The following is a 49,006-nucleotide window of genomic DNA, read 5'->3' on the forward strand; positions in this document are numbered from 1 at the left end:
GCTCAGTCCGGTCGCCTGGTCCATCCGGTCGACCATGCGGATGCGGCGCCGCAGACGGTGCCCGTTGGCGCGCCCCTCAGCCTCGGCCTGCAGCAGCACCAGGTCGGCGCCGCCACCGGGCAGGGTGCGCTCCAGGCAGGCGGCCAGCACGTCGCGCGGCCGCACCGCGGCGCCGCCCGCCGTGACGGTCTCCGAGGAGGTCAGTCCCAGGTCCATCAGCAGCTTGATCCGGTCGCGATGGCCGGGATAGCGGATGGTCTTGTAGTCGATGTCGCGCACCTTGCCGGCCAGGGTCACGGGCAGGGTCGAGACGCCGCCCGAGGTCTGGAAGGCCTCCAACTCGCCGAAGCCGGGAAACGCCAGCGCCTCCAGCTCGGACAGGCCGGGCACGACCCGGCGCGCGCCGTCGCGCACGACCACGCAGTCCTCGATGTACTCGTTGATCAGCCCCTGCACCGCGAAGACGATGGCGTAGTCCAGCGGCGGCTGCGGCGCCGCGGGCAGGCCGCCCACGCGCAGGCGCACGCTCTCGCAGGTCTCGAAGCCCGTCGCCAGGTGATAGCCGAGGATCCCGGCCAGGCCCGGCGCCAGGCCGCAGTCGGGGATCACCGTCACGCCGGCCGCCCGGGCCGCCTCGTCATGGGCGAACTGCTCGGCCACGACGTCGTTGTTGCCGCCCAGGTCCAGGAAGTGGGCGCCGTGGGCGACGGCCAGGCGGGTCAGCCCCGCGTTGAACCAGTAGTTGACGGCGCTGACGCAGACGTCCGCCCCGTCCAGCAGGGGCGCGAGCAGCCCGGCGTCGGTGACGTCGCCGCTGGTGGTCGCGACGCGCGGGTCGTCCAGCCAGGCGGCGAGGGCCTCGACGGCGGCCGCGTCCCGGTCCACCAGGTGCAGCGCGGCGGTCCCTGCGGCGTGCCGCAGCAGGTCGTGGGCGATGGCGCGGCCCTGCAGGCCGACGCCGAGCAGGAGATATCGCATGGGTCCCTCTCCGGTTGATAGGGAAGCGACTCTACACCCCGCTTAGGAGCGATGCCAACGGCCGAATCGACTTTGACGCGGGGCCGGCCCGAGGCTACACTCTGCCGCGGACCGATCTTCCGACCACACGGCCAAGGAGAAGAGATGGACGCCAAGCTGCTGCAGTCGCGCCTGCTGGAATTGATCCGGCGCACATCCTGCGAACTGCCGCCCGACGTGGTGCGGGCGGTCGACAAGGGGTGGCGCAAGGAGAAGAAGGGCACCACCGCCAAGTACGCCTTCGAGGTGATCCGGGACAACGTCATCCTCGCCGGCCGCAAATCGCAGCCCATCTGCCAGGACACCGGCACGATCATCTGCTACGTGGACCGTCCGCGCTGGATTTCCGAGCAGGACTTCATCCGCGCTTTCGAGAAGGCGGTCGTGCAGGCGACCAGGATCGGTTATCTCCGGCAGAACTCCGTCGACTCGATCACCGGCAGGAACTCCGGCACCAACCTCGGACCGGGCAGCCCCGTGATCCACTTCCACGAGACCGGCGCCAAGGCCATGACCGTGCGTCTGATGCTCAAGGGCGGCGGTTGCGAGAACGTGGGCGTGCAGTACGCCCTGCCCAACACCGGGCTCGGCGCCGGGCGCGACCTCGAGGGCGTGCGCCGCTGCGTGCTGGACGCCGTCCACCGGGCCCAGGGCAAGGGCTGCGGGCCGGGCATCCTGGGCGTGTGCGTCGGCGGCGACCGCGCCACGGGGTATGTGGCGTCCAAGGAGACGTTCTTCAGGTCCCTGGACGACGTCAACGACGATCCCGTCCTCGCGCGTCTCGAGAAGAGCCTGCTGAAGGAGGCCAACACCCTGGGGATCGGCCCCATGGGCTTCGGGGGCGTGACCACGATCATGGGCGTCAAGCTCACCGCCCGCAACCGCGTGCCGGCCTCGTTCTTCGTGTCGGTTTCATACATGTGCTGGGCGTACCGGCGCGACGGCTGCAGCCTGTCCGAAGCGGGCAAGGTCACCGGCTGGCTGTACAGCTAGAAAGGACCTGACATGTTTCTGGAAGCTCCGTTCACAGAGGCCAAGCTCCGCAAGTTCCGCGTGGGCGACCTGGTGGAGATCACGGGCATGCTCTACACGGGCCGCGACGCGGTGCACAAGTACCTGCACGACGGCGGCAAACCGCCCGTGGACCTGCAGGATTCGATCATCTACCATTGCGGCCCGGTGGTCGTGCGCGAGATGGGCAAGTGGGTCGTCAAGGCCGCGGGCCCGACCACCTCGATCCGCGAGGAACCCTACCAGGGGCCGCTGATGGAGCGGTACGGCATCCGCGGCGTGATCGGCAAGGGCGGCATGGGACCCAAGACCCTGGCCGCCTGCCGCAAGGTGGGCGCCTGCTACTTCCACGCCATCGGCGGCGCCGCGCAGGTGCTGGCCGAGAAGGTGGTCGAGGTGCCGGACGTGCACATGCTCGAGGAATTCGGGTCGCCGGAAGCCATCTGGGAATTCAAGGTCGTGCGGTTCCCGGTCGTGGTGACCATGGACGCGCACGGCAAGTCGCTGCACGCGAAGGTCGAGGGCGTCTCGGCGGCGGCCCTCGCCAAGCTGATCGGTTAGGAGGCATCGTGCCCAACGAGCGGACGGACCAGACGGCGGGAGGGATCCCGCATTCCGTAGACGACGTCATCTCCCTGGCGCGCGTTCTCAACATCATCTGGCGGCGCCGGCTGATCGTCCTGCTGCTCACCCTGGCCGGGCTGGCGGCGGGCATCGTGTACGTGGCGATCACGGATCCGCTGTACCGCGCCGTCGCCACGGTGCGTCCGGGCATCACCAGCTACGCCGCGGGGGGCGACCCGCAGCGCTCCTGGCAGCTCAAGGACATCGTGCGCTGGTACCGCAGCGGCCTGTACGGCGAGGGCGTCCAGCGGGGTCTGGGCTTGCCCAAGGGCGCTTTCCGTCCCGACATCATGGCCGAGTTCATTCCCCGCGGCGTGGGCATCCAGGGCGGCAACGTGGTCACCTTGACCACGCTGAGCACGTCCCGGGAACAGGCCGAGCGGATCCTCGCCGCGTCCATCGAGACCTTCAACAAGTACGCGGAGATCAACTCCGTGGGCAACGACCTGTCGCTGTCGCGCCGCGTACTCGAGAACGAGATCGAGAAGCTGGGCCACGACCGCGACGACATCGACATCAAGCGGGATCTGCTGGAATTGCGGATCGGGCGCAAGGGCGACGAGCTCAAGGGGATCGAGATCGAACAGCAGCGTCTCGCGCTGGCGGTCAAGGAGCACCTGGCCCGGCAGGGCCTGAGGGACGAGAAGGCGGGGATTCTCGAGACGGGTGTGGACTCCACGCTCACCGGCCTGCGGGAGATGTCCTACTACCTCGAGCGCATGCGGGCGAAGGAGACCCGCCAGGGCGACCTCGATTCCACGCTGTCGTCGGTGCCCGAGACGGAGAAGTTGCCGTTCCTCTGGTGGGAGCTGGCGCAGGACAAGACGGCCATAGCCGGAAGCATGCTCATGAACAGCCTCGAGATGCAGGCCGGCATGTGGGAGGACCAGCTCGCGGCCACGGAATTGCGGCACACCAACGAGATCCAGGAATACCAGCACGAGAGCGAGCTCCTGCTCAAGAACTACGAACTGGCCTACCGCAAGGCGCTCCTGGAGTCCGAGATCAGGGAGATGGAGATCAACCGCGACCGCTCCCTGTCGCAGGAGCTGATCAACATCGCGGACCAGATCCAGGTGCAGCGGTCGCGGCTCGAACTGCTGACTCCCCTGGAGACGATCGGCACCATCTTCGTCAGCGAGAATCCGGTGCGCCCGCGCAGGCAGCGCGCAGTGGGTCTGCTGACCCTGATGGGCTTCCTGGGCTCGCTGGGCCTGGCCCTGGTCTGGGAATACATGTCCCTCAACCGCCGCGAGATCTTTTCCGATTCCCGGTAGAGTTCCCCCGGACGGTTCCGACGTTGGAACCGTGACGGGTCCCTAGTATATTGGCACGGCTCCGCGGCCGAGCGGCCCGGAGGGTACACCGACCACTGAGGGAGTAACCGATGAAACGATCCCTGATCCTCTCGACCCTGGCGTTGCTGCTGCTGACCCTGCCGTCGACCGGCTGCAAGGAAGACGCCGAAACCGCGGCAGGTCCGCAGGAAGTGACCGTGATGGAAGGCCTGACCTATATGGACGTCGTCGTCGGCCCGGGCGAGACCGCCGTCAAGGGCGACGTCGTCGATGTGCACTACACCGGCTGGGTGTTGACCGAGGGCGTGAAGGCCCCCGAGCCCTTCGACAGCTCCGTCGCTCGGGGCGAGTCCGCCAAGTTCGACGTGGGCGTGGGGAGGCTCATCAAGGGCTGGGATGAGGGTATTCCGGGCATGCAGGTCGGCGGCAAGCGCGAGCTGACCATCGCGCCTGATCTGGCCTACGGCACCGTCGAACGTCCCAACATCCCCGCCAACTCCACGCTCTTCTTCGAGGTGGAATTGCTGGGCATCGTTAGCGTGGAGATCGTCGACACGCTGGTGGGCGAGGGCGCCGTCGCGGAGATCGGCGACACGGTGACGGTCCACTACACTGGCTGGCTCTGCGAGGACGGCGCCAGGGTCGGCGATCCCTTCGACAGCTCCTTCAATCGCGACGAGCCCTACAGATTCCCCCTCGGCAAAGGACGCGTCATCAAGGGTTGGGACCAGGGCGTCAAGGGCATGAAGACCGGCGGCAAGCGCACGCTCATCATCCCGCCCGACCTGGGCTACGGCGCTCGCGGGGCCGGCGGTGTGATCCCGCCCAACGCCACGCTGATCTTCGATGTGGAGCTGGTGAGCATCGAGGGCAAGTGACATACCCGCTTCCGTGTGGGTGATGCGAGGGGGTGTCCCGGCCGGGCACCCCCTTTGCCGTCGCCCGGCCCGCCGAATATCCTTGCAGAGAAAGAATCCGTTCATTATCGTCGAAAGTTGATTCAGGGCGATCACTGCAAGGTTCGATCGCTTTTTGCATGTCCGCGAACAGAGTGGTTTCGCGGCGGTGGCGCGGATCCGGCGCCGCCTTCCATCCACGTCGAGACGAAGGGTGAACCTCACATGGGCAACACGATCTACCTGATTCCGGCGGCGGGCGTGCTCGCGCTGCTATTCGCCTTGGTCAAGACGGCCTGGGTCAAGAAGCAGGACGCGGGTACGGACACCATGAAGACGATCGCCGGTCACATCCACGAAGGCGCCATGGCCTTCCTGGGACGCGAGTACAGGGTTCTCTCGATCTTCGTCGTCGTCGTGGCCGTGCTGCTGGCCTGGGGCAACGCCAGCCTGGAGAACTCGCACTGGCTGATCGGCCTCTCCTTCGCCTTCGGCGCGCTCTGCTCCGGCCTCTCGGGCTTCTTCGGCATGAAGATCGCCACCATCGCCAACGTGCGCACCACCGCTTCGGCCCGGACGAGCCTGAACAGGGCGTTGTCCGTGGCCTTCAGCGGCGGCACCGTCATGGGCATGTGCGTGGTCGGGCTGGCCGTGATCGGCCTGAGCATCCTGTTCATCGTCTACGACAGGACCTTCATCGGCCAGGAGGGCTGGAACATGGGCCGCGTGCTGCAGGTCCTGTCCGGTTTCTCCCTGGGCGCCAGCTCCATCGCGCTCTTCGCGCGCGTGGGCGGCGGCATCTACACCAAGGCGGCCGACGTGGGCGCCGATCTGGTCGGCAAGGTCGAGGCCGGCATTCCCGAGGACGCCCCCCGCAACCCCGCCGTCATCGCCGACAACGTGGGCGACAACGTGGGCGACGTGGCCGGCATGGGCGCCGACCTCTTCGAGAGCTACGTGGGCTCGATCGTGGGTTCGATGATCCTGGGCGTGGCCTTCGTGGGCAACGGCGACATCAACGCCGTCCTGCTGCCCCTGGTGCTGGCCGCCTGCGGCATCGTCGTCTCGATCGTCGGCACCTTCTTCGTGCGCACCACCGAGGGCGGCAATCCGCAGGCCGCGCTCAACACCGGCACCTTCGGCGCCGGCATCATCATGCTGGTCGTCACCTACTTCGCAGCCAAGATGATGCTCCCGGCCGACAAGTTCATGGGCGTCTTCTGGGCGACCATCGCCGGCCTGGCCGGCGGCATCGGCATCGGCATGATCACCGAGTACTACACCGCCGAGAACCGCGGCCCCGCCCGGAGCATCGCCAAGGCCTCGGAGACCGGCGCGGCCACCAACATCATCGGCGGCCTGGCCCTGGGCATGCTCTCGACGTTCCTGCCCATCATCGTGCTGAGCACCGTGATCCTGGTCGCCCACCACGTGGCCGGACTGTACGGCATCGCCATCGCGGCCCTGGGCATGCTCTCGACGACCGGCATCCAGCTGGCCGTGGACGCCTACGGCCCCATCGCCGACAACGCCGGCGGCATCAGCGAGATGGCCGGGCTGGGACCCGAGGTCCGCGCACGCACCGACAAGCTCGACGCCGTGGGCAATACCACCGCCGCCATCGGCAAGGGCTTCGCCATCGGCTCGGCCGCCCTGACCGCCCTGGCCCTGTTCAGCGCCTACCGCGTGGCGGTCGGCCTGGAAAAGATCGACCTGCTGAACCCGCTGGTCCTGGTGGGTCTGCTGCTGGGCTCCATGCTGCCGTTCCTGTTCAGCTCCTTCGCCATGAGCGCCGTGGGACGCGCCGCCTTCTCGATGATCGAGGAAGTGCGCCGCCAGTTCCGCGAGATCCCCGGCTTGATGGAGGGCAAGGCAACCGCCGATTTCCGCAAGTGCGTGGACATCTCCACCGCCGCGGCCATCAAGGAAATGATCATGCCCGGCATGATCGCCGTGCTGACGCCGGTGGCCGTGGGCTTCATCGGCGGCACCGAGATGCTGGGCGGCCTTCTCTGCGGCGTGACCGCCACGGGCGTGCTGATGGCCCTGTTCCAGTCCAACGCCGGCGGCGCCTGGGACAACGCCAAGAAGCACATCGAGGGCGGCGCCTTCGGCGGCAAGGGCAGCGACGCCCACAAGGCGGCCGTGGTCGGCGACACCGTGGGCGATCCCTTCAAGGACACGTCCGGGCCCAGCCTGAACATCCTGATCAAGCTGATGTCGGTGATCTCCCTGGTGATCGCCCCGTTGCTGATCTGACGAACCGCTCGTCCGCGCTGGCAGGGGCCGGCCCGCTCCCCACGGAGCGGGCCGGTTCTTGTTTCCGGTGTCCCGGAGTCCTCCGATACGACACGCGGGCTGTGCGTCACGGCGGGCGGATGTGGTATGATCTGACGACCATCATCTTCTGGGAGGGAGACATGACATCCACCACCCGCCATGATCGTCCCCGCCGACCGCTGCCGATCATCGCGCTGCTGGTTCCCGTGATCCTGCTGGCGCCGCGGGCGGCCGTCGCCCAGGCGTGGCAGGACGGCGTGGGCGAGGACACCCTCGGCCGCTTCGGCACCTGGCCCGAGTACGGTCCCGGTGACGACAACAAGTACGAGGACAACCTCATCGCCCGCCTTCATCCGGACCGGTTGCAGCGCACCGTCGCCGGACACTTCTACGAACTGGGCTTCGGCGCGCGGGACCCGGGGGAGATCCCCGCGGATCCCGTCGTCTCCGTCCTCGCGCGCAACTGGGTCTTCAAGCGCATCGACGTGGACCGTGGCGACTGCGGCTACCGTCTGGCGTACAACGCGTTATCCGCCGGTTTTCTCATCTCCACCGAGGAGCAGGGCTGCTCCCTGGCGCCTCCGGTGGATTTCGCCCGCATGGCGTACGTGGGCCCGGGGGGCGCGGTGGTGAAGAGCCTGACGGGCCCGACCATCGAGGGCCGCTACTACCGCCGGGCGGTGGACGGCGATTGGGCCGAGAACTGGCTGCTGGTCTGGGCGGCCGACGGCGGCGCCGCGGGCGTCCAGGTGCCGATCCTGCTGCTCTGTTCGGACCATCCCGACTACGTGCAGTGGTGGGAAGGAGAGCTCTATATCCACTTCGACGAGACGGCCGGCGCCACCACCGACGTGCTCGTCGCCTTCCTCGACGGGATCGGCTCGCGCGCGGAGGCCGAGGTGGCGGGCTGGAGCGCTGCCCTGCCCGCCGACGTGGAGGAGCGCTGCCGGCTGCTCTCACGCACCCTGCTGCCCTTTCCCTCCGGCTGTCGCGAGGAGTTCCGGCTAGACGAGGCCGCCGGCACGGTCGAGGTCCGCGACACCTACGCCTACGAGCCCTGGGCCGACAGCTGGGACACGCCCGTGCGGGGACTGGCGCCGCTGCCGCCGGTGGCGGCGTATGCCCACGACCGCGGCTATCCCGTCGTCGTCGACCCCGCGCCGACCGATCTCGGGCTGCCGACGAAGAACGGTCCCCTGCGGGCCCTGATCGGCGCCGACACGATCGTCTACGGCCTGCCCCTGGCGCCCCTCTGGACGCTGAACCTGGTGCCCTCGCCGGCCGGCGCGACCTGGTCCGCGCGCGCCCAGCGCCTGCTCGAGCAGCACACGGCGACGCTGGTCTGGGACCTCGATCTCTCCACGGGGGGCGGCGCGTGGTCGCTGAGCGGGGCCCGCGGCCAGTTCGAGTCCCTGCTCGGCTGCGCGACGCCTTCGCGCGGCTTCTTCCTGCGGCGCTGTCGTCAGGTGCTGGCCAAGGTGCTGCTGGACTTCGGCGCCGGCGGGCCCTGGCAGCTGCGCCAGGTGCCCGGCACCGACCACGAGTACCACTACCTGATCCACTTCAACAACCACCCGGACTATCCCGGCGACCAGGACTGCGGCGCGGGCGCGCCCCTGGAGTACATCTACCAGTACGCCCTGCACGCGGGGGACTGGACGACCGTCGTCGACGCCTGGGCGGACATCGAGAAGATCTTCCACTACCTGGAGATCGTCAGCGACTGGGCCTGGATGGCCAGCTCCTGCCGCGACTACGGCGGCGGCGGCGCGTTCCTGGACATGTTCCCGTCGCAATGGATGGGCTACCTGAGCTTCGCCAAGCTGGCCCGCGCCGCCGCCGGCGCCCTCGGTCCCGCCGTGAGCGAGCGGGGGGACTTCGCCTGGTACCTGGCGTCGAAGGGCATGGTCCCGCTGACCCAGCGTCTCGGCTTCAAGGACGGTTACGCCGCCGCCTACTACGACTTCACCGCCGATCAGGTCTGTACCGGCTTCGGGGAGTACGAGCCCAACCCCGACGCGGGCATCCCCGGCTTCTGGTGCGGGGCCCCGGTAGGATCGTTGATCGACTACCAGGCCAAGCTCATCGCGGGGGAGAGCTTCCACCCCCTGGTGGACCAGTCCTACCTGCGCTGGGTGCCGCAGGACTACGCCGACCTGATGCAGCTCGCCTTCGCCGTGAACGGGGGGCTGGCCTACGATCTCAGCGACGCCGCCTGGGCCTACAACAAGTACCATGCCTTCCGCTCGGTGGGCTGGAATCCGACCGAACTCGCGCAGATGTGGTCGGACATGCACGCGGAAGACTACTATTACGACACCCTGCTGGGGCCCGACCTGCCCGACAACGGCTTCGTCTACCTCGATCAGGTGTGCCGCGACCAGACCGTCTGGGCGCTCGGCAACTGGGAGCCCGGCCTGCTGACCGAGGCGTCCGTCGATCCGGTCACGGGCACGCTGACTTTCCGGCTGGAGAACGACGGTGCGCTGGCCGGGGACGTGGCGATGACCGTGCTCAGCCGGGACGCGCCGATCGCGGTCCTGATCGACGGCGCCGCGGCGCCCTACGACTACGATCCGGACTGGGGCGTGGTGAGCTTCACCGTCGCGGGGGCCGGCCGTCACGCCGGTGCGGTGCAGGTGCCCTTCATCCTGCCTCCCGGTGGCCTCGAGCCCGACGCCGCGCCGGCGGGCTATGGAGACAACCGGGTGGCCAACGGCGACTTCGAGGAATGCCACCTGCACGAGAACTGGTCCCGTCCGTGGCTGGTCTACGATCTCCCCTACTACAACCAACCCCTCGCCGAATCCGGCGTCGTGCACGCCGGCGATTACGCCATGCGGCTCCACTGCGGCGGCACGGACGACCGGTGCAACACCTTCCAGAACATCCACGTCGGGCCTCACGAAGGCTATACGGTGAGTTTCTGGTACAACACCCCCTTCGATCTGAGTCAGGACTCCCACTTCAGCGTGGTCTGTCAGGAGTACGACGAGGACAACCCGGCCCACGAGCGCTGGCGGGCGCTGCAGATCCCCGGTTTCGTCACGCCCACGGACGGCTGGCAGCATGCCGAGATCGAGATGCAACCCGATCCCCTGCTGCCGGGCTCGGCCATCGTCCGCCTCCACTTCCGCTTCCAGGACGAGTCGGCAACGATCTACGTCGATGACGTGGAGTTGATCCCCGAAACGCTCGTGGCCGTGTCGGATCCCGGGGAACCCGATGCGGCGGGTACCGGTCCGCGGGCCGTCTTCGGATTGCTGGGCTGCCGGCCCAACCCCTGCAATCCGTCGGTTCGCATCTCGTACCTGCTCGCCGCGGTGGGCGGGCACGAGGTGGCGCTCTACGACCTGCGGGGCCGCCGGGTGCGCGCCCTGGCCGCTGGCGCCGCACCGGCCGGGCGGCACGAGACCGTCTGGGACGGGCGCGATGACGACGGTCGGAACTGCTCCGCGGGAACCTACCTGGTGCGGTTGCGGGCCGGTGGACGCATGGACCGGCAGAAGGTTGTCCTGGTGCGCTAGAGGAGGCGGTGTGATGCGTCGAGGTTTCGCGTGGACGATCGGCGCCTCCGCCGCCGCGATGGTGCTGGCCGCTGTGGTTTACGTGGTCGGCGGCACCCAGCGGCTGTCTCGCTGGGAAGTGGTCGAGGTCCGCGACCCCGCCCGCATCCAGCTGAACCGCTGCGTGTTCCGCTCCGGCGGCCTGCGGCCGGGGCAGGAGCTGGGGCCCACCCTGATCATCACCGAACGCGACAGCGAGCTCGCGCTGCGCCTGGGCGGTCTGCTCGCCCTGCGTCTGTCGCCCGACTCCACGCTGGACCTGCCGCCGCCGCCGGCCCGCTGGATCGGCCGGCACCGCACCCTCGGTGTTGAGCGGGGAGAGGTCGCCCTCACGTGCGGTGGCCGGGCGCTCGGCGACAGGCTGGTCGTCGGCACCGAGGCCGCCGAGATCGGCCTGGACGGCGCCGATATGGTCGTCAGATGCGGCGCCGCAGGAGTAGACGTCATCCTGTTGCGCGGCGCCGCCGAGCTGGTGACGCGCGACGGTCACGTGCACCGGCTGGCGGGTGAAGTCGGGATGCGCTTCGCGGGCGCGGGCCCGCCGCAGATAATCCCTGTGGACCAGCGGGCGCGCGGGCTGGTCGCGGCCCTCCCTGATCCCTAGCCTGGATTATTCGTCCGCACAGCGACAAGCTCCGTGTTAATATGCATTGTATCTATGGGTTAGGGCGTTCGGGAAAAAAGTATTTTACATGTGACTCCGGCAGGGTACGCTCTGTCTAAACGGGTATGGCATGTGTGTCATCGGCTCGTCGGTCGGCGATCGTCCTGCAGTGAGGATCGCCGATTACCGGTGTCGTCCGCGAAAAAGCCTTGGTTGTCTGCGAGTCCATGTACGCGTGGCCGATCGCGGACGACCGGCAACCCGTAGAAGAGGGGGACCCATCATGAAGAAAACGTTGACTTCGGTCGTGATCTTGGGCGTCTTGCTGATCGCCTCGATGACCGCGACTGTCCAGGTGCTGGCGCAGGGCGCCGGACTCGAGCGAGAGATCCAGGATGTTGAGAAGCTGCTCCAGGACGCTCGCGATCGGCACATCCAGATCATCGCGCCGAGCTATTACGAGAAGGCGGAGAAAAAGCTGCAGGAAGCCAAGGCACGCTTCGATAGCAAGGGCAAGATCGAGAATATCCGAACCATGCTGGCCGAGACGCGGACCGAGCTGAAGCAGGCGGAGACGTTCAGGGACGTCGGCGAGCTGATCCTGCGCGATGCGATCGTAGCCCGTCAAGAAGCCCTGACGGCCAATGCTCCCGAGCATGCCGCGGCCGAATGGAAGAACGCCAAGGAGGCCCTCTATCAGGCCGGCCGAGAGATCGAGAAGGGTAACCACAACAACGCCCGCGCCCGCGCGGCCGACTCCGTGCGGCTGCTGAAAACGGCCGAGTTGGAAGGCATTCGCAACGATCTGCTCGGCGAGGCGCGGAGCGCCCGCGACACGGCCTTCCAGGACAAGGCCGACAAGAAGGCGGCGGCGACGTACGCGGCGGGCGAGCGCCATCTCGCCGCAGCCGAGGCCATTCTGCGTGAGGACCGCTACGACAGGGAAGCCGCGGCGGGCAGCGCCGTGGAAGCCATCAAGTCGTTCCGCCATGCCCGGGACATCGTGGCCGTGAACCGACGCCTCGAACGCGGCGACTCCGACATCGAACTGGAGAAGCTGGTCCTCGAACACGAACAGGAGATCGCATCGATCGCCGACGCGGTCAACGTCGGCGCCGATTTCGCCGCCGGCCGCGGCCAGGTACTCGACGGCATCAAGGCCTCGATCGTCAGCCTGCGCAGCGACCGCGACGCGCTCCGCTCCGAAGTCGGCGAGCGCGACGCTCGCATCGCCGGTCTGAAGAGCGAGCAAGAGAACCTGAGCGCGCAGCTGGGGAAAGTGAGTGGACAGGAGCGCCAGGCCGCCGCCTCCCTGCTTTCCCGGCAGGAGCGCGACAGCCGGATGGCCAAGGTTCGCGGCCTGTTCGCCAAGAACGAGGCCGAGATCGTCACACGCGGCGACGAGCTCATGGTTCGTCTCTACGGTATCAGCTTTCCCGTGGGATCATCCGAGATCCGTCCCCAGGATTTCGGTGTCCTGACGCGCGTGCAGCAGGTGTTGCGGGAGTTTCCAGCCGCCGAAGTGACGGTGGAAGGACACACCGACTCCAGCGGCGACGACGACTACAACATGCAGTTGAGCGACCGCCGCGCCCTGGCGGTCAAGAGCTACCTCGACGCCAACATGGGGCTGTCCGCGGACCGCATCTCGGCGAAGGGCAGCGGTGAAACCAGTCCCATCGCCAACAACGAGACCGAAGCGGGACGGGCCAGGAACCGGCGCATCGAAGTGCGTCTGTTGCTCCCGCCGATCGGCCAGTAGGGACGAGACGGCAGGAACGAGGGCGGCCCGCTCCGTGTCGAGCGGGCCGCCGTCTTTGTCGGGCGATCCCTAGAACTCGTAGCCCAGGCCTATCGACACGATGCCCTTGTAGCCCAGCCCCAGCGCCAGGTCCAGCGCCGCGGCACCGCCGAGCCGCATGCCCAGCGGCGTGAACTGGTAGGCGAGCAGGAAGGTGTCGCCGGTCTCCAGCTCGTCGATGTCCGTCGTCGTGTGCAGCATCGAGACGCCCGCCATGGTGTCCAGGTACAGCGCGAACGAGCCGGTGCGCACGTAGTAGTGCTTGACGCCCAGCATGAAGGTGTAGAAGTCGTCGGAGACCCGGCCGGCGAGCTGTCCGGAACTCTCGATCAGGTACTCCTTCTCGTAGCTCGCGATGTTGAAGTGGGCGACCAGGCGAGACCGCTCGCCCATGGGCTTCGCGTACTCGACGAATGCCGCCGCACGCTCCGTCTCGGTGGACGGCTCGAGCGTGCCGATGGACAGCGTGGCCATGGTGATGTCGGTGAAGAGCTCGAAGAGGGTCTGCACCGGCAGGGCGCCCACCCCGGCCCGGAATTCGCCGCCCGTACGCCCATCGATCTCGGCGCGCGCGGCCGACGCGGCGACCGCCAGGACGCAGGCTGTGATCAGCGCGCGTCGGCCGGAGCGGAATCGGAGTCTCATGTCCATCTCCCGTCGCAGGGGTTTCGAATCGGCAAATTGGTCGCAATATGTGTGCCAGCCGCTGCACGAGATCGTCAACTGTCATGTTTGCAATGAGTTGAAAATAGCAGAGGGCTGCAGCCAGCCGGCCGCTCCGTATCCGCCCGCCGCGGCGGTTGGGCAGCGAGTGCGAAGATTCGAGACCGGCGTTGCCGGGGGAGATCAGACGAGAGCCGACGGGCATCGACGCCAGCGGCCTGGGCCAAGGCCCCGGACGCGGCGGCGGAGACGGCCCGCGGCAGCGGCGCCCTTTGCTTTGCTCCTCATATCCTGCTGTCAACAAATGAATTAAAAAACACATCAGCAGGTACGGGCGATCGTCAACCAGGCTGTTTAATTCTTGACGGGTTGTGTTTTATGCTGAACATTTGTGGCGGGAGGCCGGTCTCCGGCCGACCGGCCCGGAAGGAGAACGCGCATGGCTCTGTTGAGGCTGGACGACGCCAGGATCATCGACTTCGTGGCTCATCTGCAGGCGCGGAAAAAGGTCTACGCGCCGCACGCCAAGGGACGCGCGTCTTACGTGTTCGCCCCGGTCGAGCAGCCGCAGGACGTGGTGCTCGACTACCCGCGCACGCTCCACTCGGTCAAGAAGTACTTCATGCCGCCGCGGGAGGCGCTGCTCGATTTCAACCTCATCGAGAACACGTTCACGCCGCCGGCGCTCGAGCCGGTGAACGCCGTCTTCCTGGGCGTCCACGCCTACGACATGCACGCGGTCCTGAAGGCCGATTACAACTTCTCCCGGGGCCATCCCGAGAAGAACTACCTCGCGCGCCGGCAGGAGGCCGTCTTCGTGGGGGTGACCTTCACGCCGGACCTCTACCACTTCTCCGGCTCGGTGGGCATCGGCCCCGACGACACGACCGGTTTCGACGTCTTCCTGCACCGCGTCGAGGGCGGCTACGCCGTGGAACTGCTGACCGACGCCGGCCGACGGCTGCTGGACGGCTTCCCGCTGCCCGGATGCACGGACCGGCTGGTCGCGGGCGGCCATTTCCACCAGCACATCTACGTGCCGCAGGGCAAGCTCTTCGAGGTCTTCGAGCACGGCTACCACAACGAGGTCTGGGAGGAGGTGGCGGCCCGCTGCACCGGTTGCGGCACCTGCAACCTGGTCTGTCCGACCTGTGTCTGCTTCAACGTGGAGGACCGCGTCGACGTGACCGTCACCCGTGGCACGCGCGAGCGCTACTGGGACAGCTGCCTGCTGCGGGGCTTCGGCGAGGTCGCCGGCGGCGAGGTGTTCCGCGAGCACCTGGCGGGACGGCAGCGCCACCGCGTGTACCGCAAGTTCAAGTACATCTCCGACCTGACCGGCGAGCCCTGGTGCGTGGGCTGCGGCCGCTGCACGGCGCACTGCACCGCCGGCATCAGCATCGTCGACATCGTCAACCGGCTGGTCAACGACTACGACAAGCAGCGGACGGCGACGGTCTGAGCGGGGGCCCGACAAGGAGATCACGATGCCTCAGCGTTACCTCATAGATCCCGCCCAGGCGCAGGACCTCTACCTGCCGCTCATGGCCGAGCTCGTGTCGGTCAAGGCCCTCACGCCGCAGGAGACCCTGTACGAGATCGCCCTGCCCGGGGGCCGCGATCTCGGGCACCGTCCCGGCCAGTTCGTGAAGGTGTCGCTGTTCGGCGTGGGCGAGGCCCCGTTCTCGGTCTCTTCCTCGCCGACGAAGCGGGGCAGCTTCGAGCTGGGCATCCGCACCGTGGGCATGCTGACCGAGGTCATGCAGCGCATGGGGCCCGGCGAGAAGGTGGGCATCCGCGGCCCCTTCGGCAACGGCTTCGACACCGGCGCCCTGCGCGGGAAGGACCTGCTGATAATCGCCGGCGGCATCGGGCTGGTGCCCCTGCGCTCGCTGATCAACTTCGTGATCGACAACCGCGACGACTTCGGCCGCCTGATCATCTGCTACGGGAACCGCTCCGATGCGGAGCTGCTCTTCGCCGAGGAGCGCGCGGCGTGGGAACGGGATCCGTCCATCGAGTACCACGTGACCGTGGACCGGGGCTCGTCGCAGTGGCGCGGCCGGACCGGGGTGATCACCACGCTGCTCCCGGGCCTGAAACTCGACGTGGACCGCACGGCGGCCTGCATCTGCGGCCCGCCCGTGATGTTCCGCTACGTCCTGCTCGCCCTGCGCGCGAAGGGCATGCCCGAGAAGGGGATCTTCCTGTCGCTGGAGCGGCGCATGAAGTGCGGCGTGGGCAAGTGCGGCCACTGCCAGATCAACAACACCTTCGTCTGCACCGAGGGCCCGGTCTACAACGGCCTCGAGCTGAAGAGCCTCCAGGAGGCGTTGTGATGGCGTTCAAACCGCGCGTGGGCGTCTTCGACTTCACGGGCTGCGAGGGCTGCGAGCTCAACCACCTGAACTTCGAGGACCAGCTCCTGGACATCCTCGGTCACGTCGACTTCGTGGAGTGGCGCGAGGCCATGGACGAGCGGGGCGGGGAGCTGGACATCGCGTTCGTCGAGGGGTCGCTGTCCACGCCCGACTGCATCAAGCGCATCCACGAGATCCGCCGCAGGACTAAGGTGCTGGTGGCGGTGGGCTCCTGCGCGGTCCTGGGCGGGATCAACGCCCTGAAGAACATCCGGCCCATCGCGGACGTGCGCGAGGAGGTCTACGGCGAGGACAAGTACCTGTTCCCGACCCTGCCGGCGCTGCCGCTGAGCGCCGTCGTGGAGGTGGACCACTGCATCCGCGGCTGCCCCATGACGCAGCTGGAGTTCCTGAAGGTCTTCACCTCCCTGGTGATGGGCAAGCGGCCCGTGCAGGAGGACTTCTCCGTCTGTGTGGAGTGCAAGCTCAGGGAGAACGAGTGCGTCTACGGCCGGGGCCTAGTCTGCCTGGGGCCCGTCACGCGCGCCGGCTGTGACGCCCAGTGCCCGACCTTCGGCCAGTCCTGCATCGGCTGCCGGGGCCTGGTCACCGATCCCAGGCTCGGGGCCATGGAGGAGATCCTCGTCGCCCACGGGCTATCCATGGACGAGGCCCGCCGCAAGCTGCAGCTCTTCAACGCCAACCAGCTCGAAAGGGCGGCTCCATGAGCACCAGGCTCGACATCAAGGTCCACCACCTGACACGTGTGGAGGGGCACGGCGACATCGTCGTGAACATGACCGACGGCGTGCTGGAGAAGGCGCGGCTGGAGATCGTGGAGGCGCCGCGCTACTTCGAGGCGATGCTCAAGGGACGCAGCTTCCTCGAGACGGCCATCATCACCTCGCGCATCTGCGGCATCTGCTCCCTGGGCCACCAGATGACCTCGTTCAAGGCGACCGAGCAGGCCCTGGGCCTGGAGGTCAGCGAGCAGACCCTGCTGCTGCGCAAGCTGCTGGTCCACGGCGCGACCATGCAGTCGAACGTGCTGCACGCGCTGTTCCTGGCCGCGCCGGACTTCCTGAAGGTGGGCTCGGTCTTCCCGCTGGTCGCCTCCCATCCCGACGTGGTCAAGGCCGCGTTGCGCATGAAGCGGCTGGCCAACGACATCGCCGAGGTTGTCTCCGGGCGGGCCGTGCATCCCATATCCTGCGTGCCCGGCGGCTTCACCGCGCTGCCGACCGCCGCCGCGCTGCGCGAGCTCAAGCGCCGTCTCGAAGAGCAGATGGTGCCGGACCTGGCCTTCGCGGCCGAGACCGTCGCCGCCCTGGCCGCCGAGATCCCGGGCTTCACGCGCGACACCGAGTACATCTCGCTGCGCAGCGACGACGACTACGCCCTCTACGACGGCGACATCTGCTCCAGCGACGAGGGCCGCGTCCCCGTCGCCGAGTATCGCCGCATGACCAACGAGCACGTGGTGTCCCACAGCACCTCGAAGCACTGCCGGGTCAACCGCTCGAGCTACATGGTCGGCGCCCTGGCGCGCTGGAACAACAACCACGACCGGCTGTGCCCGGCCGCGCTGGAGGTCGCCGGCAAGCTCGGTCTCGCGCCGGGCTGCAACAACCCGTTCCTGAACACCATCGCCCAGATCGTCGAGTCGGTGCACTGCGCGCTGGATTCCGTCGCCGTCATCGACGAGCTGCTGACGCGCGGCATCCGCGACGAGCAGCCGCATCAGGAGCCGACGCGCCACGGCACCGGCGTCGGCGCTACCGAGGTGCCCCGCGGCATCCTGTACCACGAGTACACGTACGACCGGAAGGGCCTCGTCGTGGCGGCCAACTGCGTCATCCCCACGGGGCAGAACCTCGCCAACATCGACGACGACATGAGGAAGCTGGTGCCCGAGGTGCTGGACCGTCCGGAACCGGAGATCGCACATCTGCTGGAGATGCTGGTGCGGGCCTACGACCCCTGCATCTCCTGCTCGGTGCACATGCTGGACGTGAAATTCGTCAGGTAGGTCGCGCGTGAGGATCGTGGCGGTGGGCAACCCCTTCTGCGGGGACGACGGCGTGGGCGCGGCCGTGCTGGAGCGCATCCGCGCCGAGGGGCTCTTCCCGGGCGCCGAGCTGATCGACGCGGGGACCGATGCCCTGTCGCTGCTGGACCGTTTCGCGGAGACCGGCGCGGCGGAGCGCTTGCATATCATCATCGACGCGGCCAAGATGGGATGCGAACCCGGCCGGGTCGTCGGGTTCGCGCCCGCCGAGGCGCGACGGCGCATCGTCTGGGACCGGCTGTCGCTGCACGGTCTCGGCCTGGCGGAGGCCTTCGCCCTGGCGGAGGGGCTCGGCGCGATGCCGCGGCGCGTGGTCGTCGTGGGCGTCGAGCCGACCGAGGTTCGCATGGACCGGGGGCTTTCCGACGCCGTCGCGGCGGCCGTCCCCGAGGTGATCCGGCTCATCCGAGCGGAGGTACGGGCAGATGAAGCGGACCATACTGGTCATTGACGACGACATCGATCTGGTGGAAGTCATCCGCCTGACCCTGGAGAATGCGGGCTTCGACGTGATCGACGCCCAGAGCGGTGCGCGCGGGCTGGAACTCGCGCGGGAGCAGGGGCCGGACCTGATCATCCTCGACGTCATGATGGGTGTGATCGACGAGGGGTTCCAGGTGGCCTACGAGCTGAGGGGGAACGATCTCACCGCCGACATCCCCATCCTCATGATGACCGCCGTCTCCGACCAGACCGGCTTCGGCTTCGATCCCGAACGGGACGCCGAGTTCCTGCCCGTCGACGAGTTCCTGGAGAAGCCGCTCAGCCCGCAGCGGCTAGTGGACCTGGTACGCAAGCACCTGCCCGCGACAGCATGATGAAAGCCGCGACATACAGCCCCGCGCCCGCCACCGACGAGTCGACCCAATTCGTCTCGGCCGCCTCGCTGCGCCTGCGGTCCGACTGGTTCATCAAGATGCGCTGGGGCGCTGCCGCGGGCGTCGCGGCGCTGACCCTGCTGGCGGGGGAAGTGGCGCACATACCGCTGCCGCGGGAGCCGATCCTCGCCACCGCGGCCGTGCTGATCCTGCTCAACGTCGTCTACGCGGTGCGCAACCGCCGCGTCGCGCCGGCCGTCATCGCGCACGAGCTGCGCGTGGTCAAGGTGCAGATGCTCATCGACCTGCTGCTGCTCACCGTGTTGATCAACCTCTCGGGGGGGCTCGAGAACCCCTTCTCCTTCATATACGTCGTCCACGTGCTGATCGCGAGCCTGCTCTTCAAGGGCAGGGACGTCTACCAGGTGGCCCTCTTCAGCGCGGTGCTGTTCAGCTTCGACATCCTCGGCGAGCACTTCGGCCTGCTGCCCCACAACCACCTGCAGGGCGGCGGCGTGCTGACCCACGCGCCGCTGTACATGGCCGTCAGCCTGGCGTCCTTCTGGCTGGTCCTGTTCGGCTGCGCCTACGTCGGCGCCTCGATCATGCGCCACAACCGGACCATCAAGAACGAGCTGGTCGCGCGCCAGCGCCAGCTCGTCGCCGCCGACAAGGCCAAGCTGGATTTCTTCCGCTTCGTCTCGCACGAGGTGAAGACGCCGGTCGTCACCGCCCAGAGCGCGGTGGAAGCTGTGCTCGGCGTCGCGGGCGGCGAGATGTCCGCCAAGGCGGCGGAGACGCTGCGACGGGCGGTGCGCCGCCTGAACCAGGCCCTGGAGATCGTCAAGGACCTGTCCGACCTGACGCGCACGCGCATGAGCGCCGACCGGGACGTCGCCGAGGTCAACCTCAGCCGGCTGGTCGGGAAGCTGCTCGCCGAGCAGGGCGAACTCATCGCGGAGAAGGGGCTGGTCCAGACGACGGCGCTGCCGCCGGAGGATCTGGTCATGCAGGCCAACGAGACCATGATCGAGAAGATCTTCGACAACCTGATCAGCAACGCCGTGCGTTACGACATTCCCGGCGGCGCGCTGCGCGTGTCGCTGCTCGATCTGGGCGACTCGGTGCGCCTGTCGGTGGCGGACGAAGGCATCGGCGTCGCGCCCGAGGACCGCGACCGCATCTTCGACGAGTTCTATCGCACGCCTGCAGCCAAGGAGATGTCCGCTCTGGGCACGGGTCTCGGCCTGTCCATCGTGAAGCGGTTCACCGAGCAGCTCGGCGGCTCCCTGCAGCTGGACAGCACCCCCGGCACGGGATCCACCTTCACCGTCACCCTGCCGAAATCATGAGCGACAAGGTCAAATGCGGCGGTCTGATCGTCAGGCGCGGTCTCTGCATGCTGGAGATCATGGGCTACGAATGGCGCGCGGGCAGGTCGTCGCGCATCCTGGCCATGTTCGGCGAGAACGAGATCCCGCTGTGCTACCTGTCCCTCGGCAAGTGCGCCGACGGCAGCAAGCAGCTGGTCCTGTGCGTCGAGCACAAGATGCGCGAGCGGTGCCGTCCCATTCTCGACGGGGTACGCGACGAGTTCATGCCCCGGGCGCTCGGCGTGGTCGAGGACGTGGTCATCCTCACCGTCTACGGCCCCCACTTCTACGAGCGGGTGGCCCTGGCCAGCGAGGTCTACGGCTCCACCTGCGAGGCCGGGATCGACGCCCATTCGGTCGGCTCGTCGGTCAACAGCATCAGCCTGGTGGTCGACGCCGCGGACGAGCCCGGGACCATCGCCAGCCTGCGCACGCGCTTCGTCTGGCCGGAGTGACCGTCAGCAGATCCGCGGCAGCTGCTCGCCCGCCGGCATGTCCACGATCCTCTCGGTGCCGAGGGCCGTCCGCAGCGCCACGATCCCCGGATGCTCCGCCACCACCCGCCCGATGACCGCGGCCGCGCGTCCGTGCTCGTGGTCCCGCATGGCCGCCAGCACCGTATCCGCCGTCTCGCCCGGCACCACGGCCACCAGCTTGCCCTCGTTGGCCACGTACAGTGGGTCGATGCCCAGGATCTCGCAGACGGCCATCACGTCGTCGCGCACGGGGATCGCCTCGCCGTCGAGAGCGAGGCCCACCCGCGACGCGGCCGCGAACTCGTTCAGGGTCGTGGCGAGCCCGCCGCGCGTGGGATCGCGCATGGCCCGCACGCCGGGACAGGCCGCCAGCACGGCGGCGACCAGGCCGTTGAGCGCCGCCGTGTCGCTGCGCACCGACGACCGGAACGACAGTCCCTCGCGCGCGGTCATCACCGCCATGCCGTGGTCGCCCAGCGTTCCCGAGACGATCACCGCGTCGCCGGGCCGCAGGTTGGCGGACGAGAGATCCAAGCCCGCGGCCAGCACGCCCACGCCCGAGGTGTTGATGAACAGGCCGTCGCAGGAGCCCCTGTCCACGACCTTGGTGTCGCCGGTCACGACCGTCACGCCGGCCCTGCCCGCCGCCGTCTCCATGGAGCAGAGCACGCGGTGGAAGATCGCCAGCGGCAGGCCTTCCTCCAGCACGAAGCCCACGCTCAGGAACAGCGGGCGCGCGCCGCACATGGCCACGTCGTTCACGGTGCCGTTGATCGCCAGGTCGCCGATGTCGCCGCCGGGGAACTCCAGGGGCGTGACCACGAAAGTGTCGGTGGAGAACGCCAGCCGGCAGGCCGGCAGGTCGAGCACCGCCTGGTCCTCCAGGCGCGCCAGGGCCGGGTTGGCGAAGCGCGGCAGGATGAACGTCTCGATCAGGTCCGCCGAGAGGCGGCCGCCGGCGCCGTGGGCCAGCTGCACCGTGTCGTGGCCGTGGCGGGGCATGGGACGGCGGAGCCCCGCGAGGTCCGGAGCGTCGCTCATGATCGGCTCCGCCGGCACTGCCAGTAGGCGGCGCAGGCTCCCTCGCTGGAGACCATAGGAGCGCCCAGCGGCGAGGCCGGCGTGCAGTCGGTGCCGAAGGCCGGGCAGGCGATGGGTTTCTCGAGGCCCTGCAGGATCGCGCCGCTGATGCAGACTTCGGGTTCGGCGGGGGAGATGTCGCAGACCTCGAACCTGCGCTCGGCGTCGTGGGCTGCGTAGGCGTCGCGCAGCCGCAGCCCGCTGCCCGGAATCACGCCGATGCCTCGCCAGGCCCGGTCGCAGACCTCGTAGACCTCGTCCACGACAGCCCGCGCCGTCGGGTTCCCGTGCCGGCGCACCAGCCGGTCGTAGCGGTTCTCCACCCGCGCCTCGCCGCGCTCGAGCATCTCCACGCAGCAGAGGATGCCCAGCAGCAGGTCCACCGGCTCGAAGCCCGTCGGCACGATGGGTACGGAGAACTCCCGCGCCAGGGGTTCGTATTCGTCCCACCCCATGATCGTGCAGACGTGGCCCGCGGCCAGGATCCCCTGCACCCGGTTGGACGGAGACGACAGGATGGCCCGCATGGCCGGGGGCACACGCACGTGGCTGACGATCTCGCTGAAGTTCGGCAGCCCCTCGGCGGCGGCCTGCTTGACGGCCATGGCGTTGCCCGGCGCGGTGGTCTCGAAGCCCACGGCCAGGAAGACCACTTCGCGGTCGGGATGCTCTCGCGCCAGCTTCACGGCCTCCAGCGGCGAATAGACCATGCGCACGTCGCCGCCCCGCGACTTGACGCGGAAGAGGTCGTCCCGCGACCCGGGCACGCGCAGCATGTCGCCGTAGGACGCGAGGATCACCTCCGGGCGAGCGGCCACGGCGTGGGCGCGGTCGAGGGTCTCCAGGGGGGTGACGCAGACGGGGCAGCCGGGACCGTGGACCAGCGTGATCCGCAGGGGCAGCAGCCGGTCGAGGCCGTGGCGCAGGATGGCGTGGGTCTGGCCGCCGCAGACCTCCATGATCGTCCACGGCCGGGTCACGGCGGCGGCGATGCGGTCCAGCAGCGCGCGGGCCAGGGCGGGGTCGCGGAATTCGTCGAGATACTTCATGGCCGGTCTCCGGCCGGGCCGGCGTCGTCGTCCTCGTCGATCAGCGCGTTCAGCTCGGTCAAGGTGCGCAGCGTGGCGGCGGCCTCGTCCTCGTCGAGGACCTGCAGGGCGAAGCCGGCGTGCACGATGACGTACCGACCCACCGCCGCCTCGGGCACGCAGGACAGGCAGGCCGCGTTCTCGGCGCCCGCGTAGTCGATGCGGCCCATCCTCAGGCCGTTCTCCTCGTAGATCTTCAGCCCCTTGCCGGGCACCGCGAGGCACATGGCCGCTCCTCCCGCCTGCGAACCGCACGGATGAACTCTCGGGTAGAAGGTGCCAACGGTCCGGCGTTAGTGCAACCTCAAACCCGGCAGTCGGGGATTCCGGTAAACATCCGCGCCCCGTATGGCATAGTGTACGTGTTGGAGGGCCGTCTTACCGCCGGAGGGTACACGGGCATCATGGGTGGCGACACGACCGACAGCCTGGCCGCACGGGCCACACGGGGGGACCGGGACGCCTTCCGGCGCCTGGTCGCGTCGGAGGCGCGCCTGCTGCTGGCCGTCGCCTACAGATACTGCGGGGACTGGGATACCGCGGCCGACCTCTGCCAGGAGACCTGGCTCCAGGTCCACGCCCGCTTCGACGACTACGACCCCGGCCGGCCGTTCCGTCCCTGGTTGCGCGCCGTCCACCGCCGGACCTGCCTGCAGCACCTGCGCCGCCCGAGCGTGCGCCGGGAACGCCCGACGCCGACGGATGTCCTGTACGGGCTGCTCGAATCCGATCCGGCGCCGGATCCGCTCACGCGCCTGGCGGCCGACGACCTGGTGGCGCACGTGCGCCGCGGCCTGGCCGTCCTGCCGCCCCGGCAGCAGGAGGTCCTGGCCGCCGTCGACCTGGAGCAGGACGATCCCGCCGAGACCGCGGCGCGGCTCGGCATGAGCTGGGCGACACTGCGCACGACCCTGCATTTCGCACGCAAGCGGCTGGCCGAGAGCCTGCGCCGCCTGGAGGTAGAGACATGATCGACGAACGCACCTGGCTGGAATTCCACGACGGTCTGGACGCCCTGGCCCGCGGCGACGCGGACGCCGCTCTGCGGGAACGTCTGGCGGCCCTGGCGGACAGCCTCCCCGACGGCCCGGCCATGCTGGAGCTGGCGTGCAGGCTCGCCGGCGACAGGATCGGCGATCTGACCGAACGCGCCCCCGCCGCCCTGGTCGCCGCGACCTGGGACAGGCTCGCGGCCGCCTTGCCCGACCGCGTCGCGGCGCGGCGCCCCGCCGCGATCTGGCCAGGGGGCCGAGCCTGGTCCGGCCTGGCCGCGGCGGCGGTGATCGCCCTGGTCTTCCTGTCCGGCTACCTCGTCGGCGAGCGGCGGCAGATGCAGGCACGCCTCGACGCCGTGCTAGCCCACGATACGCGCGACGCGCCGTCGGGGGATCGCTGGCCCGGCGTGACGCCGGGCCTCGCGGGGGAACGCACCTGGACGGTCGGCGAGCTGCGTCTGCTGCTGGAGCGCCTGCCGTCCCAGGCGGTGATCGCGGATGCGGACGAGCTGGCGCGCCTGCTGGTGGCCGGACCGCCCCTGCGCCGCAATCCGGCGCGCAGGCTGCTCGCCGAATACACCGCGTCCGACGGCCTGACCGCCGGCGAGGCCCTGCGTCTGCTCACGGAGCTTTCGCCGGACCGCGACGCCGCACTGGATATCCGGAGGCTGGGTCTCGGCGCACCCCGCGAGATCCTGTCGTATTGAACGACGTCAAGAGAGGAGGCGCCATGAAGAGCGCTGGAAAGACCCGGGCACTGGTCGCCGCCGCCTCGGCGCTCGTCGTCCTGGCCGGCTGCCACGAGTACGAGGCGCGCGTCGAGATCCGCCCCGACGGCTCAGGCACGCGGACCGTGATCTTCTCGCCGGAACTGGACGAGGCGTTGTCGGAAGCTGAAATGCATCGGATTTTCGTGGTGTCGCCTGACGAGGGATGGGTAAGGGTGGAGGACGAGCAGGGCAAGGCCCGCTTCCGGCGCACGGTGACCAGCGCCACGCCGGACGGCTGGGCCGCCCTGGGCGGGGATGTCCGCCTGTTCAGCCGAACCGACGACCGGGACGGGCGCAAGGGCCCGGCCGGACTGCGGAACGACGTCTCCCTGGAAACCGGCCGCATCGACGGGGGCCGCACCTTCACCTACCGCGAGCGGTTGCGCTGGGACGGACTCAAGCGGGACCTCATCGACCTGATGGCCGGCGTCTACGAGCGGTGCGTCGTGGCGGCCTGGCCCGGGTTGCCGGACGTGTTCGTCGCCGAGCTGCGCGGCCTCTACCGGGGGCACCTGACCCAGACCTGGGAGCGTGTGCCCCTGAGCGACCAGAAGGACGATTTCCTCGACATCCTGGTCTCGGCCATGACGCCGGACGTGGAGGAACTGGTGAGCCGCCGCAACGCGGCCGTCGATCCCGTCGAGCTGGTCGATCTGGGCGTCGCCGTCATCGAGGACGAAGACAGCCAGGTCGAGGGGATCATCGAGCGCGACCTGATGGGCGTGGCGCAGGCCTTCGTCTCCAGCCTGAAGCTGAGCGTGGAGATGCCCGGCGAGATAATCGACACCAACGGCACGGTGGACGACGAGGGCGCCGTCGCCTGGACCGTCGGGCTGCTCGAACCGATGGACAAGCACGTGGAACTGGTCGTGCGCTCGCTGGTGCGCGACTGACCGGCCCCGCCGCCGGCAACGAAAGGACGGCCCGACATGAAGAGATCCCTGACCGAACGGTTCATGCTGGCTTGCGCCCTGCTGCTGGTCGTGTCGTACCTCTTGCCGATCTCGTACCAGCCCGTGCAGCTCGCCGCGGACGGACGGCCGGCCGGTCTGCTGGTGCAGATGTTTCCGGCGCCGGACGCTCCGTCGGCGAGGCAGTACAGCCACTTCTGGCAGGGATTCCCCCGGACCACCGCGGCGGTGTTCCTGCTGCCCCTGGCGCTGGCGCTGCTGCAGCGCGCGCGCATGGGGCCGGGGCTGCGCGCGACCTGCCTGTTCCTCACACCGGTGCTGGGGATCGGCGCGCTGGCGCTCCTGGTGGGCATGGTCGCCGCGGCCGACATCGATTTCTGGCCCTTCGCGCCCAGCGAGGTGGCGTACGGCGGCTACCTCGCCGTCGCTGCGCTGGCCATCTACAGTCTGCTGGCGCTGGTCTCGCTCAGGACCTTGCGCACGCCGCCTGTCCCAGGGCGAGTCCCCCGTCGTTCGCCGGGAGCAGCCTAGGCGCGAGGGGAACCAGGCCGGCGTCCGCGAGGGCGCCGGTCATGCCCCGCATGAGGATCTCGTTCTGGAACACCCCTCCCGACAGCGCCACCTCGTGGGTGCCGGCAGCCGCGCAGGCCTGCACCGCGGCGGCCGTGAACATGTCCAGCAGGGTGCGGTGGAAGCGGGCGCTCAAGGCGGCGGCGTCCGCACCGGCGGCCAGGGCCGCGGCCGCGCCGCGGATCACCGGCGCCACCAGGGGCACGATCGCGCCTTCGCGCGTCTCGATCTCCCAGGGCAGGGGTTGCGCGGCGCCCACCTCCGCCGCCGTGGTCAGCGCCGTGAACTCGATGGCCGCCTGGGCTTCGTAATGCACGTCCGCCCAGCGGCCGGTCAGGGCGGCGACGGCGTCGAAGAGACGTCCGGCGCTGCTGGTCAACGGCGCGTTGATCCCCTTGTCCAGCATCTCCAGGATCTGCGCCACGGGCCTGTCGTGCAGCAAGGGCAGACCGGGCAGATCGTCGCTGCAGGCGTGGCGCAGGTAGCCCACCGCCGTGCGCCAGGGGTGACGGATGGCCGCGTCGCCGCCCGGCAGCGGCACAGGTTCGAGATGGCCCAGGCGCTCGAATCCCGAGGCGTCGCCGTAGAGGATCTCGCCCCCCCAGATGGTGCCGTCGGGACCGTAACCGGTGCCGTCGAGGATCAGCCCCACGGCGGGCCGGTCCAACCCGTGCTCGGCCAGCACCGCCACGAGGTGCGCGTGGTGGTGCTGCACGCCGACCAGTCGCTTGCCCGTCTGCGCCCGCGCCCACTGCGTGGACAGGTAACGCGGGTGCAGGTCGTGGGCGATGATCCCGGGTTCGCATTCGAACAGCCGCTGCAGCGTGTCGACGGTCTCCCGGAAGAACGCATGGGCCTGGAGGTTCTCGAGATCGCCGACGTGGGGGGAAAGGAAGGCCCGGTCCTCCTTCAGCAGGCAGACCGTGTTTTTCAGCTCGCCGCCGACGGCCAGCACGGCCGGCCCGGCCGCCGCCGTCCCCCGCAAGATGACCGGCACCGGCGCGTAGCCGCGGCTGCGGCGCAGCAGCCGCGGGCGGCCGTCGAGGATCTGGACCACCGAGTCGTCGGCGCGGCGCAGGATGTCGCGGTCGTGCAGCAGCAGGAAGTCGCAGATCCCCGCTAGGCGCACGCGCGCCTCGTCGTTGCCCAGGCAGATGGGTTCGTCGCCGGCGTTGCCGCTGGTCATCACCAGGGCGCGGACGCCGTGCGGCGCCAGCGCGTCGAAGAGCAGGTGGTGCAGGGGCGTATAGGGGAGCATCAGGCCCACGCGGCGATGGCCGGGCGCGACCGCGTCGGCCAGCCCCGCGTCCGCGCGGCGCTCCAGCAGCAGGATGGGGCTCTCCGGCGCGGCGAGCAGAGCCGCCTCGTCCCGGTCGACGCGGGCCAGCCCGCGCGCGGCATCCAGGTCGGTCACCATCACCGCCAGTGGCTTCGCCTCGCGGTGCTTGCGCGCGCGCAGGCGCACGACCGCCGCCTCGTCGTCCGCCCGCACCGCCAGGTGGAAGCCGCCGAGGCCCTTGAGGGCGCCGATGCTGCCGCCGGCGAGACGCCGCGCGCAGGCGACGAGGGCGTCCCCGGCGGTTTCGGCGTCCGGTCCCTCCAGCCAGAGGCGCGGCCCGCAGTCGGGGCAGGCGTTGGGCTGGGCGTGGAAGCGCCGGTCGCGCGGATCCTCGTACTCGGCCCGGCAGCGCGCGCACATGGCGAAACGGGCCATGCTCGTGCGGGAACGGTCGTAGGGGATGCGGTCGATGATCGTCAGGCGGGGCCCGCAGTTGGTGCAGTTGGTGAACGGGTAGCGGTGGCGGCGGTCGCCGGGATCTCGGATCTCGCCCAGGCAGTCCGCGCAGACCGCCGCGTCGGGGGGCACCAGCGTGGCGTTGCCGGGCGTATCCTCGCTGCGGCGGATGGTGAAGGCGACATCGCCGGTCGGTTCGATCTCAAGCTCGTCGACCGATGTTATGCGCGACAGGGCCGGGGCGTCGGCTTCCAGCCGGGTGCGGAACGCGACCAGGGTGTCCCTGTCTCCCTCGATCTCGATGAAGACGCCATCGCTGGTGTTGCACACCCCGCCGGCCAGTCCCAGCTGTTCGGCCAGGTTGAAGACGAAGGGGCGGAATCCCACGCCCTGCACGATGCCATCGACACGTAGCCTGCGGCGCGCCCGGGCCATGTCAGCCCTTCGGCTCCGCGCGCCGTCGGCGCAGCCAGGCGAACCAGCCGTCCAGGCCGTCGCCCGTGGTCGCCGACACCTCCACGAACGCCAGATCCGGATTGACCCGCCGGGCCGCCCGCTTGCAGGTCTCGATGTCGAAGTCCACGTAGGGCAGGAGGTCCGTCTTGTTGATCACGCAGAGGTCCGAGACGGCGAACATGGTGGGATACTTGAGCGGCTTGTCGTCGCCCTCGGTGGTCGAGATGATCACCACCTTCGCCGCCTCGCCCAGGTCGAAGAGGGCGGGACAGACCAGGTTGCCCACGTTCTCGATCAACAGCAGCGCGCCGTCGGCCGGCGCCAGTTCGTCGGCGGCGCGGCGGATCATCTCGCTGTCCAGGTGGCAGCCGTGGCCGGTGTTGACCTGGAGGACAGGCGCGCCGGCGGCGGCGATGCGTTCGGCGTCGGTGAGTGTCTGCTGGTCGCCTTCGATCACTACGATGGGCATCTCGTCCCGCAGCGCCGTGACGGTGCGCTCGAGCAGGGTGGTCTTGCCCGATCCCGGCGACGACACCAGGTTCAGGGCCAGGATGCCCTTCGCCTCGAACCAACCGCGGTTGCGCGCGGCGGTCAGGTCGTTGCGCCGCAGGATGTCCCGCTCGATAACGATGGTGCGCGGCGCGCCGTGGGGGGGGTGATGCGGGTGGTCGTGATCGCGATGATGATCGTGGGGGTGATCGTGATCACGACCGTGCGCTCCGCTCTCGCCGGGCTTGCGGAAGGTCACGGCGTCGCCGGGGTGGCCGCAGCCGCAGGTGTCGCACATGACGGGTCTCCAGACGGTTCAAGCGATGTCCAGGGAGCGGACGCGCAGCTCGCGCCCTGACGTGATCTCCACGCCGCCCGCTCCGCACTCCGGGCAGACGGCCACGAAGAAGGCAACCGGCACTTCGGCCCCGCAGTCGCGGCAGCGCCCGCGGCCGGGGATCTCGTGGATGACGAGCTCCGCGTCCGCCATCGGCGTGCCCGCGCGCGCCGCCTCGAAGCAGAACGCCAGGGAACGCGCCTCCACGCCCGCCAGGACGCCCACGTCGGCGTGGATCGCCCGGACCGCCCCGGCGCCGTGGGCGGCCGCCTGCTCGCCGGCGATCGCCACGATGTTCATGGCAAGGGACATCTCGTGCATCGCGTCCTCCCGGCTCCAAGATAGCACAAGCGGAACCGCCTACAAGCTTGCGGAAGGGGGGCATATCATCCACGTTTCTGGTATCACGACCAGACGCAGAGGAGGGGACCGATGCCCGAGCCCAAGATGAGCGCCCAGTTCGAGGGACGCCGTCCGTCCGTCATCCGCATGGCCCAGATCAGGTTCGACGAGCGCGACGACGGCACCGAGGCGATCAACGTCGCCATCGGCAACGTCTCGCTGCCCATGTACCCGGCCATGCGCGCGCGCATGAACGACCTGGGCGGGCCGGACAGCCCGTTCCGCGACGGCGTGGTCAAGTACTCGGCCACCAGCGGCAGCCGGGAATGCATCGACGCCTTCCTGAACGTCATCGCCAGCAGCGGCTTCGACACGTCCGGGTTGCACGCCCACATCACCGAGGGCGGCAGCCAGGCCATGGAGCTGATCATCGCCGGCGTCTGCGGTCCCGCCGGCAGCGGCGAGGATCCCCTGCTGCTGATCGACGCCGCCTACACCAACTACAAGACCCTGTGCGAGCGGCTGGGGCGCGCCACCTGTTCCATCCAGCGCACCCTGGGCGACGACGGCAAGTTCACCCTGCCCGACACCGCCGGGATCGAGCGGGTGATCCTGAAGCACGGTCCCAAGGCCATCGTGGTGATCCCCTTCGACAACCCGACGGGCCAGTACTACGACCGCGCGACGATGAACGAGCTGGCGCGCCTGGCCGTCAAGCACAACCTGTGGCTGCTGAGCGACGAGGCCTACCGCGAGCTCTATTACACGGACGACGCCTGCACGAGCATCTGGGGCGTCACCGAAGCCGAGGTGCCGGGCGTCGAGGGCCGCCGCATCTCCATCGAGACGTCGTCGAAGATCTGGAACGCCTGCGGCCTGCGCATCGGCGCCCTGGTCACCGACAACGAGCGGTTCCACCGGCAGGCCATCGCCGAGCACACGGTCAGCCTGTGCAGCAGCGTCATCGGCCAGTGGATCTTCGGGGCGCTCGCCCATGAGGACCACGCCACGCTGCAGGCCTGGTACGCCCGGCAGCGCGACTACTACCGCGGCATGCTCTTCGACTTCACCGACGCCATGCGCAAAGCCCTGCCCGGCATGATCGTCTCGAGCCCCGACGCCGCCTTGTACTCGGTGCTCGACGTGCGCGACATCGCGGCCGAGGGCTTCGACGCCCTCGACTTCGTGCTGTGGTGCGCGAGCGAGGGCTTCGTGATGCGGGACGGCCGGCGGATCACTGTGCTCACCGCGCCCATGGCCGGCTTCTACAGCGTGCCGCAGGGCGAGCCGAATCCGGGCCGCACCCAGGTGCGCGTGGCCTACGTGGAGTCGCCGCAGCGCATGAGGGCCGTTCCCGCGCTGTTCGCGGATCTCTTCCGGCAGTACGAGGCCAAGCGGGCGGGGGCGCAGGTGGGAACCTGACGGCGAAGTGGCGGGGCGCGGTCACGCGCGGCGGTCAGCGATACAGCTTCTTGACCCCGCTCCAGGTCATCGTCTCGTCGGCGATGCCGCCGTCGAGCGTGTAACCCGCAAAATGGATCCACGAGCCGACCCGGCACAGGACGACGTATTCGCCAGGCGGATCCGGTAGCGTTCCGGTGGCGTGCGGGGTCTCCACGCTTTCGCCCGGCATCACGACGGCACCGACCCAGAACGTGTCGTACAGCACGGTCAGCCCGCTCGAGACCTCGCGGATCCAGAACGCGTAGTCCGGCCCGGGTATGTCCGGATCGTTGCCGGTGTTGATGTAGATGACGTGGGCGGTTTCCCCGACGATGTATTCCGTCTTGTCGGTGACCACTCCGGCCGTGACGCAAGCAGCCGCCAGGACGATCATCGCCAGCGTGACGATTCGCAGAGAATGCTTCGTGTTAGCCTTTCGTGGGATCACCGGTACAAGGTCTTGACCGCTCCCCAGGTACGCATCTCGTTGGGTGAGGGATCGACCAATGTGTATTCGGCGCTCGGCGGGGGATCGGGAGGCATCCCCGTCATGAACACGTTTGCGGTGACTCGGTAGTGTCCCGGTTGATCCTGGATCACGCCGGTGTCCCAGTCTTCGACGTGGGTCGCCCCCGCCGGGAAGGTCGTCATCACGGGCAGGCCCACGCAGCCGTAGATGCACTCGGAGGCATCGAGATTCACGATGGCGATGAACGGAGAGGAATTGAACTCGGCGTCTTCCGGACCGGCGTTGTGGACCGTGATCTCGACCGGCGCGCCGAGCGCGTAGACGGGCTGGTCCGTCTCGATGGTGACGTTCTGGCCGGCGACCGGCAGGACGACCGTCACCAGAACGATCAAGACACGTGCGAACGGTCTCCGTGAGCGGATTCGCTGCGGCATGCATTCCCCCCTTCAGAATGCTGAAACCGATAGGCGGGGGACACGACCCTTCATTCGGGCAAGTATAGGGCATTCAGGCTTGTGTCTGCAATCAGTCCTGCGCAGCGCCCCCACCTTCCAGGTAGGGCTTGAGCCTGTCTACCAGGAAATGTACCCAGGTGCGCTCGATCACCGCGGGCCAGCGCGCGTCCACCTCGCCGGCGGCGTGGACCTCCACCGCCACCAGGGTGTGCCCCTCTTCCGCGTCCGCGAAGGTCCAGGTGGTGACCATGTGCAGGGAGTTGCCCGCCAGCCCCAGGGGCCCCTCGAAGCGCAGCATCTCGCCCCGCTTGGCGTAGGTGACCACGGCGTGGCGCACCCCGTCTCCGCTCTCGTCGAAGATCTCCATGAAGGCGCCGCCGGGCTTCGGCTCGATGTACATCCGCAACGGATCGCCGGACATGCTGTGGTCCCACCAGCCGGTTACGTCGCCGAAGGTGGCGTCGTAGACGGCGCCGGGCTGGCCGGGAACCGCGACCTCCACCCTGAAGGAGAAGGCGCCGGCGGGCGATTCGGCGGCGCCGGCGGAGATCGCCAGGCACAGGCAAGGAACGACGAGGGCAAGGCGGGACATGGGGCGCCTCCTGGTATGGGTCGGGAACCGCTCCATTTTACACCATCGCGTCGGCAGGGCAAGACGGCGCGGCCCGCCGCCGCGTAGCGATCGGCGACCGGCCCGCGTCCCCCGGAACTGGCGTGCGACCCTCCCCAGGGCGGCCCCTATTCCCCGTCCCCGTTCAACACCCCCAGCAGGTACTTGTCGAACCAGGCCAGATCCCATTCCATCTTGGCCAAGCGGTTCTCGTAGGTGGACAGGCCGTGACCCTCGTCGGGATAGACGACCAGTTCCACCGGCACGTCCAGGTAGTGGTACAGGGCGCGGTACAGCGCGCGCGAGTGGGCCGGCGGTACACGCGGGTCGGCGCCGCCCACGTGGATCACCGTCGGCGTGGTCACCCTGTCCAGGCCGTAGAGGGGAGAAGCGGCCTGGTAGTGCTCGGGGCGCTCCCAGGGCAACCCCTGCATGAAGTTGACCACGTGTCCGGGCGTGTCCTCGACGCCCCACTGGATCACCATGTCCAGCACGCCGGCGCCGCTGCTGGCGGCCTTGAAGAGGTCCGGGCGCGCCACGATCATGCAGTTGGTCAGGTAGCCGCCGTTGCTCCAGCCCATCACGCCGATCCTGTCCGGATCGGCGATGCCGTCGGCGATCAGCTTCTCGGTGCCGGTGACGATGTCGGTGACCTCGATCTCGTTCTCGCGGTCGATCAGCTTCGCGAGGAACTCGTCGCCGTAGCCCAGCGAGCCGTGGTAGTTGGGGCTGAGCAGGGCGTAGCCGTTGGCCGCCATCAGGGCGCGGCCGTAGATCCAGAGGCGGAAGCGGTACAGGGTCGACGAGGTCGGCCCGCCGTGCAGCTCGATGATCGCCGGCAGCGGCCCGTCGGTCGCGGGATCGTGGCCGGCCGGCAGCTCCAGGATGCCGTGCACCTCGTCGCCGTCGCCGCCGGTCCAGGTGTAGTCGAGGATCCGGGGCAGGATCCAGGCCGCCATCTGGGGATTGACGTCCGTGCGCGGCGTGAGCGCGCCCTTCTCCAGGTTGTAGAGGTCGCCCACGCGATCGAGCAGGTCCACGGCGACGACGGCCGTCTTGCCCTCGTCGTCGAAGTCGTAGGCCGTGCAGACCACGTCGCCGCCGGTCAGGTCGCGGGTCCTGCCCTGCGCGCCGCCGCTGACGCCGTCGACCTGGTAGACCCTGACGCGGCCGCGGTCCTCGCCCAGGTAGGTCAGGGCCCGGTTCGCGCCGCGCCAGGCGATGTCGCCCTGCAGGCTGACCGGGTGGGGCCGCGTGATGCGCTGCAGCTGGACGCCGTCGTCGCGCCACTCCGCCACCCAGAGCTGGCTGGCGAAACCGTCGTAGGCGATCGCGAAGGCCAGGGCCTTGCCGTCGTGCGCCCAGTCCATCTCGGTGATCCAGCCGAAGGGCGACGGATGGTCCTCGCGCCAGGCCTCCGACGTGACGTGCTCGATCTCGCCGCTGGCGAGGTCCAGCACGTCGATGCGCGACCACCCCTCGTTGAAGATGGTCTCCTCGTCGGGCGTGGTCTGCATGGCCAGCTTGCCGCCGTCGTGCGACAGGGCCATGAAGTTGATCACGCGCGTCGCCTCGAGCACCTGCTCGTCGCGCCAGCTGGAGAGGTCGAGCCGGCGCACCTCGTCGAATTCCACCACGCCGTGTCCGTACTCGAGATCGCTCCACTTCTGCTTGAGATCCTCCCACTCGTCGTCGTGTTTCTCCTGGCCGACGGTGTAGTAGAGATGCTTGCCGTCGCGGGTCAGCGCGAAGAGGTCCACGCCGTCCTCGATCCGGGTCACCGCGAAGAGGTCGGCGCCGTCGGGCCGGATGCGCCACACCTGGTGGCTGCCGTCGTAGGGTGGCCTCTCCTCGCCGCGGTCCCAGCTGCCGGCGAAGTAGATCCACTCGCCGTCGACGCTCCAGACCGGTCCGTGCGGCCGGGCCAGGTCGAAGGTGAGCCGCCGGCTGGTGCGCGCGTCGAGGTCGGTGAGCCACAGCTCTGAAGAGCGTCCGGCGCCGGGTCCGGCCCAGCCGCTCTGGATCCAGGCCGCGGACCCGTTGTCCGGCGACACCGCCGGGCTGTCGGCATAGACCAGGGAGAAATAGTCCTCGGGGACGATCACGTGATCGCGCTCCGCGGCGGCCCCGGCGCAGGCGGCGGCCGCGACGAGCGGGACGGTTATGAAGAGCTGCCATCGGCGCAAGGCGACGACCTCCTGCTGAAGGAATCGTGTTCCGTGCCGGACCACCATAGCATGCCGGGCCGTCGGATGGTATGCTTGGCGGGCGACATGGCGAGATTGTCGGCAGGTCGAAACGCTCTTCCTGCCGGTGGAAGGTGCGCCGCTCAGGACAGGACCGTCACGACGTCGCCCACCTGCACCGGGCCCTCCTCGCGCACGCCCATAAACACGCCGAACATGGCCTTCCCCTCGCGCGATCTGAAACCGGCCAGTGTGCGCAGGGGCTCCGCGCCGGTCGCGCCGGTGTCCGGGTCGACGGTCGTGTTGGGACAGCGCGGGCAGGGACCGAGCGCCTCGAAGACCGCGCCCCCGATACGCAGCGCGCGCCAGCCGTCCTCCTGCCAGGGGCGTCCGCCGGCCACGGATAGATTGGCCCGGAATCGGTTCAGGCCCACCGGCGCGTCCAGGCGCGCGTTCAGGTCGGCGAGGGAGGCTTCGCAGACCAGCAGGTAGGGCGCGTCCCCGGCGAAGCCGATGTCGGCGGAGGGGTCCGCCCGGGACGGTCTCGCGACGTCGTGGGGCATGAAGGCCAGCCTCACCGGTTCCCCCAGCAGCTCGCCGAACCAGGCGTCGGCCTGCTCCCCGGCGGCGGCCGCCACGATCCGGTCGCGCTTGAGCGTCACCGAGAACCGCGCGGCGCTCGGGCCGGGTGGCGCCACGACCAGTTCGGGCAGGCCCGGGGCGCCCAGCGACAACCCGTCTTCGCGCTGCGCGATCCGCAGGCGGGTCATCTCCGGGTGGGACTTGAGCATGACGGGCTCGCCAGAGGCGGTCGTCAGCAGCCAGCGGCGATCGCCGGCGAAGCCGCCGCGCGCGGCGTGGGCGATGGCCGGCGTGACGGCGCGACCGGCCTTCAGGGGGTAGAGTGACAGGGAAGACAGCTCGAGTTCGTCAGCGTGCATACCGTCGCTCCTTTCGCGATGCCCTTGAAGAAACGCCTCACCCCGCCGGCCGTCAACTCGCGATGCAGCCTGGCGCGAAAACCCGGCGCGGCGCGTGAAGAAGCGCACGCATGATGCACGCGGCTTGAAATTCCCGGGATAGCGTCTATCCTGGGGCCCTGTCCGCTCGTCAAGACGAGAACTCGAACCGGATTCGACAGGAGGAACCCCGTGAACAGGTTCATGACAACCGTACTCCTGCTGGCGGCGGCGGTGCTCATCGCCGGCTGTACCGAGCAGCAGGACGACGCCGCGGCCTGGAACGAGACCATCGCGGAGAAAGCCGCGTCCGGGGACCATGCCGGGCACACGGGCGTCGTGGCGGCGTCCTCGGGCCGGGAGGGACCCGCGGTTCCCGGCGGGACCGGACAGCCCGGCGGCAAGGTCCTCGAGACCTTCGACTCCGGCGGCTACACCTACGTCCGCCTCGAGACCCCCGGCGGCGAGCTGTGGGCGGCCGGCCCGGTCTGCGAGGTCGCGGTGGGCGGCGAGGTGGCCCTGACCGGCGCCATGGTCATGCGGAACTTCAAGTCCAGCACACTGGACCGTACCTTCGAGGAGATCTGGTTCGCTTCGGCCATCCGGCCCGGCGGCGTCGCGGTATCCGCCGGCCCGGACGACGAATGGAAGCGCGCCCACGACGACCTCGCGGCGGGCGGCGCGGGCATGGACTTCACCGACCTCGCGGTCCCGGCCGGCGGCTACACCGTCGCCGGACTCCACGCCGCCAGGGACGATCTCGCCGGCCGGCGCGTCAAGCTGCGCGGCAAGGTGGTCAAGTATCTAGGCGGTATCATGGGCCGCAACTGGCTCCATCTCCGGGACGGCACGGGCGATGTCGCCACCGGAGACCATGACATCACCGTCACCACCGACGGGTCCGCCCGCACTGGCGATACGGTGCTGGTCGAGGGAGTCGTCGCCCTGGACAAGGATTTCGGAAGCGGCTATTTCTACTCCGTCATCGTCGAGGAAGCGACCGTGACGTCGGAAGAGGCCCTGTAAGCGGAGGCGCGTCCATGCCCGAGCGCTCGATCCTGCACGTGGATATGGACGCCTTCTTCGCGTCGGTGGAGGTCCTCGACGACCCGCGCCTGCGGGGCAGGCCGGTCATCGTCGGCGGCACGCCAGAGGGGCGCGGCGTCGTCAGCGCGGCCAGCTACGAGGCCCGCGCCTATGGCGTGCACAGCGCCATGAGCGCCGCGCGCGCCGTCAGGCTCTGCCCCGAGGGCGTCTTCTTGCGCCCGCGCGGCGCCCGCTACGCCGAGATCTCCGGTCGCGTCTTCGATATCTTCCACGACTTCACGCCGCTGGTCGAGCCGCTGTCGATGGACGAGGCTTTCCTGGACGTGAACGGCAGCCTGCGCCTGTTCGGTTCCGCCGAGCAGATCGGGCGCCGCATCAAGGACCGCATCCGCCGCGAGATCGGGCTGGTGGCCTCGGTCGGCGTCGCGCCCAACAAGTTCCTCGCCAAGCTCGCCAGCGACCTGGAGAAACCGGACGGCTTCGTGGTCGTCGAGCTGGAACGCGTGCAGGAACTGCTGGACCCCCTGCCCGTCTCGCGGCTGTGGGGCGTGGGGCCGCGTGCGCAGGAGGCGTTGCGCGCGCAGGGCATCCGGCTCGTGCGTGATATCCGCCTGTCCGATGCGGCCCGCCTGGAAAGGGGACTCGGCCCGGCGCTGGCGCGACACGTCGCGGCCCTGGCCGAGGGCAGGGACGACCGGCCGGTGGTGCCCGACCACGCGGCCATGAGCATCGGGCACGAGGTGACCTTCGCCGCGGACATCGGGGACCGCGACGCCCTGATCGACATCCTCGACGGCCTGGCCGACAAGGTGGCGCGCCGCCTGCGCCGTGCGGGCCTCGCGGCGCGAACCGTCCAGCTCAAGGCCCGCTACCCGGACTTCTCCACCCGGACGCGGTCGCTCACCCTCCCGGCCCCGACCGATACCATGCGCGCGCTGCGCGACGCGGGCCGCGAACTCTTCGACGCCCACCTCGGCCGCCTCGGCCGTCCTCTGCGCCTGATCGGCATCACAGCCCAGAACCTCGAGCATGCCGGCGACCGGCCCGCTGAACTCTTCCCGGACCAGGCGCAGGAAAGGGACCGCACCCTCGACGCGCTCACGGACGAGGCCGTGGATCGTTTCGGCCGGGGCGCCTTGCGGCGGGGTCTGCGGCGTCGCGGGGGTCCCGACTGATCCGCCGGCCAGACCTTTACTTGCGGGCCGTCCCGTCTTCTGTGATCCTGAGCGGGGGCGAAAGGAAGCCAATGCGCAAGACTGTCATCGGTGTGATGGGCGGCAGCGTCGCCGACGCGGCCGCGCAAGACGCGGCGCGCGAACTGGGACGACTGATCGCGGAGAACGGCTGGGTGCTGCTCAACGGCGGTCGTGCCACCGGCATCATGGATGCCTCGGCCCGCGGCGCGCGCGAGGCCGGGGGGCTGACCGTGGGTGTGCTCTTCGACGACGACAAGGACCAGGGGAGCGAATACCTCGACCTAGTGATCCCCACGGGTCTGGGCGCCGGACGCAACGTCATCAACGTCCTGGCCAGCGATGTCGTGGTGGCCTGTCCCGGCAGCGGCGGCACCCTGTCGGAGGTGGCCATGGCCCTGCGCTTCGGCAAGCGCGTGGTCCTGCTCGGGTTCGATCCCGGCGCCGCCTTCCTGGACCGCTGCGGCGAGGGGGAGTGGAGCCTGGCCGAGACGCCCGCCGAGGCGATCGCCCAGGTCAAGGCGCGGCTCGCGCGGCCGATGGATGACTGAAGATGTGTGGAATATGCGGAGCCGTATCCCTCGCCGGCGGCCTGGAGCTGCCCGACGGCGCGGCGGAGAGAATGATCGGCGTGATGAGCCACCGCGGACCGGACGAGTACGGTGCGTGGCGGGACGTGTCCGTGTTCTTGGGGCACGCGCGCCTGAGCATCATCGACCTGAGCACCGGGCAGCAGCCGCTGGGCACCGCCGACGGGACGGTCTGGGTCACCTTCAACGGCGAGATCTTCAACTACATCGAACTGCGCGAGGAGCTGCGCGGACTCGGACATGTTTTCCGCACCCAGTCCGACACCGAGGTCCTCGTCGCGTCCTATAGCGAATGGGGCGAACACTGTGTGGACCGCTTCAACGGCCAGTTCGCCTTCGCCCTCTACGACCGCGGCCGGCGCCGGCTGTTGCTGGCGCGTGACCGCTTCGGCATCAGGCCCCTCTTCTGGGCCCGCCACGGCGACGTGCTCCTGTTCGCCTCCGAGGTCAAATCCCTTGCCGGCTGGCCCGGCTTCCGGCCCGAGCTGGATCCCGCGGCCCTGGGCGAGATCTTCGGCACCTGGGTGAACGTGCCGCCCGCCACGCCTTTCGGCAACGTGCTGCAGCTGCCGGCCGGACACACCGCCACGCTGGACCTGGGTCGCGACGGCGAGCGGGCGGCCGGGCCGGTCTTCCGGCGCTACTGGCATCCGGACTTCCTGCCCGCGGCGGAGGACCACCGCTACGTCGGCCGCGACGAGCGCGCGCGGCTGGCGGGAGATGTACGCGAGGCGCTGGCCGACGCGTCGGTGATCCGCCTGCGGGCCGACGTGCCGGTGGGCGCCTACCTGTCCGGCGGCCTCGACTCGTCCGCCACGGCCGCCCTGATCCAGCACACGACCGACCGGCGCATGAAGACCTTCTCGGTCGGCTTCAAGGACGCGGCCTTCGACGAGACGCGCTGGCAGCAGACCATGTCGGCCCACCTGGGCACCGATCACGAGATGATCAGGGTCGGCGACGCCGAGATCGGCGGGGCCTTCGCCGACGTGGTCTGGCACGCCGAGACACCCATCCTGCGGACCGCGCCGGCGCCGCTGTACGCCCTGTCGGGGCTCGTCCGCGCGCAGGGGTACAAGGTCGTGCTCACGGGCGAAGGCGCCGACGAGGTCTTCTGCGGCTACAACATCCTGCGCGAGGCCAAGGTGCGCGCCTTCTGGGCCCGCGAACCGGAGTCCCGGCGGCGCCCGCTGCTGCTGACGCGGCTCTACCCGTACCTGGAGCAGTCCCCGGCCGGATTCCTGACGCGCTTCTATGGCGCCGGGCTGGACGGTGTCGCCTCCGATCCCTTCTTCTCGCACCGTCCCCGCTGGAACAACACCGGGCGCATCACGGCCTTTCTCCACAGCGAGGTGGCCGTCGCCGCCGCGGCCCGCGATCCGGAGTCGCGGCTGCGCGCTTCGCTGCCCGCCGCGTTCGCGGACTGGGGACCCGTGGCCCGCGCCCAGTACCTGGAGATGAGCCTGTTCATGGCGGGCTACCTCCTGTCCTCCCAGGGCGACCGCATGCTCATGGGCCACACCGTGGAAGGACGTTTCCCGTTCCTGGACCACAACGTGGCCGAACTGGCCGGCCGCATCCCCGCCTCGGCCAAGCTGGCGGGCTTGCAGGAAAAGGCTTTACTGAAGGCCGCGGTTGCCGATCTCCTTCCTGCGGAGATCGTTACGCGTCCCAAGCAGCCTTACCGAGCCCCGGACAGCGCCAGCTTCATCGTTGGCCAGGGCGCCGAACTGGCCGAAGCCATGCTCGGCGAGGACGTCTTGCGCGAGGTCGGGATCTTCGATCCGCAGCGCATCGCCGCCCTGATCCGCAAGTGGCGGGCGGGCCGGCTGACCGGCGCACGGGACAACATGGCCTTCATCGGCGTGCTCAGCGCGCAGGTGCAGGCGCATCAGTTCGGCCGCGAACTCGAACACCGGGTCGCGGACAGCGCGCTGGAACCCGCGGAGATCGCCTGGCGGGGCGTCGAACCCAAACCCTAGCGGGGGTACATGAAAACGATGGAATTGAGGGATCAGATTCACGGTTTCGTGGTGGAGAATTTCCTGTTCGGCGATCTCGATCCGCTCAGGGACGACGAGATGTCGCTGCTCGACAATGGCATCATGGACTCGGTCGGCGTGATGGAGCTCGTGGCCTTCCTGGAACAGGACATGGGGCTGTCGATCGACGACAGCGAGCTGGTGCCGGAGAATCTCGACTCGATCCGGAACCTCGTGGGCTTCGTCACGCGCAAGCGGGGTTAGGCCCATGGCCACCATCCACGGCATGCTAGACGCGACGGTGCAGCGCCGTCCCGAGGCTGTCGCCCTGACCCACGGTGGCGTCCACACGTCCTACGCCGCGTTGTCGGCCGCCGCCGACCGCACGGCGGCCTTCCTCGCCGGCAGGGGGGTCGTCAGGGGCGACCGCATCGCCCTGTTGATGGAGAACTCCGCGGACTATGTCGCTGCTTTTTATGGCGCCCTGCGGGCCGGCGCCTGCGTCGTGGCCCTCAACCACGCCAATCGCGCCCGGACCCACCGCAAGCTCCTGCGCGATTCCGGTGCCGTCGGACTGCTGACCCGGGGCCGGGAGGCGCGCGAGCTGCCCGGGATCGTCGCCGACTGTCCGCAGCTGCGCTTCGGCGTCATCGACCGCCGCAACCCCGGGTGGGAACTGCCGGCCGGCCTGGAGCTGCTCGGCCCCGATGATGTCGCGGCCGGCGACGGTCCGACGCCCGCGGTGGGTGTGGGGCCCGACGATCTCGGCCTCATCCTCTACACCAGCGGGTCGACGGGCACGCCGCGCGGGGTGACCCTGACCCACGGCAATCTCGTCGCCAACACGGAGCAGATCCTCGCCTACCTGCCCCTGGACGAGAGCGACAGCGTCTGCTGCGTGCTGCCCTTCCACTACTCCTTCGGCAACTCGCTGCTGCTGACCCACGTGCAGCGCGGCGGCCGCGTCGTGATCGACAACCGCTTCGCCTTTCCCCAGAAGGTGCTCGAGACCCTGGTCGACGAGCGCTGCACCGGTTTTTCCGGGGTGCCCAGCCACTTCGCCATCCTCTGCGCGCGCACCGACTTTCTGCACATGCCCCACGAGCATCTGCGCTACCTCACCCAGGCCGGCGGCGCCATGTCGCCCGCCCTGACCCGTCGTCTCCGCGAGTCGCTGCCGGACCGCATCGAGCTCTACGTGATGTACGGCCAGACCGAGGCCTCGGCGCGGCTCTCCTACCTGCCGCCCGGCCGTCTGACCGAGAAGTACGGTTCGATCGGCGTGGGAATCCCCGGCGTGTCGTTGACCGTCCGTCGCCCCGACGGCTCGGCATGCGACGTACGCGAAGAGGGCGAGATCGTCGCTGCGGGCGACAACATCATGCGCGGCTACTGGAACGATCCCGGCGAGACGGCCAAGGTGCTCTTTTCCGACGGCCTGCACACCGGCGACCTGGGCTACCGCGACGAGGACGGCTTCATCTTCATCGTCGACCGCGCCAAGAACATGATCAAGGCGGGTGCCAACAGAGTGAGCGCCAAGGAGATCGAGGACGTCATCCTGGAACTGGAAACGGTGGTCGAGGCCTGCGTGATCGGCGTGCCCGACGAGCTGCTCGGCGAGGCCATCGAGGCCTGGGTCGTCCTGGCCGGGACCTCCGGGCCCGACGATCAGGCCATCCTGCGCCACTGCCTCGCGCGTCTGGCCCAGTTCAAGGTTCCCCGCAAGATCCACTTCACGGGCGCCCTCCCCAAAAATTCCTTCGGCAAGGTGCTGAAACGGGAATTGCGCGCGTCGGTGCTTTAGGGGGGCCGCGCACGCATCCATCCCCCGGTTTGTTGGTACGCCACGTATCGAGGCCGGGGGACGGGCGCGTCCCCGGCTCTCGGCACCGTGAAGCGCAATCCCCCCCCCCGTATTGAGCGTATCTTGGGGGCTTGTTCGCGGACCGTCCTCCTGATAGACTCCTCCCTCGACTCGCCACTCTAAGGACTCCAGTCAGGGAGAATTCTATGTACGGGATTGTCGGATACGGCTCATACGTGCCGCGATACCGCATCAGGGCGGAGGATATCGCGGACCAGTGGGGCGCGGATGCGGAGGCCTTCAAGAAGGGACTTCTGCTCGAAGAGAAAACGGTGCCCGGCCCGGACGAGGACACCATCACCATCAGCGTGGCGGCCGCGCGCGACGCGATCACGCGCGCGGGCATCGATCCCCAGGAGATCGGCTGCTGCTACATCGGCTCCGAGAGCCACCCCTACGCGGTCAAGCCGTCCGGCACCATCGTGATCGATGCCCTCGGCATCGGCCCCGACTGCCATGTCGCCGACTTCGAGTTCGCCTGCAAGGCGGGCGCCGAGGCCATGTACGTGGCCTACTCCCACGTCAAGTCGGGGGAGATGAAGTACGGCCTGGGCATCGGCGCCGACACCAGCCAGGGAGCACCCGGCGACGCGCTGGAGTACACGGCCTCGGCCGGCGGGTCCGCCTTCATCATGGGCGGCGACAAGGTCATCGCCGAGATCCTGCACACCTACTCCTTCACCTCCGACACCCCGGACTTCTGGCGGCGCGAGGGCGAGTTCTACCCGCGGCACGCGGGGCGCTTCACGGGCGAGCCGGCCTACTTCCACCACGTGCTGGGAGCGACCAACGGCATCCTCGAGCGCAGCGGGCTCAAACCCGAGGACTTCCGCTACGCCGTCTTCCACATGCCCAACGGCAAGTTCCCGCTGCGCGCCGGCAAGATGACCGGCTTCAGGAAGGAACAGCTGGAGCAGGGCTGGGTGGTGAACCTGATGGGCAACACCTACAGCGGCTCGTCGCCCACCGGCCTGGCGTCCTGCCTGGACGTCGCGAAGCCCGGCGACCTGATCCTGATGACCTCCTTCGGCAGCGGCGCTGGCTCCGACTCCTTCGTGATCCGCGCCACGGACCGCCTGCCGGAGGTGCAGGGCCTGGCGCCCACCGTCCGCGGCCAGCTGGCCGACCGGCGCATCCACCTCACGTACGGCAAGTACGTGGCCTACCGCGGCAAGATCCGCATGAACGAAGCCTAGAAAGGGGGCTGAGATGAGAGACGTAGCAGTCATCGGATACGGATTGACGAAGTTCGGCGAGCTCTGGAAGACCCCCTTGCGCGACCTCTTCGCTGAAGCGGCGGCGGCCTGCCTCGAGGACTCCGGCATCGAAAGGAAGCAGCTGCAGTCGGCCTACATAGGGTGCATGACCAGCGGCCTGTTCAACGGCCAGGAGCACCTGGCCTCGCTGCTCTGCGACTACGCCGGGCTGAGCGGGCTGGCGGCCACACGCGTCGAGAGCGCCTGCGCCTCGGGTGGTGCGGCCTTCCGGGCCGCGTATCTCGAGGTGGCCAGCGGCGCCAGCGATTTCGTGATGGCGGGCGGCGTCGAGAAGATGAACGACGGCGCGGACGCCACCTACTGCCTGTCCACCGCGGCGGATCAGGAATACGAGGTCTACCACGGCATCACCTTCCCGGGCCTGTACGCCATGATCGCCCACGCGCACATGCACAAGTACGGCACCACGCCCGAGCAGCTGGCGGCCGTGGCGGTCAAGAACCACCGCAACGGCGCCAAGAATCCCTATGCGCAGTTCCCCATGGAGATCACCGAGCAGACAGTGCTCGGGGCCGTCAGGGTCGCGGAACCGCTCGGCCTGTTCGATTGCTCGCCGGTGACAGACGGCGCGGCCTGCGTGATGCTGTGTCCCGCGGACGTCGCCAGGGAGCTGGGCAAGCCCGTCATCAGGGTGATCGGCTCGGGACACGCCACCGACACGATCGCGCTGCACGACCGCGCCGACTTCGCGGCGGTGCCGGTGGTCGGGATCGCCGCTCGCCGCGCCTTCGCGCAGGCGGGGATCACCATCGGCGACGTGGATTTCTGCGAGGTCCACGACTGCTTCACCATCGCCGAGATCGTCTGCACCGAGGAGCTCGGACTGTTCGAGCGCGGCCGGGGCGGACCCGCCGCCATGGATGGCCTGACCGCCCTGGACGGCAAGTCTCCCGTGAACACCTCCGGCGGCCTGAAGAGCAAGGGACATCCCGTCGGCGCCACCGGCGTCGCCCAGATCGCCGAGCTCTTGATGCAGCTCTCGGGCCGGGCGGGTGATCGCCAGCTCGCGTCGCCGCGCATCGGCCTGGCCCAGAACATGGGCGGCTCGGGCGGCAGCTGCACGGTCCACATCCTGGAGGTGGCGTCATGATCAGTCCGCGCTATCATCGAGAAATCCCGCAGCGCTACCGACTCGAGGCCGGCAAGTGCACGAAGTGCGGCGAGGTGCATTTCCCGCCCCGCAAGATCTGCCGCAAGTGCTTTGCCGAGACGTTCGAGACCGTGCGGCTGCCGCGACGGGGCAAGGTGCTCACGCACACGACAATCTGGATCCCGCCGGCGGCCTTCGAGGAGCAGAAGCCCTACGTGGTCGCCGTGGTCGAGCTCGCCGGCGGCGTGCGGTTGACCTGCATGGTGGCCGAGGCGCCTCCCGACGAGGTGAGGATCGGCACCGAGGTGGAGATCGTCTTCAGGCGCCTGCAGTCGGCGCCCGCCTGGGAGGTGCTGCAGTACGGCTACAAGGCACGGGTGATACCGGCCTAGGCCGACACCGACGCCCATGTGGACACCGCCCGCTTGGCTCCGGCACTTTGCGAGTCGCAAGCGGGCGGTGTCCACATGGGCGTCGGTGTGCTGCGCCGGCATCCGTGCCGTGTCGCCGCGGCAAGTGCTTCGGTAGGCGGGAGACACGGGATGTTGCCATCGGAGGCTGGATGGGGCACAATCGTACCGGAGTTGGAGACAACACCACGGGGGACCGAGATGAAATGCTTGAAGATGGTCCTGTGTCTGTCGATCCTCGGCCAGGCCGCGGCCGCGCAGCTCGTCGTCTTCGACAACTCCCACGCGCCCGGACACGAGATGTACGACGATTTCATCGCGGACCTGACGTCCCGCGGCTACACGGTCGAGAAACGCTCCACGCCTCTGATGGACAACGGCGACGCCGACGTGATCGTCCTGATGCCGGAGGATGCCTATGCGGCCGACGGCAACGCCTACACGTCCCAGGAGGCCGTCTGGCTCATGGAGTTCGTCGATTCCGGCAAGGGGCTCTTCGCCGGTCTCTGTCCCAATATCGACTACTGGTCGAACCTCCTGGAAGTCATGGACGAGTTCGGCATCGCCTCGGGCTATTACATCTGCAATCCGGCCTACTACATCTACTTCACCAGCCACCCCCTGTTCGCGGGCGTCCAGGAGATGGGCAACGAGTTTTCATATTGTCTGAGTCTCACCGCTTCCTTTCCGAGCACGGCCATCGCCAGCGACGGTCTGCACGACTACGTCGCCTGCTACGAAAACGAAGCGAGGGGAGACGGTGCGGCCGTCTGGGTCAGCCAGTACAGGATGATGTCCGACGACGGCCTTGACGATTACGACAACCTGGCCTTTCTGCGCAACGCCTTCGCCTGGTTGTCCCACGGCGGCGACGTGGCCGACGAGGCTTCCAGCTGGGGCGAAGTCAAACGGCTCTATCGCTGAACCGAGGTCCGACACGATCATGCGACCGCGATACGATATCAGGTTGCCGTGACCGCCGCGGCCGCTGATACTCGATGGCGACCAGCAACTTAACTTCCGGAGGCGCCATGAGATTCCTGTTGTACGTGCTCTGTCTGCTGTTCGTATGCCAATCCTCGAACGTCATGGCGCAGCTCGTGGTCTTCGACAATTCCCACTACACGCCCGGAAACCCCATGTACGACGACTTCAGGGCCCAGTTGACCGCCTGGGGCTATACCGTCGAGCGGCGGACCACGCCATTGACGGACAACGGCGACGCCGACGTGATCTTGCTTCTTACCGAGGACGGCTACACCAGCTGGTGCACGCCGTACACGTCCCAGGAGGCTTCCTGGATCAAGGATTTCGTTGATTCCGGCAAGGGATACATGGCTTCGGTCTGTCCCAACGACAACTACTGGGCCAACATCCTCGAGGTCATGAACGTGTTCGGCATAGCCGATTCGGATGCCCACCTGGACCCGATCTACTACAACCAGTTCGTGTCCCATCCGCTCTTCGACGGAGTGACGGAGCTGGGCGACGACGTCAGCAACGCCACGAGCATGGTCGTGTCGTCACCGAGCATTCCCGTGGCGGGCGACGGCCTCCACGACTGCATCGCCATCTACGAGAACGACGCCGGCGCCGGCGCCGCGATCTGGACGAGCCATTACTACATGATGGACTCGGGAGGCCTGGACGATTTCGACAATCGCGTCTTCCTGGAAAATGCCTTCGCATGGCTGTCACGCGGGGGTGTGGCCAACAAGAACTCCAGCTGGGGCGACGTGAAGAAGCTGTTCGACTGACTTGGTCGCTGTACGCGGTGTGGAAGGACCGCTCGCCTGGAGCGGTCCTTCGCCGGTCGATGGCGCTCAGTAGAGGTTCAGCGCCCGCAGCGTGTTGGGCCCGGCCAGCCCGTCGGTCTTGATGTTGTTGCGCCCCTGGAACTCGATCACGGCCTCCTTGACCTCGGTCGAGTAGACGCCGTCGATTTCGCCTGAGAAGAGGCCGAGATCCTGCAGGGCCTCCTGCAGCCGCTCCACCTCGTACCCCTTGTCGCCTTCCGACATCAGGAAGAAGCCGCGCTTGCCCCGGGTGCCCTGGTAGTTGCGGGCCTTGTTGGACTTGAGGAAGGCGGAGCGGCCGGCGGCGCTGCCGTCGGCCAGCACCATGTCCTCCTGCTCCAGCGAAAGCGCCTCCAGCTTGGCGGCGATCCTGGGACTGGCGACACCACGCTGGATCTCGTTGACGTCTGCGGTCAGCCTGTCCAGCTCGGCCTGGGCGGCGTCCATGTCGCCGGCCTCGTACAGCCGCACGATCTCGTCCTGACGCTTGTCCGTGCTGGTTAGGGTCGATTCCACGATCACCCGGTCGTTGCGCGACCGCTCGACCTCGTGCTCGTTCTCGGATACGTCCACCCGCAGCTCCAGACTCATGTCCACGGCCTCGTCGGTCAGATAGTCGTGGTAGGTGAGCCCGAGCTCGCCGAGGTCCAGATCGCCCGCGCGGGCGGGATCGATTTCCAGCTTCAACAGCAGCGAGCGTTGCTCCTCGGAGTAGAAGTTCTCCAGGGGGATGGTAACCGCGTCGCCGTCGATCTCGAACGGATAGCCGTAGACCTCGACGTCGCTCACCTTGCCGCCGGCGCGGAACCGTATCACGACGTCACGCGCGACGGTCGTGAACAGGGTCTCGAGCTCGCGGCCGAAGATGCGGCTCATCTGGTGAGGGTTCTCGATGTAGTAGTAGTTGCCGCCGCCGTTTTCGGCGATGCCCTGCATCAGGTCCTCGTTGTAGTCGAGGCCGAGACCCATGGTGGAGATGGTCACGCCGCGGCGCTTGGCATCGCGCACGAGGCGGTAGATCTCGCGCGGCTCGGTGACGCCCTCGTTGGCCAGGCCGTCCGAGAGCAGGATCACGCGGTTGATGTCGGAGCCGTCGCGGTGCCGCATCGCCTCCTCGACGCCGCGCATCATGCCCCCGCAGAGGTTGGTGCTGCCGCGCGGCTCCAGCTCGTCGATGCGCCGCTTGATCAGCGTCTTGGCTTCGACCGGCGCCGCCGGCCAGAGCACCGTGATCTCGTCGTCGTATTCCACGACGGCCAGCACGTCGCTCGCGTGCATCCTGTCGACCACGATCTTCGCGGCTTCGCGCGCGTACTCCATCTTGCCCCGGTCCGCCATGGAGCCGGAGCGGTCCAGCACCATGGCGAGATTGAGGTCGGGGCGCCCGTACGCGGGCGGAGGCACGAACCTGGCGACGTCGAAATCGATGAGCACGTAGACGGTGTTCTCGTCCCCGGCGAGGATCACGCCATGGTCGAGTTCGGCGCGCGGTGTCAGCGAGCGCGCCAGGGCGGCGGAGCCGGCCATGGTCATGGCCAACCCGGACGCCAGGGCGATGGCGAGGATGCGGTGCAGCCTGTCGCCGCGTCGGTTCGATGGCTTCCTGTTCATGATTGTCCTCCCTTTCAGCGATATCCCCCATCGCCAGGATAGAGATGCGTACAAAGCCGGGGGGGATGGGTTCCCTGAGGGGCCGCGTGCGCCCGGCGAGGTGCGCACGCTCCGCGATTAAGCTCCCATCGCGTTCCGGCGGCGTAACCATCGCCAACCTAGGGTTGCGCAGCTGAGGGGTAAAAAGAGAAGAGGCCTTTACATACTCGATGCGAACGACTCGCGGAGCGCCGGAGCAGAGCATCGAGTATGTAAAGGCCTCTTCTCTTTTTAGGCTCTTCCGGTTCATGCGTAGTTGAAGGTTGAAAAAATGTGGACATGCAAGTCTCCTGCGAAGTTACGAGGCTTCAGCAAGGAGGCTAACCAAGCATGTCCACGTCCCTGTTGTACCAC

The 49,006-nt window shown here is 68.7% G+C and carries 44 protein-coding genes and 1 pseudogene; 31 read left to right on the plus strand and 14 right to left on the minus strand.

Annotation, left to right across the window (positions count from 1 at the left end):
- On the minus strand, nt 1-978 hold a 978-nt coding region (locus KJ554_03025; GenBank protein MBU0741311.1), incomplete at its 3' end, for a saccharopine dehydrogenase NADP-binding domain-containing protein.
- A 144-nt stretch (nt 979-1,122) separates the two neighbouring features.
- Here KJ554_03025 and KJ554_03030 point away from each other — a divergent pair.
- From KJ554_03030 to KJ554_03060, 7 genes and pseudogenes are all read left to right on the plus strand, one after another.
- A pseudogene (locus KJ554_03030) lies at nt 1,123-2,589 on the plus strand (fumarate hydratase).
- 8 nt (nt 2,590-2,597) lie between these two features.
- Nucleotides 2,598-3,929 carry a hypothetical protein gene (locus tag KJ554_03035; protein MBU0741312.1) on the plus strand — a complete coding sequence of 444 codons (1,332 nt, stop codon included), beginning with the start codon at nt 2,598-2,600 and terminating at the stop codon, nt 3,927-3,929.
- A 221-nt stretch (nt 3,930-4,150) separates the two neighbouring features.
- Complete coding sequence (locus tag KJ554_03040) at nt 4,151-4,828, plus strand: FKBP-type peptidyl-prolyl cis-trans isomerase (GenBank protein ID MBU0741313.1); 678 nt, start codon at nt 4,151-4,153, stop codon at nt 4,826-4,828.
- 243 nt (nt 4,829-5,071) lie between these two features.
- Complete coding sequence (locus KJ554_03045) at nt 5,072-7,105, plus strand: sodium-translocating pyrophosphatase (protein ID MBU0741314.1); 2,034 nt, start codon at nt 5,072-5,074, stop codon at nt 7,103-7,105.
- 161 nt (nt 7,106-7,266) lie between these two features.
- A complete protein-coding gene (locus KJ554_03050) occupies nt 7,267-10,653 on the plus strand; it encodes a hypothetical protein (GenBank protein ID MBU0741315.1) in 3,387 nt (1,128 codons plus the stop codon).
- A gap of 13 nt (nt 10,654-10,666) precedes the next feature.
- Nucleotides 10,667-11,296, plus strand: coding sequence for a FecR domain-containing protein (locus KJ554_03055; protein MBU0741316.1), 630 nt, complete (start codon nt 10,667-10,669; stop codon nt 11,294-11,296).
- A gap of 283 nt (nt 11,297-11,579) precedes the next feature.
- Complete coding sequence (locus KJ554_03060; GenBank protein ID MBU0741317.1) at nt 11,580-13,058, plus strand: OmpA family protein; 1,479 nt, start codon at nt 11,580-11,582, stop codon at nt 13,056-13,058.
- Between the two features lie 69 nt (nt 13,059-13,127).
- Here the strand turns inward: KJ554_03060 and KJ554_03065 are convergent, their stop codons facing one another.
- Entirely contained in the window at nt 13,128-13,742 is a 615-nt protein-coding gene (locus KJ554_03065; GenBank protein ID MBU0741318.1) for a hypothetical protein, read from the minus strand.
- Nucleotides 13,743-14,199: 457 nt separating this feature from the next.
- On the opposite strand from KJ554_03065, the gene KJ554_03070 reads away from it, so the two are divergent.
- From KJ554_03070 to KJ554_03105, 8 genes are read left to right on the plus strand one after another with little or no spacing between them, the layout of a single operon-like run.
- The gene (locus tag KJ554_03070) at nt 14,200-15,222 is read left to right on the plus strand and encodes a 4Fe-4S dicluster domain-containing protein (GenBank protein MBU0741319.1); all 1,023 of its coding nucleotides are present in this window, start codon (nt 14,200-14,202) and stop codon (nt 15,220-15,222) included.
- Nucleotides 15,223-15,247: 25 nt separating this feature from the next.
- Complete coding sequence (locus KJ554_03075) at nt 15,248-16,099, plus strand: FAD/NAD(P)-binding protein (protein ID MBU0741320.1); 852 nt, start codon at nt 15,248-15,250, stop codon at nt 16,097-16,099.
- The gene (locus KJ554_03080; protein ID MBU0741321.1) at nt 16,099-16,848 is read left to right on the plus strand and encodes an NADH:ubiquinone oxidoreductase; all 750 of its coding nucleotides are present in this window, start codon (nt 16,099-16,101) and stop codon (nt 16,846-16,848) included. Before KJ554_03075 ends, KJ554_03080 begins: the two co-directional genes overlap by 1 nt.
- Nucleotides 16,845-18,149 carry a Ni/Fe hydrogenase subunit alpha gene (locus KJ554_03085; protein ID MBU0741322.1) on the plus strand — a complete coding sequence of 435 codons (1,305 nt, stop codon included), beginning with the start codon at nt 16,845-16,847 and terminating at the stop codon, nt 18,147-18,149. The genes KJ554_03080 and KJ554_03085 overlap by 4 nt, the downstream gene beginning before the upstream one ends.
- 7 nt (nt 18,150-18,156) lie before the next feature.
- Nucleotides 18,157-18,639: a hydrogenase maturation protease gene (locus KJ554_03090; protein ID MBU0741323.1), complete on the plus strand. Its 483-nt coding sequence runs from the start codon at nt 18,157-18,159 to the stop codon at nt 18,637-18,639.
- Entirely contained in the window at nt 18,614-19,006 is a 393-nt protein-coding gene (locus tag KJ554_03095) for a response regulator (GenBank protein MBU0741324.1), read from the plus strand. Before KJ554_03090 ends, KJ554_03095 begins: the two co-directional genes overlap by 26 nt.
- On the plus strand, nt 19,006-20,358 hold the full coding sequence (locus tag KJ554_03100) for a HAMP domain-containing histidine kinase (GenBank protein MBU0741325.1): 1,353 nt from the start codon (nt 19,006-19,008) through the stop codon (nt 20,356-20,358). Before KJ554_03095 ends, KJ554_03100 begins: the two co-directional genes overlap by 1 nt.
- Nucleotides 20,355-20,834, plus strand: a complete 480-nt coding sequence (locus KJ554_03105; protein MBU0741326.1) for a hypothetical protein — start codon at nt 20,355-20,357, stop codon at nt 20,832-20,834. Before KJ554_03100 ends, KJ554_03105 begins: the two co-directional genes overlap by 4 nt.
- Nucleotides 20,835-20,837: 3 nt before the next feature.
- On the opposite strand, the gene hypE is transcribed toward KJ554_03105, so the two are convergent.
- The 3 genes from hypE to KJ554_03120 are packed head-to-tail and all read right to left on the minus strand — an operon-like array spanning nt 20,838 to nt 23,250.
- Nucleotides 20,838-21,896 carry a hydrogenase expression/formation protein HypE gene (gene hypE, locus KJ554_03110; GenBank protein ID MBU0741327.1) on the minus strand — a complete coding sequence of 353 codons (1,059 nt, stop codon included), beginning with the start codon at nt 21,894-21,896 and terminating at the stop codon, nt 20,838-20,840.
- Nucleotides 21,893-22,984 carry a hydrogenase formation protein HypD gene (hypD, locus tag KJ554_03115; GenBank protein ID MBU0741328.1) on the minus strand — a complete coding sequence of 364 codons (1,092 nt, stop codon included), beginning with the start codon at nt 22,982-22,984 and terminating at the stop codon, nt 21,893-21,895. The genes hypE and hypD overlap by 4 nt, the downstream gene beginning before the upstream one ends.
- The gene (locus tag KJ554_03120) at nt 22,981-23,250 is read right to left on the minus strand and encodes a HypC/HybG/HupF family hydrogenase formation chaperone (GenBank protein MBU0741329.1); all 270 of its coding nucleotides are present in this window, start codon (nt 23,248-23,250) and stop codon (nt 22,981-22,983) included. Before KJ554_03120 ends, hypD begins: the two co-directional genes overlap by 4 nt.
- Before the next feature lie 177 nt (nt 23,251-23,427).
- Between KJ554_03120 and KJ554_03125 the strand changes: the two genes are divergently transcribed.
- The 4 genes from KJ554_03125 to KJ554_03140 are packed head-to-tail and all read left to right on the plus strand — an operon-like array spanning nt 23,428 to nt 26,230.
- Nucleotides 23,428-23,994 carry an RNA polymerase sigma factor gene (locus KJ554_03125; GenBank protein ID MBU0741330.1) on the plus strand — a complete coding sequence of 189 codons (567 nt, stop codon included), beginning with the start codon at nt 23,428-23,430 and terminating at the stop codon, nt 23,992-23,994.
- Nucleotides 23,991-24,725 carry a hypothetical protein gene (locus tag KJ554_03130; protein MBU0741331.1) on the plus strand — a complete coding sequence of 245 codons (735 nt, stop codon included), beginning with the start codon at nt 23,991-23,993 and terminating at the stop codon, nt 24,723-24,725. The genes KJ554_03125 and KJ554_03130 overlap by 4 nt, the downstream gene beginning before the upstream one ends.
- 23 nt (nt 24,726-24,748) lie before the next feature.
- Nucleotides 24,749-25,681 (plus strand): hypothetical protein, encoded by a 933-nt coding sequence (locus KJ554_03135; GenBank protein MBU0741332.1) that lies wholly within the window; start codon nt 24,749-24,751, stop codon nt 25,679-25,681.
- Nucleotides 25,682-25,717: 36 nt separating this feature from the next.
- The gene (locus tag KJ554_03140; GenBank protein MBU0741333.1) at nt 25,718-26,230 is read left to right on the plus strand and encodes a hypothetical protein; all 513 of its coding nucleotides are present in this window, start codon (nt 25,718-25,720) and stop codon (nt 26,228-26,230) included.
- Here the strand turns inward: KJ554_03140 and hypF are convergent.
- Genes hypF through KJ554_03155 form a run of 3 tightly spaced genes read right to left on the minus strand, consistent with a single transcriptional unit; the run spans nt 26,166 to nt 29,607 of the window.
- Nucleotides 26,166-28,439 (minus strand): carbamoyltransferase HypF, encoded by a 2,274-nt coding sequence (gene hypF, locus KJ554_03145; protein MBU0741334.1) that lies wholly within the window; start codon nt 28,437-28,439, stop codon nt 26,166-26,168. The genes KJ554_03140 and hypF overlap by 65 nt on opposite strands.
- A gap of 1 nt (nt 28,440) precedes the next feature.
- Nucleotides 28,441-29,247: a hydrogenase nickel incorporation protein HypB gene (hypB, locus tag KJ554_03150; protein ID MBU0741335.1), complete on the minus strand. Its 807-nt coding sequence runs from the start codon at nt 29,245-29,247 to the stop codon at nt 28,441-28,443.
- An 18-nt stretch (nt 29,248-29,265) separates the two neighbouring features.
- Entirely contained in the window at nt 29,266-29,607 is a 342-nt protein-coding gene (locus KJ554_03155) for a hydrogenase maturation nickel metallochaperone HypA (GenBank protein ID MBU0741336.1), read from the minus strand.
- 111 nt (nt 29,608-29,718) lie between these two features.
- Here KJ554_03155 and KJ554_03160 point away from each other — a divergent pair, with 111 nt between their 5' ends.
- Nucleotides 29,719-31,050: an aminotransferase class I/II-fold pyridoxal phosphate-dependent enzyme gene (locus tag KJ554_03160; GenBank protein ID MBU0741337.1), complete on the plus strand. Its 1,332-nt coding sequence runs from the start codon at nt 29,719-29,721 to the stop codon at nt 31,048-31,050.
- 34 nt (nt 31,051-31,084) lie between these two features.
- On the opposite strand, the gene KJ554_03165 is transcribed toward KJ554_03160, so the two are convergent.
- The 5 genes from KJ554_03165 to KJ554_03185 form a co-directional block, all read right to left on the minus strand.
- The gene (locus KJ554_03165; protein ID MBU0741338.1) at nt 31,085-31,519 is read right to left on the minus strand and encodes a hypothetical protein; all 435 of its coding nucleotides are present in this window, start codon (nt 31,517-31,519) and stop codon (nt 31,085-31,087) included.
- Entirely contained in the window at nt 31,516-31,974 is a 459-nt protein-coding gene (locus KJ554_03170) for a hypothetical protein (GenBank protein MBU0741339.1), read from the minus strand. Before KJ554_03170 ends, KJ554_03165 begins: the two co-directional genes overlap by 4 nt.
- Before the next feature lie 91 nt (nt 31,975-32,065).
- Nucleotides 32,066-32,587, minus strand: a complete 522-nt coding sequence (locus tag KJ554_03175) for an SRPBCC domain-containing protein (protein MBU0741340.1) — start codon at nt 32,585-32,587, stop codon at nt 32,066-32,068.
- 146 nt (nt 32,588-32,733) lie between these two features.
- Nucleotides 32,734-34,791, minus strand: coding sequence for a prolyl oligopeptidase family serine peptidase (locus KJ554_03180; protein MBU0741341.1), 2,058 nt, complete (start codon nt 34,789-34,791; stop codon nt 32,734-32,736).
- A gap of 143 nt (nt 34,792-34,934) precedes the next feature.
- On the minus strand, nt 34,935-35,732 hold the full coding sequence (locus tag KJ554_03185) for an MOSC domain-containing protein (protein MBU0741342.1): 798 nt from the start codon (nt 35,730-35,732) through the stop codon (nt 34,935-34,937).
- A gap of 210 nt (nt 35,733-35,942) precedes the next feature.
- On the opposite strand from KJ554_03185, the gene KJ554_03190 reads away from it, so the two are divergent.
- From KJ554_03190 to KJ554_03240, 11 genes are all read left to right on the plus strand, one after another.
- The gene (locus KJ554_03190) at nt 35,943-36,776 is read left to right on the plus strand and encodes a hypothetical protein (GenBank protein MBU0741343.1); all 834 of its coding nucleotides are present in this window, start codon (nt 35,943-35,945) and stop codon (nt 36,774-36,776) included.
- 14 nt (nt 36,777-36,790) lie between these two features.
- Nucleotides 36,791-37,972 carry a DNA polymerase IV gene (locus KJ554_03195; GenBank protein MBU0741344.1) on the plus strand — a complete coding sequence of 394 codons (1,182 nt, stop codon included), beginning with the start codon at nt 36,791-36,793 and terminating at the stop codon, nt 37,970-37,972.
- 71 nt (nt 37,973-38,043) lie between these two features.
- Nucleotides 38,044-38,541: a TIGR00725 family protein gene (locus KJ554_03200; GenBank protein ID MBU0741345.1), complete on the plus strand. Its 498-nt coding sequence runs from the start codon at nt 38,044-38,046 to the stop codon at nt 38,539-38,541.
- Between the two features lie 2 nt (nt 38,542-38,543).
- The gene (asnB, locus tag KJ554_03205; protein MBU0741346.1) at nt 38,544-40,562 is read left to right on the plus strand and encodes an asparagine synthase (glutamine-hydrolyzing); all 2,019 of its coding nucleotides are present in this window, start codon (nt 38,544-38,546) and stop codon (nt 40,560-40,562) included.
- A gap of 18 nt (nt 40,563-40,580) precedes the next feature.
- Nucleotides 40,581-40,826: an acyl carrier protein gene (locus tag KJ554_03210; protein MBU0741347.1), complete on the plus strand. Its 246-nt coding sequence runs from the start codon at nt 40,581-40,583 to the stop codon at nt 40,824-40,826.
- Nucleotides 40,827-40,830: 4 nt separating this feature from the next.
- Nucleotides 40,831-42,369, plus strand: a complete 1,539-nt coding sequence (locus KJ554_03215; GenBank protein MBU0741348.1) for an AMP-binding protein — start codon at nt 40,831-40,833, stop codon at nt 42,367-42,369.
- A 206-nt stretch (nt 42,370-42,575) separates the two neighbouring features.
- Entirely contained in the window at nt 42,576-43,625 is a 1,050-nt protein-coding gene (locus KJ554_03220; GenBank protein ID MBU0741349.1) for a hydroxymethylglutaryl-CoA synthase, read from the plus strand.
- A gap of 13 nt (nt 43,626-43,638) precedes the next feature.
- The gene (locus KJ554_03225; GenBank protein MBU0741350.1) at nt 43,639-44,796 is read left to right on the plus strand and encodes a thiolase domain-containing protein; all 1,158 of its coding nucleotides are present in this window, start codon (nt 43,639-43,641) and stop codon (nt 44,794-44,796) included.
- Nucleotides 44,793-45,188 (plus strand): Zn-ribbon domain-containing OB-fold protein, encoded by a 396-nt coding sequence (locus tag KJ554_03230; protein MBU0741351.1) that lies wholly within the window; start codon nt 44,793-44,795, stop codon nt 45,186-45,188. The genes KJ554_03225 and KJ554_03230 overlap by 4 nt, the downstream gene beginning before the upstream one ends.
- Before the next feature lie 219 nt (nt 45,189-45,407).
- On the plus strand, nt 45,408-46,130 hold the full coding sequence (locus KJ554_03235) for a hypothetical protein (protein ID MBU0741352.1): 723 nt from the start codon (nt 45,408-45,410) through the stop codon (nt 46,128-46,130).
- A 107-nt stretch (nt 46,131-46,237) separates the two neighbouring features.
- Complete coding sequence (locus KJ554_03240) at nt 46,238-46,963, plus strand: hypothetical protein (protein MBU0741353.1); 726 nt, start codon at nt 46,238-46,240, stop codon at nt 46,961-46,963.
- Nucleotides 46,964-47,029: 66 nt separating this feature from the next.
- Here KJ554_03240 and KJ554_03245 read toward each other — a convergent pair whose 3' ends face one another.
- The gene (locus tag KJ554_03245; GenBank protein ID MBU0741354.1) at nt 47,030-48,613 is read right to left on the minus strand and encodes a VWA domain-containing protein; all 1,584 of its coding nucleotides are present in this window, start codon (nt 48,611-48,613) and stop codon (nt 47,030-47,032) included.
- Between the last annotated feature and the right edge of the window lie 393 nt (nt 48,614-49,006).

This window comes from bacterium (assembly GCA_018814885.1).
GTDB lineage: Bacteria > Krumholzibacteriota > Krumholzibacteriia > LZORAL124-64-63 > LZORAL124-64-63 > JAHIYU01.

Coding starts and splice junctions, on each gene's coding strand:
- KJ554_03040 (MBU0741313.1), top strand. CDS start 4,151: ATGGAAGGCCTGACCTATATGGACGTCGTCGTCGGCCCGGGCGAGACC.
- KJ554_03045 (MBU0741314.1), top strand. CDS start 5,072: ATGGGCAACACGATCTACCTGATTCCGGCGGCGGGCGTGCTCGCGCTG.
- KJ554_03050 (MBU0741315.1), top strand. CDS start 7,267: ATGACATCCACCACCCGCCATGATCGTCCCCGCCGACCGCTGCCGATC.
- KJ554_03055 (MBU0741316.1), top strand. CDS start 10,667: ATGCGTCGAGGTTTCGCGTGGACGATCGGCGCCTCCGCCGCCGCGATG.
- KJ554_03060 (MBU0741317.1), top strand. CDS start 11,580: ATGAAGAAAACGTTGACTTCGGTCGTGATCTTGGGCGTCTTGCTGATC.
- KJ554_03065 (MBU0741318.1), bottom strand. CDS start 13,742: ATGAGACTCCGATTCCGCTCCGGCCGACGCGCGCTGATCACAGCCTGC.
- KJ554_03070 (MBU0741319.1), top strand. CDS start 14,200: ATGGCTCTGTTGAGGCTGGACGACGCCAGGATCATCGACTTCGTGGCT.
- KJ554_03075 (MBU0741320.1), top strand. CDS start 15,248: ATGCCTCAGCGTTACCTCATAGATCCCGCCCAGGCGCAGGACCTCTAC.
- KJ554_03080 (MBU0741321.1), top strand. CDS start 16,099: ATGGCGTTCAAACCGCGCGTGGGCGTCTTCGACTTCACGGGCTGCGAG.
- KJ554_03085 (MBU0741322.1), top strand. CDS start 16,845: ATGAGCACCAGGCTCGACATCAAGGTCCACCACCTGACACGTGTGGAG.
- KJ554_03095 (MBU0741324.1), top strand. CDS start 18,614: ATGAAGCGGACCATACTGGTCATTGACGACGACATCGATCTGGTGGAA.
- KJ554_03100 (MBU0741325.1), top strand. CDS start 19,006: ATGAAAGCCGCGACATACAGCCCCGCGCCCGCCACCGACGAGTCGACC.
- KJ554_03105 (MBU0741326.1), top strand. CDS start 20,355: ATGAGCGACAAGGTCAAATGCGGCGGTCTGATCGTCAGGCGCGGTCTC.
- hypE (MBU0741327.1), bottom strand. CDS start 21,896: ATGAGCGACGCTCCGGACCTCGCGGGGCTCCGCCGTCCCATGCCCCGC.
- hypD (MBU0741328.1), bottom strand. CDS start 22,984: ATGAAGTATCTCGACGAATTCCGCGACCCCGCCCTGGCCCGCGCGCTG.
- KJ554_03120 (MBU0741329.1), bottom strand. CDS start 23,250: ATGTGCCTCGCGGTGCCCGGCAAGGGGCTGAAGATCTACGAGGAGAAC.
- KJ554_03125 (MBU0741330.1), top strand. CDS start 23,428: ATGGGTGGCGACACGACCGACAGCCTGGCCGCACGGGCCACACGGGGG.
- KJ554_03130 (MBU0741331.1), top strand. CDS start 23,991: ATGATCGACGAACGCACCTGGCTGGAATTCCACGACGGTCTGGACGCC.
- KJ554_03135 (MBU0741332.1), top strand. CDS start 24,749: ATGAAGAGCGCTGGAAAGACCCGGGCACTGGTCGCCGCCGCCTCGGCG.
- KJ554_03140 (MBU0741333.1), top strand. CDS start 25,718: ATGAAGAGATCCCTGACCGAACGGTTCATGCTGGCTTGCGCCCTGCTG.
- hypF (MBU0741334.1), bottom strand. CDS start 28,439: ATGGCCCGGGCGCGCCGCAGGCTACGTGTCGATGGCATCGTGCAGGGC.
- hypB (MBU0741335.1), bottom strand. CDS start 29,247: ATGTGCGACACCTGCGGCTGCGGCCACCCCGGCGACGCCGTGACCTTC.
- KJ554_03155 (MBU0741336.1), bottom strand. CDS start 29,607: ATGCACGAGATGTCCCTTGCCATGAACATCGTGGCGATCGCCGGCGAG.
- KJ554_03160 (MBU0741337.1), top strand. CDS start 29,719: ATGCCCGAGCCCAAGATGAGCGCCCAGTTCGAGGGACGCCGTCCGTCC.
- KJ554_03170 (MBU0741339.1), bottom strand. CDS start 31,974: ATGCCGCAGCGAATCCGCTCACGGAGACCGTTCGCACGTGTCTTGATC.
- KJ554_03175 (MBU0741340.1), bottom strand. CDS start 32,587: ATGTCCCGCCTTGCCCTCGTCGTTCCTTGCCTGTGCCTGGCGATCTCC.
- KJ554_03185 (MBU0741342.1), bottom strand. CDS start 35,732: ATGCACGCTGACGAACTCGAGCTGTCTTCCCTGTCACTCTACCCCCTG.
- KJ554_03195 (MBU0741344.1), top strand. CDS start 36,791: ATGCCCGAGCGCTCGATCCTGCACGTGGATATGGACGCCTTCTTCGCG.
- KJ554_03200 (MBU0741345.1), top strand. CDS start 38,044: ATGCGCAAGACTGTCATCGGTGTGATGGGCGGCAGCGTCGCCGACGCG.
- asnB (MBU0741346.1), top strand. CDS start 38,544: ATGTGTGGAATATGCGGAGCCGTATCCCTCGCCGGCGGCCTGGAGCTG.
- KJ554_03210 (MBU0741347.1), top strand. CDS start 40,581: ATGGAATTGAGGGATCAGATTCACGGTTTCGTGGTGGAGAATTTCCTG.
- KJ554_03215 (MBU0741348.1), top strand. CDS start 40,831: ATGGCCACCATCCACGGCATGCTAGACGCGACGGTGCAGCGCCGTCCC.
- KJ554_03220 (MBU0741349.1), top strand. CDS start 42,576: ATGTACGGGATTGTCGGATACGGCTCATACGTGCCGCGATACCGCATC.
- KJ554_03225 (MBU0741350.1), top strand. CDS start 43,639: ATGAGAGACGTAGCAGTCATCGGATACGGATTGACGAAGTTCGGCGAG.
- KJ554_03230 (MBU0741351.1), top strand. CDS start 44,793: ATGATCAGTCCGCGCTATCATCGAGAAATCCCGCAGCGCTACCGACTC.
- KJ554_03235 (MBU0741352.1), top strand. CDS start 45,408: ATGAAATGCTTGAAGATGGTCCTGTGTCTGTCGATCCTCGGCCAGGCC.
- KJ554_03240 (MBU0741353.1), top strand. CDS start 46,238: ATGAGATTCCTGTTGTACGTGCTCTGTCTGCTGTTCGTATGCCAATCC.
- KJ554_03245 (MBU0741354.1), bottom strand. CDS start 48,613: ATGAACAGGAAGCCATCGAACCGACGCGGCGACAGGCTGCACCGCATC.